At 70.3% G+C, this 57,671-nt stretch carries 45 protein-coding genes and 2 tRNA genes (1 of these 47 only partly in view); 7 read left to right on the forward strand and 40 right to left on the reverse strand.

The window, feature by feature from the left end:
* Nucleotides 1-193: 193 nt before the first annotated feature.
* Entirely contained in the window at nucleotides 194-460 is a 267-nt protein-coding gene (rpsT, locus tag IE275_RS07495; RefSeq protein ID WP_189708977.1) for a 30S ribosomal protein S20, read from the forward strand.
* 230 nt (nucleotides 461-690) lie between these two features.
* Here rpsT and IE275_RS07500 read toward each other — a convergent pair whose 3' ends face one another.
* The 9 genes from IE275_RS07500 to leuS form a co-directional block, all read right to left on the reverse strand.
* Nucleotides 691-1,089, reverse strand: a complete 399-nt coding sequence (locus tag IE275_RS07500) for a nuclear transport factor 2 family protein (protein WP_189708979.1) — start codon at nucleotides 1,087-1,089, stop codon at nucleotides 691-693.
* A 67-nt stretch (nucleotides 1,090-1,156) separates the two neighbouring features.
* Nucleotides 1,157-2,143, reverse strand: a complete 987-nt coding sequence (gene holA, locus IE275_RS07505) for a DNA polymerase III subunit delta (RefSeq protein WP_189708981.1) — start codon at nucleotides 2,141-2,143, stop codon at nucleotides 1,157-1,159.
* A 175-nt stretch (nucleotides 2,144-2,318) separates the two neighbouring features.
* On the reverse strand, nucleotides 2,319-2,564 hold the full coding sequence (locus IE275_RS07510) for a hypothetical protein (RefSeq protein ID WP_189708983.1): 246 nt from the start codon (nucleotides 2,562-2,564) through the stop codon (nucleotides 2,319-2,321).
* Between the two features lie 78 nt (nucleotides 2,565-2,642).
* On the reverse strand, nucleotides 2,643-3,521 hold the full coding sequence (locus IE275_RS07515; protein ID WP_189708985.1) for an arylamine N-acetyltransferase family protein: 879 nt from the start codon (nucleotides 3,519-3,521) through the stop codon (nucleotides 2,643-2,645).
* Between the two features lie 4 nt (nucleotides 3,522-3,525).
* A complete protein-coding gene (locus IE275_RS07520) occupies nucleotides 3,526-6,198 on the reverse strand; it encodes a ComEC/Rec2 family competence protein (RefSeq protein WP_373299187.1) in 2,673 nt (890 codons plus the stop codon).
* A gap of 68 nt (nucleotides 6,199-6,266) precedes the next feature.
* The gene (locus tag IE275_RS07525; RefSeq protein ID WP_189708989.1) at nucleotides 6,267-7,415 is read right to left on the reverse strand and encodes a ComEA family DNA-binding protein; all 1,149 of its coding nucleotides are present in this window, start codon (nucleotides 7,413-7,415) and stop codon (nucleotides 6,267-6,269) included.
* Nucleotides 7,416-7,603: 188 nt separating this feature from the next.
* Nucleotides 7,604-8,449 (reverse strand): DegV family protein, encoded by an 846-nt coding sequence (locus IE275_RS07530; RefSeq protein ID WP_189708991.1) that lies wholly within the window; start codon nucleotides 8,447-8,449, stop codon nucleotides 7,604-7,606.
* A gap of 149 nt (nucleotides 8,450-8,598) precedes the next feature.
* The gene (locus IE275_RS07535) at nucleotides 8,599-9,369 is read right to left on the reverse strand and encodes a hypothetical protein (protein WP_189708993.1); all 771 of its coding nucleotides are present in this window, start codon (nucleotides 9,367-9,369) and stop codon (nucleotides 8,599-8,601) included.
* A gap of 178 nt (nucleotides 9,370-9,547) precedes the next feature.
* Nucleotides 9,548-12,421, reverse strand: a complete 2,874-nt coding sequence (gene leuS, locus IE275_RS07540) for a leucine--tRNA ligase (RefSeq protein WP_189708995.1) — start codon at nucleotides 12,419-12,421, stop codon at nucleotides 9,548-9,550.
* A gap of 447 nt (nucleotides 12,422-12,868) precedes the next feature.
* On the opposite strand from leuS, the gene IE275_RS07545 reads away from it, so the two are divergent.
* Together IE275_RS07545 and IE275_RS07550 are read left to right on the forward strand one after the other, a co-directional pair.
* Nucleotides 12,869-14,209 (forward strand): cytochrome b/b6 domain-containing protein, encoded by a 1,341-nt coding sequence (locus tag IE275_RS07545; RefSeq protein ID WP_189708997.1) that lies wholly within the window; start codon nucleotides 12,869-12,871, stop codon nucleotides 14,207-14,209.
* The gene (locus IE275_RS07550; RefSeq protein WP_189708999.1) at nucleotides 14,206-15,816 is read left to right on the forward strand and encodes an NADH-quinone oxidoreductase subunit NuoF family protein; all 1,611 of its coding nucleotides are present in this window, start codon (nucleotides 14,206-14,208) and stop codon (nucleotides 15,814-15,816) included. Before IE275_RS07545 ends, IE275_RS07550 begins: the two co-directional genes overlap by 4 nt.
* 150 nt (nucleotides 15,817-15,966) lie before the next feature.
* Here the strand turns inward: IE275_RS07550 and IE275_RS07555 are convergent.
* From IE275_RS07555 to IE275_RS07600, 10 genes are all read right to left on the reverse strand, one after another.
* Nucleotides 15,967-16,039 (reverse strand) — tRNA-Ala (locus tag IE275_RS07555).
* Between the two features lie 124 nt (nucleotides 16,040-16,163).
* Nucleotides 16,164-16,397, reverse strand: a complete 234-nt coding sequence (locus IE275_RS07560; RefSeq protein WP_003976229.1) for a hypothetical protein — start codon at nucleotides 16,395-16,397, stop codon at nucleotides 16,164-16,166.
* A 3-nt stretch (nucleotides 16,398-16,400) separates the two neighbouring features.
* Entirely contained in the window at nucleotides 16,401-16,574 is a 174-nt protein-coding gene (locus tag IE275_RS07565) for a hypothetical protein (protein WP_189709001.1), read from the reverse strand.
* 281 nt (nucleotides 16,575-16,855) lie between these two features.
* Nucleotides 16,856-16,928: transfer RNA gene (locus IE275_RS07570), tRNA-Ala, on the reverse strand.
* Between the two features lie 94 nt (nucleotides 16,929-17,022).
* Entirely contained in the window at nucleotides 17,023-17,694 is a 672-nt protein-coding gene (locus tag IE275_RS07575; RefSeq protein WP_189709004.1) for a histidine phosphatase family protein, read from the reverse strand.
* Nucleotides 17,691-18,137 carry a ribosome silencing factor gene (gene rsfS / locus IE275_RS07580; RefSeq protein ID WP_189709006.1) on the reverse strand — a complete coding sequence of 149 codons (447 nt, stop codon included), beginning with the start codon at nucleotides 18,135-18,137 and terminating at the stop codon, nucleotides 17,691-17,693. The genes IE275_RS07575 and rsfS overlap by 4 nt, the downstream gene beginning before the upstream one ends.
* A gap of 102 nt (nucleotides 18,138-18,239) precedes the next feature.
* Nucleotides 18,240-20,006 (reverse strand): LCP family protein, encoded by a 1,767-nt coding sequence (locus IE275_RS07585; protein WP_189709008.1) that lies wholly within the window; start codon nucleotides 20,004-20,006, stop codon nucleotides 18,240-18,242.
* Nucleotides 20,007-20,022: 16 nt separating this feature from the next.
* On the reverse strand, nucleotides 20,023-20,649 hold the full coding sequence (nadD, locus tag IE275_RS07590) for a nicotinate-nucleotide adenylyltransferase (protein WP_189709010.1): 627 nt from the start codon (nucleotides 20,647-20,649) through the stop codon (nucleotides 20,023-20,025).
* Nucleotides 20,650-20,728: 79 nt separating this feature from the next.
* A complete protein-coding gene (locus IE275_RS07595; RefSeq protein ID WP_189709012.1) occupies nucleotides 20,729-20,893 on the reverse strand; it encodes a hypothetical protein in 165 nt (54 codons plus the stop codon).
* 151 nt (nucleotides 20,894-21,044) lie between these two features.
* Nucleotides 21,045-21,206, reverse strand: coding sequence for a hypothetical protein (locus IE275_RS07600; RefSeq protein WP_189709013.1), 162 nt, complete (start codon nucleotides 21,204-21,206; stop codon nucleotides 21,045-21,047).
* A gap of 144 nt (nucleotides 21,207-21,350) precedes the next feature.
* Between IE275_RS07600 and IE275_RS07605 the strand changes: the two genes are divergently transcribed.
* On the forward strand, nucleotides 21,351-22,520 hold the full coding sequence (locus tag IE275_RS07605) for a M48 family metallopeptidase (protein ID WP_189709015.1): 1,170 nt from the start codon (nucleotides 21,351-21,353) through the stop codon (nucleotides 22,518-22,520).
* 48 nt (nucleotides 22,521-22,568) lie between these two features.
* Here IE275_RS07605 and IE275_RS07610 read toward each other — a convergent pair whose 3' ends face one another.
* From IE275_RS07610 to proB, 5 genes are all read right to left on the reverse strand, one after another.
* Nucleotides 22,569-23,639, reverse strand: coding sequence for an SCO2583 family membrane protein (locus IE275_RS07610; RefSeq protein ID WP_189709017.1), 1,071 nt, complete (start codon nucleotides 23,637-23,639; stop codon nucleotides 22,569-22,571).
* A 135-nt stretch (nucleotides 23,640-23,774) separates the two neighbouring features.
* Nucleotides 23,775-24,341 carry an SCO2584 family spore wall biosynthesis protein gene (locus IE275_RS07615; protein WP_189709019.1) on the reverse strand — a complete coding sequence of 189 codons (567 nt, stop codon included), beginning with the start codon at nucleotides 24,339-24,341 and terminating at the stop codon, nucleotides 23,775-23,777.
* A 131-nt stretch (nucleotides 24,342-24,472) separates the two neighbouring features.
* Nucleotides 24,473-25,759, reverse strand: a complete 1,287-nt coding sequence (locus tag IE275_RS07620; RefSeq protein ID WP_189709021.1) for a glutamate-5-semialdehyde dehydrogenase — start codon at nucleotides 25,757-25,759, stop codon at nucleotides 24,473-24,475.
* A gap of 281 nt (nucleotides 25,760-26,040) precedes the next feature.
* On the reverse strand, nucleotides 26,041-26,547 hold the full coding sequence (locus tag IE275_RS07625) for a DUF8830 family protein (RefSeq protein ID WP_373299188.1): 507 nt from the start codon (nucleotides 26,545-26,547) through the stop codon (nucleotides 26,041-26,043).
* Nucleotides 26,548-26,711: 164 nt separating this feature from the next.
* Nucleotides 26,712-27,818 (reverse strand): glutamate 5-kinase, encoded by a 1,107-nt coding sequence (proB, locus tag IE275_RS07630; protein ID WP_189709022.1) that lies wholly within the window; start codon nucleotides 27,816-27,818, stop codon nucleotides 26,712-26,714.
* Between the two features lie 255 nt (nucleotides 27,819-28,073).
* On the opposite strand from proB, the gene IE275_RS07635 reads away from it, so the two are divergent.
* Complete coding sequence (locus tag IE275_RS07635) at nucleotides 28,074-29,480, forward strand: polysaccharide pyruvyl transferase family protein (protein ID WP_189709024.1); 1,407 nt, start codon at nucleotides 28,074-28,076, stop codon at nucleotides 29,478-29,480.
* A gap of 110 nt (nucleotides 29,481-29,590) precedes the next feature.
* Here the strand turns inward: IE275_RS07635 and IE275_RS07640 are convergent, their stop codons facing one another.
* From IE275_RS07640 to IE275_RS07685, 10 genes are all read right to left on the reverse strand, one after another.
* Nucleotides 29,591-30,820, reverse strand: a complete 1,230-nt coding sequence (locus IE275_RS07640) for a glycosyltransferase family 2 protein (protein ID WP_189709026.1) — start codon at nucleotides 30,818-30,820, stop codon at nucleotides 29,591-29,593.
* Nucleotides 30,821-30,995: 175 nt separating this feature from the next.
* A complete protein-coding gene (locus IE275_RS07645) occupies nucleotides 30,996-33,074 on the reverse strand; it encodes a hypothetical protein (protein WP_189709028.1) in 2,079 nt (692 codons plus the stop codon).
* Between the two features lie 157 nt (nucleotides 33,075-33,231).
* The gene (locus IE275_RS07650) at nucleotides 33,232-34,731 is read right to left on the reverse strand and encodes a bifunctional cytidylyltransferase/SDR family oxidoreductase (RefSeq protein WP_189709030.1); all 1,500 of its coding nucleotides are present in this window, start codon (nucleotides 34,729-34,731) and stop codon (nucleotides 33,232-33,234) included.
* A 227-nt stretch (nucleotides 34,732-34,958) separates the two neighbouring features.
* Nucleotides 34,959-36,146, reverse strand: coding sequence for a hypothetical protein (locus IE275_RS07655; protein ID WP_189709032.1), 1,188 nt, complete (start codon nucleotides 36,144-36,146; stop codon nucleotides 34,959-34,961).
* Nucleotides 36,147-36,256: 110 nt separating this feature from the next.
* Entirely contained in the window at nucleotides 36,257-37,819 is a 1,563-nt protein-coding gene (locus IE275_RS07660; RefSeq protein WP_189709034.1) for an alkaline phosphatase D family protein, read from the reverse strand.
* A gap of 174 nt (nucleotides 37,820-37,993) precedes the next feature.
* Nucleotides 37,994-39,430: a GTPase ObgE gene (gene obgE, locus IE275_RS07665; RefSeq protein ID WP_189709836.1), complete on the reverse strand. Its 1,437-nt coding sequence runs from the start codon at nucleotides 39,428-39,430 to the stop codon at nucleotides 37,994-37,996.
* A gap of 114 nt (nucleotides 39,431-39,544) precedes the next feature.
* Nucleotides 39,545-39,799 carry a 50S ribosomal protein L27 gene (gene rpmA / locus IE275_RS07670; RefSeq protein ID WP_010041940.1) on the reverse strand — a complete coding sequence of 85 codons (255 nt, stop codon included), beginning with the start codon at nucleotides 39,797-39,799 and terminating at the stop codon, nucleotides 39,545-39,547.
* A 16-nt stretch (nucleotides 39,800-39,815) separates the two neighbouring features.
* A complete protein-coding gene (rplU, locus tag IE275_RS07675; RefSeq protein ID WP_007381993.1) occupies nucleotides 39,816-40,136 on the reverse strand; it encodes a 50S ribosomal protein L21 in 321 nt (106 codons plus the stop codon).
* A gap of 205 nt (nucleotides 40,137-40,341) precedes the next feature.
* Nucleotides 40,342-40,956, reverse strand: a complete 615-nt coding sequence (locus tag IE275_RS07680) for a Uma2 family endonuclease (RefSeq protein ID WP_229870150.1) — start codon at nucleotides 40,954-40,956, stop codon at nucleotides 40,342-40,344.
* Between the two features lie 92 nt (nucleotides 40,957-41,048).
* The gene (locus tag IE275_RS07685; RefSeq protein WP_189709036.1) at nucleotides 41,049-41,432 is read right to left on the reverse strand and encodes an ATP-binding protein; all 384 of its coding nucleotides are present in this window, start codon (nucleotides 41,430-41,432) and stop codon (nucleotides 41,049-41,051) included.
* Between the two features lie 119 nt (nucleotides 41,433-41,551).
* Here IE275_RS07685 and IE275_RS07690 point away from each other — a divergent pair, with 119 nt between their 5' ends.
* The gene (locus IE275_RS07690) at nucleotides 41,552-41,746 is read left to right on the forward strand and encodes a DUF397 domain-containing protein (protein ID WP_189709038.1); all 195 of its coding nucleotides are present in this window, start codon (nucleotides 41,552-41,554) and stop codon (nucleotides 41,744-41,746) included.
* Nucleotides 41,747-41,896: 150 nt separating this feature from the next.
* Here IE275_RS07690 and IE275_RS07695 read toward each other — a convergent pair whose 3' ends face one another.
* From IE275_RS07695 to IE275_RS07710, 4 genes are all read right to left on the reverse strand, one after another.
* A complete protein-coding gene (locus IE275_RS07695; protein ID WP_189709040.1) occupies nucleotides 41,897-42,352 on the reverse strand; it encodes an SMI1/KNR4 family protein in 456 nt (151 codons plus the stop codon).
* A gap of 15 nt (nucleotides 42,353-42,367) precedes the next feature.
* Nucleotides 42,368-49,297 carry a polymorphic toxin-type HINT domain-containing protein gene (locus IE275_RS07700; RefSeq protein ID WP_189709042.1) on the reverse strand — a complete coding sequence of 2,310 codons (6,930 nt, stop codon included), beginning with the start codon at nucleotides 49,295-49,297 and terminating at the stop codon, nucleotides 42,368-42,370.
* A gap of 118 nt (nucleotides 49,298-49,415) precedes the next feature.
* Complete coding sequence (locus IE275_RS07705; protein ID WP_189709044.1) at nucleotides 49,416-53,057, reverse strand: LamG domain-containing protein; 3,642 nt, start codon at nucleotides 53,055-53,057, stop codon at nucleotides 49,416-49,418.
* A 116-nt stretch (nucleotides 53,058-53,173) separates the two neighbouring features.
* Nucleotides 53,174-54,718, reverse strand: coding sequence for a VCBS repeat-containing protein (locus tag IE275_RS07710; RefSeq protein ID WP_229870151.1), 1,545 nt, complete (start codon nucleotides 54,716-54,718; stop codon nucleotides 53,174-53,176).
* A gap of 313 nt (nucleotides 54,719-55,031) precedes the next feature.
* On the opposite strand from IE275_RS07710, the gene IE275_RS07715 reads away from it, so the two are divergent.
* The gene (locus IE275_RS07715) at nucleotides 55,032-55,634 is read left to right on the forward strand and encodes an acyltransferase (RefSeq protein WP_189709046.1); all 603 of its coding nucleotides are present in this window, start codon (nucleotides 55,032-55,034) and stop codon (nucleotides 55,632-55,634) included.
* A 59-nt stretch (nucleotides 55,635-55,693) separates the two neighbouring features.
* Here the strand turns inward: IE275_RS07715 and IE275_RS07720 are convergent, their stop codons facing one another.
* Both IE275_RS07720 and IE275_RS07725 read right to left on the reverse strand, forming a co-directional pair.
* Entirely contained in the window at nucleotides 55,694-56,950 is a 1,257-nt protein-coding gene (locus IE275_RS07720; RefSeq protein ID WP_189709048.1) for a hypothetical protein, read from the reverse strand.
* 73 nt (nucleotides 56,951-57,023) lie between these two features.
* A protein-coding gene (locus IE275_RS07725; protein ID WP_189709050.1) for a nucleotide sugar dehydrogenase crosses the window boundary here: on the reverse strand, nucleotides 57,024-57,671 show its 3' portion. Its footprint extends 636 nt past the window's final position; only the last 648 of its 1,284 coding nucleotides appear in the window; its start codon lies off the right edge, out of view — the gene reads right to left on this strand; the stop codon is at nucleotides 57,024-57,026.

Raw genomic sequence — 57,671 nt, forward strand, 5'->3', positions numbered from 1 at the left:
ATGCCTCGGGTCGGATCTATACGTAGGCTCCATGGTCCCACGGGCGGCGACCGGGGGCCGGTTTGGGCCATTCTCCGGCCCACTGGTAACGTGGAGGGCTGTGTCTCATGCCCTCTCAGCGCGAGACACACCTCAGAAATCACCTGGTACGGGTCCCGAGCGGTCCCGTGCCTGAACCTGCAAAGGCTCATTCGTGGCGAACATCAAGTCCCAGATCAAGCGGATCAAGACCAACGAGAAGGCTCGGCTGCGCAACAAGGCCGTCAAGTCCTCCCTGAAGACCGCGATCCGCAAGGCCCGCGAGGCCGCTGCCGCGGGTGACGTCGAGAAGGCCACCGAGCTCCAGCGCGCTGCCGCGCGTCAGCTCGACAAGGCCGTCTCGAAGGGCGTCATCCACAAGAACCAGGCCGCCAACAAGAAGTCGGCGCTGGCTTCCAAGGTCACGACCCTCAAGGGCTGAACCCCTTCTTTGATCTGACCGGATCCCGAGGGATCCGACACGCCGGAAGGACCCAGGGCGGGCCCTCTCTCATCCGCCCCCGACCGGCACCCACGGATCCGCGCACGGCCTGCGTTCGCCACGCGGGCGCGGATCCAACAGCGTGACGCGAAGGCCCCGGCCGCCCGCCCTTCCCCAGGGCGGGCGGCCGGGGCCTTCGGCATGCGGGTACCGGTGCGGTGGTCCTGTGCTCACATCCAGAACTGGTCGGCCGTCTCCATGTCCGCGACGCACTCGTCGAGGTCGCTGATCTTGTCCCCGACGATCCGGAAGACGATCCCGCCCATCTCGTCGATGTGCTTGCCGCTCCGGTCGGCGGTGAAGTGGTGCACGGACATGACGTGCCCACGGCCGTCGACGAAGAGATTGCGCAACTCGACGCGGAACGATCCGCCCGTCTCCGAGTAGAGCCGGCCGTAGTAGTCGTTCAGGACCGCGTCGATCCCCTTGTAGTCCCCGGAGAGCGGGTGCGAGCCGGGTACGTGGTGCGTACAGTCCCCGGTCATCATCGAGCGCAGGGTGTCCATGTCTCCGCTTTGGAAGGCCTCGTAGCCCTCGCGGACGAGCTTGGCGTGCGGGTGTTCAGCCATGGAGATCGCCACCTTTCCCAGTCCGGCGACATACGGCTGATACGCACGATTCTCCTCTCCGGAGGGCCTATCGGCCTCTGGAACGAGCCGCCCGCGCGACGGCCACGACCGCCTTCTCCAAGGCGTACTCCGGGTCGTCCCCGGCGCCCTTCACCCCGGCGTCCGCCTCGGCCACGGCCCGCAGTGCCAGGGCCACCCCATCGGGTGTCCAGCCCCGCATCTGCTGTCTGACCCGGTCGATCTTCCACGGCGGCATGCCCAGCTCCCGCGCGAGATCGGCGGGCCGCCCGCCCCGCGCCGAGGAGAGCTTGCCGATGGCCCGGACGCCCTGCGCGAGCGCGCTGGTGATCAACACGGGCGCGACACCGGTGGCCAGCGACCAGCGCAGCGCCTCCAGCGCCTCCGCGGCCCGCCCCTCCACGGCCCGGTCGGCGACCGTGAAGCTCGACGCCTCGGCCCGCCCGGTGTAGTACCGCCCCACGACGGCCTCGTCGATGGTCCCCTCGATGTCGGCGACCAGCTGGGTCACCGCCGAGGCCAGCTCCCGCAGATCACTGCCGATGGAGTCCACCAGCGCCTGGCAGGCCTCGGGGGTGGCGGAGCGCCCGGTCACCCGGAACTCCTGCCGCACGAACGCCAGCCGGTCCGCCGGTTTGGTCATCTTCGGACAGGCCACCTCCCGCGCCCCCACCTTGCGCGCGGCGTCCAGCAGCCCCTTCCCCTTGACCCCGCCGGCGTGCAGCAGCACCAGCGTGATCTCCTCGGCGGGCGCCCCGAGATACGCCTTCACGTCCTTGACCGTGTCGGCCGAGAGGTCCTGCGCGTTGCGGACGACCACGACCTTGCGCTCGGAGAACAGCGAGGGGCTGGTCAGCTCGGCGAGCGTGCCCGGCTGCAACTGCTCCGGGGACAGATCACGCACGTCCGTGTCCGCGTCGGCGGCCCGCGCGGCGGCCACCACCTCCTGCACGGCACGGTCGAGCAGCAGCTCCTCCTGCCCGACGGCAAGCGTCACCGGGGCGAGGGGGTCGTCGTTCGCAGTCTTCCTGGCCATCCCCGACAGCATCCCACGAGCCACTGACAAGGAGACGCGGACGAGTGGACGGGCGGGCCGCGGGCGAGAGCCCTCCGGGGAGCGCGGGGAACCCCGAGACCGAGGCACCGCCCTCAGCCGCGCGCCACTCCGGGCGCCACCGCTGCCCGCAGCCCCCGCAGCCCCCGGCGGGTTGTCACGGCTCCTCGCGCCACCCGTCCCACTCCCCCGCGAACTCGTCCAGCGCCTCCGCGTCCAACCGCCGTTCCTCGTCCCGCAGGACAACCAGCCACTGCGCGTCCTCCGCATCGTCCTCCCCGGCCAACGCGTCACGGACGATCCGCGGCTCCTCCTTCACCCCGAACCGTTCCCCGAGCGCTTCCGCCACCTCCTCCGCGGCATCGCGGTCCGGCAGCACCAGCACATGTCTCACATCGCTCACGCACCCATTTTCCGGCACGCCCGCGCGGCGACCGGCACGGGCCGGACCGTCGGCACGATCCGCCCTCCGGCGGGCCGGCTATGCCCCACCGCGCGGCTTCACCGTCGGTACCTCCCCCAACTCGATCCCGAACCGCTCCCGGTACACCGCCAGCACCTCCTCGTCCGTCGCCAGGTCCCGTTCCTCACTCGTCCCGTCGAGCGCCGTCACCTTCAACCGGCGCCCGCTGAGCGTGACCCGCCCCCCGTCCAGCGTGACCCGCGAGCAGACCAGCGACTTCGTGAAGTGCGACTCCGGCGCCGTACGGTGCCACCAGGCGCCGGCCCTGAAGTCGCGCAGCGCCCGGGGACGCGCCTCCAGGCGGTACTCCCGCGAGCCGTTCCGCACGACGTCCAGATCGGCCGCCTCCGACCGCCGCGCCGCCCGCCCCGTGCCGCCCTTCACCCCGGCCGCGTCCGGACCGGCCTCGACGATCCGGAACGCGCCCCCGGGATCCTCCTGCTCGGCACGGTCGTCCCAGCGGAGCGGGTAGTGGCTGTGCGCCCCGAACCCCACGTCCGCCAGCCAGTCCCCGGCATCCACCGTCCGCACCCGCAACGCGAGATGGTCGTACGGGATCCCGAGCCGCCCCTGCTCCCCGTACACCCGCGCCGCGAGCAGCGTCACGTCGAACCCCACCGCCGCCAGCAGCGCCCCGAACGCCCCGTTCAGCTCGTAACAGAACCCTCCCCTGCCCGCGTCGACGATCTTCTCGACCAGCCGCGCCGGCTCCAGCTCGATCTCCTCGCCCAGGTGGACCGACAGGTTCTCGAAGGGCACGGCCCGCAGATGCCGCAGATGCAGCTCACGCAGGACGTCGACGGTGGGCCAGGCGGGCTCCTCGGCCCCGAGGCGGCGCAGATAGGCATCGACCAGACGGGTGTCGAGCGGGCGGGAAGCGACCGGTGCGGAATCCATGCCCTCAGTCTCGCGCCACCCGCAGCGCACCGCCGGTACCCACGACCGCCAACGCCCCGTCCCGATCCGTCCGCAGTACCGCCGCGCCGCCCGCGCGCAGCGCCGCGACCGTGCTCGCTGCGGGATGCCCGTACGGGTTGTCCGCGCCGCACGAGATCAGTGCCAGCCGTGGCGCCACCAGGCGTATCAGGCCCGGGTCCTGGTACGCCGAACCGTGATGCGCCACCTTCAGCACGTCCACCCCGCTCAGCAGCGCCGCCGCCGGTGAACGCGCCAGCGCCCGCTGGCCCGGGGGTTCGAGGTCCCCGAGCAGCAGCATCCGCAGCCCGGCCGACCGCACCAACAGCGTCACGCTCGCGTCGTTCGGTCCCTCCGGCTCCGGTACCGGCGCCGCGGGGCCGCCCGGGAGCGGGCCGGGCCGAGCCCTCGGGGGAGGCCACAGCACCTCCCAGTCGAGGGAACCGGCCCTGCGCCGCTCCCCCGCCACGGCCCGCCCGACCGGCACCCTCCGCGCCGCCGCCTCCCGCCGCACGAACTCCACCTGTGCCGGAGGCTCCTCGAACCCGGTGGTCTCGATCGCCCCCACCTCCCGACCCCGCAGCACCCCGGGCAACCCGGCGACATGGTCGGCGTGAAAGTGGGTCAGGACGACCAGCGGCACCCTGGTGATGCCGAGGGTGCGAAGACAGTGGTCGACCAGCGCCGGATCCGGACCGGCGTCCACCACCACGCCGGTGCCGTCACCCGCCGCGAGGACCGTCGCATCGCCCTGCCCCACATCGCACATCGCCAGCCGCCAGCCCGGCGGCGGCCAGCCCGTGAGCACCCGGGTCAGCGGCGGCGGCTGCACCACCGCCAGGACGAGCAGCACCCCGCACACCCCGCACAGCCACGGCCGCCCCAGCAGCCGCCGTCCGAACAGCACCGTCGCCGCCGTGGCGAGGGCGAGCAGCAGCGCCCCGCCCCAGCCGCCCGGCCAGTCCACTCCCCCGCCCGGCAGCGCCGCCCCGGCCCGCGCGATGCCCGCGATCCAGCCGGCCGGCCAACTCGCGCACCAGGCGAGCGCCTTGGCCACCGGCATCGCCACGGGCGCCGTCACCAGCGCGGCGAAACCCAGCACCGTGGCGGGCGCCACCGCGAACTCCACCAGCAGGTTGCACGGCACCGCCACCAGGCTCACCCGCGCCGACAGCACCGCCACGACCGGCGCGCACAGGGCCTGCGCGGCCCCCGCCGCCGCCAGCGCCTCCGCGAGCCGCGGCGGCACCCCGCGCCGTCGCAGCGCGGCACTCCAGCGCGGCGCCACCGTCAGCAGGGCTCCCGTCGCGAGCACCGACAGCAGGAACCCGTAACTCCGGGCCAGCCACGGGTCGTACAGCACCAGCAGCAGGACCGCCGTCGCCAGTGCCGGGAGCAGCGACCTGCGGCGGCCGGTCGCGAGGGCGAGCAGGACGACGGCCCCGCAGGCGGCCGCGCGCAGCACGCTCGGGTCGGGCCGGCACACCACGACGAACCCGAGGGTGAGGCCCGCGCCGAGCAGCGCCGTCGTCCGCAGCGAGATGCCGAGGCGCGGTGCCAGGCCCCGCCGCTCCACCCGCTGCGCCAGGCCGGGCGGTCCGAGGAGCAGCGCGAGGATGATCGTGAGGTTGCTTCCCGAGACGGCCAGGGTGTGGGCGAGGTCCGTCTCCTTGAACGCCTCGTCCAGTTCCGGGGTGATCCGTCCGGTGTCCCCGACGACCAGCCCCGGCAGCAGCGCCCGGGCGTCCGCCGGCAGCCCGTCGGTGGCCGTGCGCAGTCCCGCCCGCAGCCGCCCGGCCAGCCGCTGGGCCGCGGACGGCGCCGCCACGACCGTCGGCTCCGTGCCGTCGCGTACCCGCAGCACCCCGGCGATCCGGTCCCCTCCGGCCAGGGCTGGGGCCAGCCGGCCGGTCACCCGCACCCGGGTGGACGGCAGCAGCCCGAGCCACGGCGAGCCGTCCGGCCCACCCGCTCCCTCGTCGACGTCCACGATCATCAACACCGGCGCCCGTGTCGCCGTCGCCCCGCCGTCCGCGCCCTCGACCCGGCGCACCTCGGCGTGGACCAGCACCGCGTCCGGCGTCACACGGTCCCCTCTGACCCGGGGCCGGGTGAGCCGCGGATCGGACGTGATCTCGGCCTCGGCCGTGACGGTCGTGTACTCCCGCGCCAGCCCCGGCACCGGCCCCCGCCGCACATCGGCCCCGTGCAGCCCGGCGGAGACGGCCGCCCCGCCGGCGCAGAGCAGCACGGCGGCGAGGGTGGCACGCACCCAGCGGCCCCGGCCCGGCGGAAACCGATCGCCTCGGGCCCGCCCCGACGCCCCGGCCCCGGCACCCCCGGCCACTCTCGACCCCTCGGCCCCAGGACCCCCGGCCGCTCTCGACCCCTCGGCCCCAGGACCCCCGGCCGCCCCCGGCACCTCCGCCGGGGAAGCACCGTCGCCCGGGACCCGGTGCCCCCGCCGCCCCACGCCCCACAAGGCACCCGCGAGCACCAGGCACACCAGCGCGACACCGACCGCCACCTCCGGTGACGCGTCCAACGCGAGCGCCGCCGTCGCCCACGCCGCGAGCGCGGGCGGGACCAGCCGCAGATCCGCCGGCCCCTCCTGGCGGGGATGGGCGTCGCCCAGCCGTGTCCCGGAAGCCACGTGCACGGCTCGACGGCCCCGGGAGCCGGGACCCGCCCGCACCTCCCCGCCGGCGGCCTCCTCCTCCTCGGCCCTCATGGCCGTACGAGATTCCGCAGGTCGGCGTAGCGTCGCTCGCCGATGCCGTTGACGTCCCGCAGTTCTTCCACCGAGCGGAAGCCACCGTGCCGGGTGCGGTGGTCGACGATGTGCTGTGCCAGCACGGGCCCCACGCCCGGGAGCGTGTCGAGCTGCTCCACGGTGGCCGTGTTGAGCGAAACCACTCCCGCGGGCCCGGCCCCCGCACCGACGGGGCCGGCCGCCCCGCCCCCGGCCCCCGGCGCGGGCGGTGCCGGCCCTCCGACCACCACCTGCTCCCCGTCCACGAGGAACCGCGCCCGGTTGAGCCCGTCGGTGTTCGTCCCGGGCCGCACCCCGCCGGCCGCGTCCAGGGCGTCGACCACCCGGGAACCGGCGGGCAACCGGTGGATCCCGGGCTCGCGGACCTTTCCGCTGACGTCCACCACGATCTCGGCCCCGGGCGCACCGGGAGCGCTCCCCGACGGCGCACCGCCCGCAGCCCCGCCCGTGGCCCCGGAAACGGCCGGAGCCGCCGGGGCCTCTGCCCCTTCCGGTTCCTCCACCTCTCGGGGTGCCGCCCGTACGACCTCCGGCGCGCGCACGGGCTCGGCCCGGCCGGCCCAGAAGTGATGTGCGGCGAAGCCCGCGGCGACGACCAGCACCACCGTGAGCGCCTGCACGCTCCGCCGCTCGATGCCGCAGCGTGCCTGCACCCACACCGGCAGCCGCTCCCGCAGCGCCGCCCCGGCCCGCTCCCGCCACCTCCCGGCGCCGCGGACTCTCTCCTCCACGGCCCCGAGCCCGGCGCCGACCCTGGCACCTGCCTCTGCCCCGGCTCCGGCCCCGGCTCCAGCCCTGGCCCCGGCTCGGACTCCGGCTCCGGCTCCGGCTCCGGAGACGTCGGCTTTCGGGCCGCGCCCGGCCGGCCCCTCACCCACTCCCGGCGGTCCCGTCGCCGATTTGCGCCGCTCCACGGCCCGGTCGGCGAACAGCGCCTCCGCGCGCCGCCGCAACTCCACCGCCGAGGCGTGCCGGTGCCCGGCGGAGCCGGTGAGGGAGGAACGGCGGCGGCGTGCCGAGGTGCGGTGTCGCCCGTCGGAGTCGGGTCCCCGCCCGGGACCACTGGTCGGGTACGGGGTGCGTGTACGTGATCGAAGTACCATGCCCCGAGGATCGGACACTTCGTCACATCGCACTGATCTTGGTCAATTCCCGGGGATGACCGGCCCATTGTGGAAAACTCCGCCACTCACACGGGTGAGAGAACCGCGAGAACCCAGGTGGGAGAACCCCCCGGGCGCGCTGTGCGGACGGCTCCGGCGCCGCACCTCCGGAACGGCGCGGGTGCCGCTCACCGGGGCGAGACGACGGCTCCCAGCAACCCCGGCCCCGTGTGCGCCCCGATCACCGCGCCGACCTCGCTCACATGCAGATCCGCCACCCCGGGCACCCGCGTCCGCAACCGGTCCGCCAGCGCGGACGCCCGCTCCGGGGCGGCGAGATGGTGAACGGCGATGTCCACCGCCGCGCTCCCCGCCCGGTCGGCCACCAGCTCCTCCAGGCGGGCGATCGCCTTCGACGCCGTCCGGACCTTCTCCAGGAGTTCGATGCGCCCCCCGTCCAGCTGGAGCAGCGGCTTCACCGCGAGCGCGGAGCCCAACAGCGCCTGGGCGGCGCCGATCCGGCCGCCGCGGCGCAGATAGTCGAGGGTGTCGACGTAGAAGTAGGCGCAGGTGCCGGCGGCCCGCTTCTCCGCGGCGGTGACGGCCTCGTCGACCGTGCCGCCCGCCTCCGCCACCTCGGCCGCGGCGAGCGCGCAGAAGCCGAGCGCCATCGCGATCATGCCGGTGTCCACCACCCGCACCGGCACCGGTGCCTCCCGGGCCGCGACCACCGCGGCGTCGTACGTGCCGGACAGTTCGGCGGAGAGATGGAGGGAGACGATGCCGGTGGCGCCGGACTCGGCGACCCTGCGGTAGGTCTCGGCGAAGAGCTGGGGGCTGGGGCGCGAGGTGGTGACGGGGCGTCGCTTCTGGAGCGCCTGGGCGAGGGAGCGGGTGGAGATCTCGGTGCCCTCCTCCAGGGCCTGGTCGCCGAGGACGACGGTCAGGGGCACCGCGGTGATGCCGTGGCGCTCCATCGTCCGCTGCGGCAGGTAGGCCGTGGAATCCGTGACGATCGCGACATGGCGGGACATGAGCTGGAGGTTACCTGGCGTAGCCCCCGGACGGCAGCCCGGCCCCTTCCACCTGGGAGGGCCTTGACCGAATCAGTACCGCACCGGGCACCGGCCCGCCCCCGGCTCGGAGCCGCGCAAGGCGAGCCGTCGGCACGGCCGCCGGCGCATCAGGTGGTGCTCTCCGGGCGCGGCTTCTTCTGCCAGGGATGGACGGGGCGCGGTCCCGGCGGGGTGATGGCGGGCCGGGCCGGCTCCTCGGCCGTGCGTGCCTCGGGGGTCTCGGGGGTCTCGGGCCAGGTCTGTCGCGGGGTCGCGCCGTCGGCGGCGGCCGGGGCCTGCGGCCATGGGGGCGGCGTCGACGTGGAGGCCGCGGTCGCGGTGTGCGGGGGCTCGGGGGTGGTCCAGTGGCGCAGGGCTCCGGACTCGACGTCGATCTGTGCGCTGAGGGCGTCCAGGTCGTCCTCCGCGAAGCGGCGGGCACGGTCCCGGGCGGCCCAGCGCAGCGAGTCCGCGGACTCCGTGATCCGCTCGGTGCGCTCCCGCAGGGACGGCAGCCGCGCGGTGAGCGTCGCCCGGTCCGGCTCGGACTCCAGGCGCTTGAGTTCGGCGTCCAGTTCGTGTCCGTGCGCGCTGAGGCGCTCGAAGAGGCCGAGGGACTCCTTGAGCGACGCGTCCTCGGCCACGCCCGCGTGCAGGGCCTCCTGGGTGGCGCGCATCGACGTGCGCAGGGCGAGGCGGAGCTGGGCGACCTCGCCGGACGGTCCGAGCTGGGCGAAGGACCTGGCCCGCAGGGTGTGGTCCTCGACCGTGCGGCGGGCCTGGGTGATGGTGCGGTCCACACCGCGCTTGGCGGCGCCGACGACCTTCACCGTGGCGTAGGCGCCGAGTGCCAGGAACAGCACGACGAGCAGGGCGAAGACTGCGACGACTGCTTCCACGAGCTCCTCCTCCGGCCTGCCACGACACACCGCGCGCCGCTCACATCGCGCCGCGCACCCGCGCCGCACTTCACACGGTAAACGCAAAGGGCAGGTCCGGAGTTCCGGCGGAACCCCGAACCTGCCCGCACCGGCCCCCTAGGGGACCGCGGTCCCCGGGGCGTGGTGGCTCGCCTCGCTACGCCGGCACGATGTTCACCAGCTTCGGCGCCCGCACGATCACCTTGCGGATGCCGGCCCCGCCCAGCGCCTTGACCACGTTCTCGTCGGCCAGCGCCACCTTCTCCAGCTCCTCGTCGGAGATGGCGGGCGACACCTCCAGCCGCGCCTTGACCTTGCCCTTGATCTGCACGACGCAGGTCACGCTCTCGTCCACGACGTACGCCGGGTCGGCGGCCGGCAGGTCCTGGTGGACGACCGAGCCGGTGTGGCCCAGCTTGCGCCACAGCTCCTCGGCGATGTGCGGGGCCAGCGGCGCGACCAGCAGCACCAGGTCCTCGGCGACCGTGCGCGGCAGCGCGCCGCCCGCCTTGGTCAGGTGGTTGTTCAGCTCGGTGATCTTGGCGATGGCGGTGTTGAAGCGCAGGCCCTCCAGGTCCTGGCGCACCCCGTCGATCGCCTTGTGCAGGGCACGCAGCGTGGTCTCGTCGGCCTCGGCGTCGACGACGGTGACCTCACCGGTGGACTCGTCGACGATGTTCCGCCACAGACGCTGGAGCAGCCGGTACTGGCCGACGACCGCGCGGGTGTCCCACGGGCGGGAGACGTCCAGCGGGCCCATCGCCATCTCGTACAGACGCAGCGTGTCGGCGCCGTACTCGGCGCAGATCGCCTCCGGGGTGACCGCGTTCTTCAGGGACTTGCCCATCTTGCCCAGCTCGCGCTTGACCGGCTCGCCCGCGTGGAAGAAGCCGCCGTCGCGCTCCTCGATCTCGGTGGCCGGCACCGGGAAGCCCCGGCTGTCACGGTAGACGTAGGCCTGGATCATGCCCTGGTTGAACAGCTTGTGGAACGGCTCGGCCGACGATACGTGGCCCAGGTCGAACAGGACCTTGGACCAGAAGCGCGCGTACAGCAGGTGCAGCACGGCGTGCTCGGCGCCGCCGACGTACAGGTCGACGCCGCCGTGCGGCAGGCCCTCGCGCGGGCCCATCCAGTACCGCTCGATCTCGGGGTCGACCAGCTGCTCGCTGTTGTGCGGGTCCAGGTAGCGCAGTTCGTACCAGCAGGAACCGGCCCAGTTGGGCATGGTGTTGGTCTCGCGCCGGTACCGCTTCGGCCCGTCGCCCAGGTCCAGGGTGACGTGGACCCACTCGTCGTTGCGCGACAGCGGGGTCTCGGGCCGGGTGTCGGCGTCGTCCGGGTCGAAGGTGCGCGGCGAGTAGTCCTCGACCTCGGGCAGCTCCAGGGGCAGCATCGACTCGGGCAGCGCGTGGGCGACGCCGTCCTCGTCGTAGACGATCGGGAAGGGCTCGCCCCAGTAGCGCTGGCGGCTGAACAGCCAGTCACGCAGCCGGAAGTTGACGGTGCCCTCGCCGATGCCGGAGCGCTCCAGCCACTCGGTGATGCGGGCCTTGGCGGCGGCGACGTCCAGTCCGTCCAGCGAGATGTCGCCGTTGGAGGAGTTGATGATCTTCGCGTCGTGCGCCCCGAACGCGTTCTCCCACGTCGAGGTGTCGGTGCCACGGCCGTCGGTCGGCTCGACGATGCAGACGATCGGCAGCTCGAAGGCGCGGGCGAACTCGAAGTCACGCTGGTCGCCGGCCGGGACGGCCATGATCGCGCCCGTGCCATAGCCCATCAGGACGTAGTCGGCGATGAAGACCGGGATCCGCTCGCCGTTGACCGGGTTGGTCGCGTACGCGCCGATGAAGACGCCGGTCTTGTCCTTGGCCTCGGCCTGGCGCTCGACATCGGACTTGGACACGGCCTGCGCGCGGTACGCGGCGACGGCCTCGGCCGGGCTGGCGTGGCCGCCGGTCCACACGTCGTGGGTGCCCTCGGGCCAGCTGCCCGGGGTGAACTTCTCGACCAGCGGGTGCTCGGGGGCCAGCACCATGTAGCTCGCGCCGAACAGGGTGTCGGGGCGGGTGGTGAAGACGGTGATCCGCTCGCCGTCGATCGGGAAGTCGACGCGGGCGCCCTCGGAGCGGCCGATCCAGTTGCGCTGCTGGAGCTTGATGGCCTCGGGCCAGTCCAGGGCGTCCAGGTCGTCGATCAGCCGGTCGGCGTAGGCCGTGATCCGCATGTTCCACTGGCGCAGCTTGGACTTGAAGACCGGGAAGTTGCCGCGCTCGGAGCGGCCGTCGGCGGTGACCTCCTCGTTGGCCAGCACGGTGCCCAGGCCGGGGCACCAGTTGACCGGCGAGTCGGAGGCGTAGGCCAGCCGGAACTCGCCCAGGACGTCGGCGCGCTCGGTGGCGTTCAGTTCGCTCCACGCGCGCGTGTGGCCCGGTACGGCGCGCTCACCGGACTCGAACCGGGCGATCAGCTCGGCGATCGGGCGGGCCTGCCGTGCCTCGTCGTCGTACCAGGAGTTGAAGATCTGGAGGAAGATCCACTGGGTCCACTTGTAGTAGTCGGGGTCGATCGTGGCGAACGACCGCCGCTTGTCGTGGCCCAGGCCCAGCCGGCGCAGCTGGGACTTCATGTTGTTGATGGCGGCTTCGGTGGTGATCCGCGGGTGCTCGCCGGTCTGCACGGCGTGCTGCTCGGCGGGCAGGCCGAAGGCGTCGAAGCCCAGGGTGTGCAGGACGTTGTGGCCGGTCATCCGCTGGAAGCGGGCGAAGACGTCGGTCGCGATGTAGCCCAGGGGGTGGCCGACGTGCAGGCCCGCACCCGAGGGGTACGGGAACATGTCCATGATGAACTTCTTGGGCCGGGCGACGACCGCGGGGTCGCCGGCCAGGTCGCCCTTGGGGTTGGGAGCGGCGTACGTGCCCTCGGCGTCCCAGAAGTCCTGCCAGCGTGCCTCGATCTCGGCGGCCATGGCCGCCGTGTAGCGGTGCGGCGCGGCCACCTCGGCGGCGGCAGCGGGGTTCGTCTCGCTCATGATCCTCAAAGCTCCATCGATCGTCTCTGCCAGCGGCTGCGACTTCCCGGAAAACGAAAAATCCCCTCGCACAGGAGGGGACGCCGCGCCGATGCCGAACCGTCCGGTTCACCGGCGTTCGGGACTGATCAGCGCGGCTCGCTAAGCAGAAGGCGTACGGCACGCATGGCGCTAGGGTACCGCAGCCCCCGATCGAGCTGCGACGGACTTCCCGGCACCCTGAGCAGAGCGGCACGCGCGTGCGTATCTCTCACGGACACCGGCACACCGGCCGAAACTGAACAAAGGTCAACGATTACTTCGCGTAACAGTCACTAAGGGGACAACGGAACCTCCCCGTTGTCATTTGATAACAACGCAATAACTCAAACCTCGTACCCATCGGTATGGAGCCACTTAGAGTTCGGCAGCGGGACCGCTTTCCCGAAACTGCTCGGAGTTGCCCCCATGAACCCTCTTCTCAGTAACAGCTCGCTCCCCAAGCCCGGCCGGTCCGCCTACGGGGTGGCCTCGGCTGTCGTCCTGGTCCTCATACCCGTGGTCGTCCTGGTCGGCGGGGACCAGTTCCAGGCGTTCCTGAACTTCGGCGCGGGCGTCCTGTCCCTCGTCTCCCTGAGCTGTTCCGTGATCTGGGGCCTGGTCGCCCAGGACCGGATCTTCCTCAACACCCGTCAGCGGATCATCGGCCAGGCGATCCACCGGACGACGGCGGTCGGCTCGATCGCGTTCCTGATGCTGCACATCACCACCAAGATCGCGCTGGACCACACCGAACTGATCGGCGCGCTCATCCCGTTCTCGCTCGGTGTCACCGGGATCGGCGGCCTGATCGGCCTCGGCTCCCTGGCCGGCCTGCTGATGATCTTCGTGGGCATCACGGGCGCGCTGCGCAATCACTTCGCCGCTCCGGCCGAGGTCGCCGCCCGCTGGCGCGCCATGCACATGCTGGCCTACCCGGCCTGGTGCGCCGCACTCGTGCACGGACTCTACGCGGGTCGCCAGGCCAAGCCGATCTTCGTCATCATGTACAGCCTGTGCCTGGTCGGCGTGATGGCCGCCCTCGCCCTGCGCGCCGCCCCGCGCCCGGTCAAGCGCCAGCTCGCCGACCGGCTCACCAGCATCCTGGGCGGCAGCCCGGAACGCTCCGCCATGGACGGCCTGGAGGCCTCACGCGCGCGGATGGCCGAGGGCGGCAGGTCCGGCGGCCCGGACCGCGGAGCCGGCAGGTCCGGCGGCTCCGCACTGCCCGGCTACGAAGGCCGCTCCGCCGCGTCCGACACGATGGGCTCCCCCCGGATGAACCCGTCGGCCTCCCCGCTCTACGACACGCCGGCCGCGGCGGAGCCCGCGAACGGCTACGCCGCCGCCTACCGCGCCGTCAACACGCCCGGCGCGCAGCAGCAGTACGCGGCGGCCGACCAGACCGCGCAGATGAACATGCCGTTCGACATGCAGGCCACGGAGGCGATGCCCCGCATGGACAGCGGCGGCAGCACCTCGGGCACCTGGCCGGTCCCGTCCCCGCCGCCGGTCGGCGAGGCACCGCCGTCCGCCTACGACCCGCTCCAGGACACCGGATTCAACATCCCGGTCTATGGCAATACGGGCACCATCCCCCACGTGGGAGGTGATGTGTACAACACCGGTGAGACGAACGCCCAGTACGGCGCGTACAACTCGAACGACACGTACAACAGCGGTCCCGCCAATGAACCATCGCCCGGAGCGTCCTTCGACACTCCGGGTTCGGGCGAACCTTGGAACACGCCTTCCGGAGGCTATAGGTGAACGAGGCCCTGCCCGACGTACCAGAAGTCCGCGTGGTCGGCCTTCCGCAGCTCACGTCGGGCTTCGACCTTGTCGAGAGACTCGATCTGCCCATGCACCTGAAGGTGCACGGGCCGCTTGAACCCATGGGCGGAGAGAAGCTCGCTCAGCTCTCCGAACGCATCAACCTCAAGGGCCGCGGCGGCGCGGGCTTCCCCTTCCACAAGAAACTCCGCTCCGTGGCCGACGCGGCGATCAAGCGGGGCGTACGGCCGGTCGTGGTCGTCAACGGCAGCGAGGACGAACCGGCCTGCCGCAAGGACACGGTGATGATCAACCGTGCCCCGCACCTCATCCTGGACGGCGCGCTGCTGGTCGCGGAGGCGCTGGGTGCCCGCACGCTCGTGGTGGGGGTCACCCGCGAATCGACCCAGCGCTCCATGGAGGCCGCCCTCGCCGAGCGCGGGCTGAGCAACGGCCGCCGCTCGGCGCTGAAGGCGTTCGTCCAGCGCAACCCGATCCGGATGGTCACCGGCGCCGCCGCGTCGCTGATCCGCTCCATCGACGGCGGCCCGGCGGTCCCGCCCGGCCGCAAGGTCAGCGCCTCGCAGAACGGCGTCGGCGGCGCCCCGACCCTGCTGTCCAACGCCGAGACCTTCGCGCAGCTCGCCATCGCCGCCCGCATCGGCCCGGAGCGCTACGGCAACACCGGCCTCTACGACGAGCCCGGCACCGTGATGCTGACCGTGTCCGGCGCGGTCGCCCGCCCGATGGTGATCGAGGTCCCCACCGGCGTGCCGCTGCGCTACGTGCTCCAGCTGGCCGGTGCCCCGCCGGTCCCGCAGGGTGTGCTGACCGGCGGCTACCACGGCAAGTGGATCGACGCGGCGACCGTCAACGAGGCGGTCGTCTCCCGCAACTCGCTGGACGCGGTGGGCGGCGCCCTCGGTGCCGGCGCGATCCTGCCGATCAGTCAGGAGACCTGTCCGCTGGGTGAGTCGCTGCGCGTCGCGCAGTGGCTGGCGGAGGAGAGCGCCGGACAGTGCGGCCCCTGCTACCTCGGGCTGCCGGCCGCCGCCCGCGGCATGGAGGACATCATCAACGGCGGCGGGCCGGCCGCCCTGGAGGCGCTGAAGCAGGTCGCCAAGAACGTCAAGAGACGCGGGGCGTGCTCGCACCCCGACGGCTCCGCGATGTTCCTGGAGTCGACCATCAAGGCGTTCACCGACGACCTCGCGGCCCATGTCCTCGGAAACGGCTGCGGACGGCCCGTGGAGGGCGTTCTGCCGCTCTTCGAGGAGGGGATGGCCCCGGCGAGCATCACGAGCGGCGCGGCGCCGCAGGAGGCCGGCGACAGCCGCCAGAAGATCTTCGTCGACTGGACGCTGTGCCGAGGCCACGGCCTGTGCGCGGACATCCTCCCCGAGGTCTTCCAGCTGGGCGCGGACGGCTTCCCGACCGTCGCCCAGGCCAAGGTGCCGCGTATGGCGGAGGCCAAGGCGCTCCGGGCAGTGCGGCGCTGCCCGGCGCTGGCCCTGCGCCTGGAGGAGGACACGCGCGCGCAGGCGCCGTCCCGCAACCTCCCGGTGCTCTCCCAGGGCCGCGGCCGGCGCGCCCTGGGCCGCTGACCGCGCCCGACCGGCGCACCGCACACGCCGAAGGGGCCGCCTGTCTCCAGGCGGCCCCTTCGGCGTTTCCGGGCCGGCGCGGCGAAGGCGCCACAGCCGGTGAATACAGAAGATCCCGCCGGTTCTTTACGATCCGGCGGGATCCGATTGTGGAGCTAAGGAGAATTGAACTCCTGACCTCCTGCATGCCATGCAGGCGCTCTACCAACTGAGCTATAGCCCCTTGCGGTGTTCCGGCGGGTTTCCCCGGCGGCGACGCCAACATTACACGGTCCAGGGGGTGGACCACCAAATCGTTTCCGTTCTGTCCGGTTTGACGGGAACGTCGAGCGGAGACGGCGGGAACGTCACGCGGTGACGAACGAATAGAAGCGCTTGAGCGTGCAGTGCTCCTCGAGCAGCCGGCCGTAGATCGGCTCCCCCTCGAGTTCGCGGTACGTCTCGATGGGGTCGCCTTTTATGATCAGCGCCCGCGCGCACTCCTCGCACCAGTACTGGTAGTCGGGGTTGACCGGTTCCATGTCGCGCACGATCGGGGTGCCGCTGCCACACCAGTCGCACTTTCGCCTGTGTGCACCCATCGATCAGCTCCAGCTGTGGCCGCAGGCCGTGCACACGTAGGAGATTCCGCCGTTGTCCCCGAGGACTTGGGCCACATGGCCGGAACCGCAGGAGGGGCAGCTGAGGCGGGTGGCCGTCTTCCGAGTCAACGCCGCTTCGGAGAGGTGACCGACCTCTCCGAGGATGCTCGCAGGCATCGCTACTCCCTCCCGTCGGGTCGCGCCCCCTTCCGGCCGTTTGATTCTGCCACGGCCGGGCCAATACGGTCAGCGACGCCTCAGTACCAGTCCGGACACAGCGCCGGGGCCTGCCGCCGCGGCGAGCGCGAACATGCATGTGAGAAGCGCTTCCGAAGAGGTATACGCCTCCCGGGCCCAAGTGACTCAAGCCGTGGGGGGAACAGTCTGCCGAAGGTGCGCCGGCCCTCCTGCGGAGCAACGAAAGATCCCGCCCCCTGCGGGGACGGGATCTTCACACGTGGAGCTAAGGAGAATTGAACTCCTGACCTCCTGCATGCCATGCAGGCGCTCTACCAACTGAGCTATAGCCCCTTGCGTTCTTCCCGCTCTGCGGTGCGAACAAGAAGAACTTTAGCCTGCGACCTGCCGGAAAGTGAAATCCGGGGGTCCGGGCCCACCGGGACGCTCAGTCGTCGTCGCCGAGCACCGGTTCCGGCAGCGTGCCGGCGTTGTGCTCGAGCAGGCGCCAGCCGCGGGCGCCCTCGCCCAGCACGGACCAGCAGCAGTTGGAGAGGCCGCCGAGGCTCTCCCAGCTGTGCGCCTCCAGACCGAGCAGCCGGCCGATGGTGGTGCGGATCGTGCCGCCGTGGCTGACGACGACCAGCGTGCCGTCCTCCGGCAGTTTCTCGGCGTGCCGCAGCACGACCGGGGCGGCGCGCTCGGCCACCTCGGTCTCCAGTTCGCCGCCTCCGCGACGGACCGGCTCACCGCGCTTCCACGCGGTGTACTCCTCGCCGTAGCGGTCCACGATCTCCTCGTGGGTCAGCCCCTGCCACACGCCCGCGTACGTCTCGCGCAGGGCCTCGTCGTGGCCGACCGTCAGGCCGGTCAGCGCGGCCAGCTCGGCCGCCGTGTCCGCGGCGCGGGAGAGGTCCGAGGCGACGATCGCGTCGGGCTGGAGGGAGGCGAGCAGCCGGGCGGCCCGGCGGGCCTGGGCGATGCCGGTCTCGGTCAGCGGAACGTCCGTCGTGCCCTGGAAGCGGCGTTCCACGTTCCACGCGGTCTGGCCGTGGCGCCAGAGGATGACGCGGCGGCCGCGGGCCTGCCTGCGGCCCGCGGCCTGCGCGGGAGCACTCACCGGAGCTCCCCGAATCCGGCGGTGTCGTCCTCCTCGGCCTGGAGCTTGGCGTGTTCGGCTGCCTTGCCGCGGGTCTCCCGGGCGTCCTCGGGCAGCTCCAGCTCGGGGCAGTCCTTCCACAGGCGCTCGAGGGCGTAGAAGACGCGCTCCTCGCTGTGCTGGACGTGGACGACGATGTCGACGTAGTCCAGCAGGATCCAGCGGGCGTCGCGGTCGCCCTCGCGGCGTACCGGCTTGGCGCCGAGTTCCTTCTGGAGGCGCTCCTCGATCTCGTCGACGATCGACTTGACCTGGCGGTCGTTGGGCGCGGAGGCCAGCAGGAAGGCGTCCGTGATCGACAGCACGTCGCTGACGTCGTAGGCGATGATGTCGTGCGCGAGCTTGTCGGCGGCCGCCTGCGCGGCGGTGGTGATCAGCTCGATGGAGCGGTCGGTGGCGGTCACTACGTGGCTTTCCGTCGGCGGTCGTTTGACCTCAAGGGTCTCACGGCCGCCGACGGCACCCCACGCAATTGAACGATCACCGCCCCGGAGGCCGGCTCCCGGCTAGGACGACGAGGGCTCGTAGTCCTGGCCGAGGACGACGGCCACGTCCGCGTTCGCGGTGACGTCGCCCTTCTTCACGGCGCCGGTGGGCAGGCCCAGGGTCTTGGCGACCTCGGTGGCGTTCTCCTTGTCCGCGGCGTCGGCGTACAGCACCTGGGAGGCGCTCTGCGTGTCCGCCGCCGTGCCGGCGTCCAGGAAGGTGAAGCCGCCGTTGAGGAGCACCACGCGCGCGTCCTCCGTGTCGGCCTTGGTGCCGCCGGCGTTCTTCACGGAGACGCTGACGGCGGCGTCCTTGTCGGGGCTCTTCGCGGTGCCGCCGAGGACGTCCTTGACCACGCTGGCGCTGTTCTCGGCGCTGAGTGTGCCGTCGGCCTGGACGGGCAGCAGGGCGGTCTTGTGGTCGCCGCCCTTGGCGAGGTCGGCGAGCTTGGCGAGGAAGGTGCCGAGGTCCTTGTCGGTGAGCGAGGGGTCGAGGATCTGGGCCAGGGTCTGCACGGTGACCGTGGCGGCCTGCGGGTCGGAGGAGATCTTGCGCAGGATGCCCTGCATGACCTGCCCGAACCGCTCCAGCTGGGCGTTCTGTGCCTCGCCGGAGGCGCGGTGGGTGGCGTAGGCGACGGCCATCTTGCCGCTGAGGGTCTGGTCCTCGCCCTTGTTGACGAGGGGGGCCTCGCCCTTCTTGGCCTTCGGGTCGGGCACATCGGTGTCGGTGTCGACCTCGATGTTGCCGACCAGGTCGACGAGGTTCTGGAGGTAGGGGGTGTCCAGCCGCCAGGTGCCCTCGATGTCGGTGCCGAGGACGGTGTCCAGGCCTTCGCGTGTGCCGTCGGAGCCGTCGTCGTCGACGGACTTGGCGAGGGTCGTCGTGGTGCCGTCGTCGGTGGTGAGGACGAGGGAGTTGGGGAGCAGGACGGTGGTGGCCCGCTTGGTGGTGGTGTTGTCGACGAGGAGCGCGGTGGCGGTGCCGCCGCCGGCCGTGTCGTGCAGATGGACGACGACCACGTCCCGCTTCTGTGCGCCGCCGGCGGCCGTGGTCGTCCCGGTGCCGGTGTCGGAGGACGTCGAGAGGCCGGGCAGCTTTCCGGCGTACCAGAGGTAGCCCACGCCGCCGACCGCGACCAGGGCCATGACGACGGCGAGGGCGACGAGCCGGCTGCGGGCGCGGCGCTTGGCCTCTTCGCGGCGCTCGGTGCGGTTCTCGGTGAAGTTCAGCCAGTCGATGACGTCCTCGGAGTCGCCGTCGGGCTCCTCCACGAACGCGAACTGCTCGGTGTGGTAGTCCCGTCGGCCGTCTTCAGCGCCGTCCGGGTTGTCCCGCTCGCCGGTCTCCTCCCGCGCGGCCGGTCCGGCCTGCTGCGGGATGTAGGCGGTCTGCTCGGCGGTGCGGGGCTGCTCGACGCGGGGCTGCTGCCCGCTGGTGGCGGTCTGCCCGTAGGGGTCGTACGGGGCGGAGGTGCCGGTGTCGTACGGGTCGTAGGGGGTGGCCGTGCGGCCGGTGTCGTACCCGTCGACGGGTGGCTGCCGGCCGGTGTCGTACGGGTCGTAGGCGGGCGTCTGCCGGCCGCCCTGGCCGCCCTGGTTGTAGGGGTCGTAGCCGTAGCCCTGGCGGCCCTGCTGCCCGTAAGGGTCGTAGGGCTGCTGCTGCGGCACCTGTTGCTGCGGTGCCTGCTGGGCCGGGACCTGCCGATAGACCGGCTGGCCGTACTCGTCGTAGCCGACGAGTTCGTACGGGTCGCCCCCGTACCCCGCGTCGTATCGGTCGTTCACCGGGACCCCTCTCGGCTCACTCGCCGCGGTACAGCTCGCGCTTGTCGATGTAACGCACGACTCCGTCCGGCACCATGTACCAGATGGGGTCGCCCTTGGCGACTCTCGCGCGGCAGTCCGTGGAGGAGATGGCGAGCGCGGGGACCTCGACCAGCGAGACACCGCCCTCGGGCAGACCGGGGTCCGTCAGCTGGTGGCCCGGCCGGGTGACCCCGATGAAGTGCGCGAGGGAGAACAGCTCCTCGCTGTCCCGCCAGGTCAGGATCTGGCCGAGCGCGTCGGCGCCGGTGATGAAGAAGAGGTCGGTGTCGGGGTTGAGGGCCCGCAGGTCGCGCAGGGTGTCCACGGTGTAGGTGGGGCCGCCGCGGTCGATGTCGATCCGGCTCACCGAGAACTGCGGGTTCTCGGCGGTGGCGATGACCGTCATCAGGTAGCGGTCCTCGGCCGGGGAGACTCTGCGGTGGCTCTTCTGCCAGGGCTCGCCCGTCGGGACGAACACGACCTCGTCCAGGTGGAACTGCGCGGCGACCTCACTGGCCGCCACGAGGTGTCCGTGGTGGATCGGATCGAACGTCCCGCCCATGACGCCGAGGCGGCGCTTGCCCGGGTTCGACGGGCCGGTAGGCATGTCCTGCTCTCCCATGCGTGCAGACCCTACCGGCCCCGCCTGAGGGCGCTGTTCGAGGGACGCCCGGACTGCCCCGGTATGGGCACCGTGCGTCTCAGCGGTCGCGGTTGAAGCGGGTGGTGATCCACAGCAGGAGCACCAGGATGATGAAGGCGGCACCACCGGTGACCAGCGGGTTCAGGCTCTCGTGGTTGCCACCGTGCTCCTCACCCTCGGCGGCGAGGGTGACCAGCTGGGCAGCGGCGCTGTGAAGGCTCATCTTCGGCAGGACCTATCCGGTGGTGTGGGCGGGATAAAGATGTCGGCCCATCGTATGCGGGCGGCTCGGCGGCGATCACGCCGACTCCGCCATTGGGGACGCGGGTTGCCCTGTCGGCCGTTTCGCGGCGGCGGGGAACCTTCCCGTCGGCTCAGTCGTCCTTCCGCTTGTAGCCCCTCAGCAGGAACCACGCGGTGAGCGCACCACCCAGGATCATCACGATCAGTACGACGCGGAGCAGATTCCCCGCCCCCTGCTGCTGGGCGGCGTCGGCGGCCTCGGTCAGCCAGGCGGTCGCGGGGTGGTGCTCCATGGCGCGGGACTCCTTCGGTGTAGTGCCCGTCCACGGTAACTCCGCCTAGGCTGAGCTCTGCTTCGGGGGCGTAAAGGGCCGCACAAGGGTCCGCAAAAGGGGCCGTGCGTAAAGGGCCACACCACAACGCACATGGGGGAAGACATGTCCGAAGACGGCCGCGAGTACAACGGCTCCGGGGGTCTGCCGAGCAGGCAGCGCAGGCGGTTCCCGGGCATCTCCTCGCGTGCGTACGAGCACCCGGCCGACCGTTCCGCCCTGGTGGCGCTGCGCAAGCTGAGCGGTTTCGACACGGTGTTCAAGGCGCTCAGCGGGCTGCTGCCCGAGCGGAGCCTGAGGCTGCTGTTCCTGTCCGACTCGGTGCGCGTCTCCGACCAGCAGTTCACGCACCTCAACGACATGCTGCGGGACGCCTGTTACGTCCTGGACCTGGAGAAGGTCCCGCCGATGTACGTCAACCAGGACCCGCAGCCCAACGCGATGTGCATCGGTCTGGACGAGCCGATCATCGTGGTCACCACCGGGCTCGTGGAGCTGCTCGACGAGGAGGAGATGCGGGCGGTCATCGGCCACGAGGTGGGCCATGCCCTGTCCGGGCACGCGGTGTACCGCACGATCCTGCTGTTCCTGACGAACCTCGCCATCCGGGTCGCCTGGATCCCGCTGGGCAACCTCGCGATCATGGCGATCGTGACGGCGCTGCGCGAGTGGTTCCGCAAGTCGGAGCTGTCCGCCGACCGTGCCGGCCTGCTGGTCGGCCAGGACCTGCGGGCCTCGATGCGCGGCCTGATGAAGATCGCGGGCGGCAATCACCTGCACGAGATGAACGTGGACGCGTTCCTGAAGCAGGCCGAGGAGTACGAGGCCGGCGGCGATCTGCGCGACTCCGTGCTGAAGATCCTGAACGTGCTGCCCCGTACGCACCCCTTCACCACGGTGCGCGCGGCCGAGCTGAAGAAGTGGGCCGAGTCCCGCGAGTTCCAGCGGATCATGGACGGGCACTACCCGCGGCGCGCCGAGGACAAGGACACCTCGGTCACGGACTCCTTCCGCGAGTCGGCCGCCCACTACACGACCAGTGTGAAGAACTCCAAGGACCCGCTGATGAAGCTGGTCTCCGACATAGCGGGCGGGGCGGGCGACCTGGGCGGCAGGGTGCGGCGGGGCTTCGGCGGCTTCGCCGGCTCGGCGCCCTCGGAGGACGGGCCGAGGAACGGCTCGGACGGAAGCGGCCCGGACGCGGGCGACGGGAACGGCACCTCTGGCGGCGGCCCGGACGGACCGACGGACACGCCCCCGCGCGACAAGAGCTGAGCAAGGCCGAGCGGGGCCGAGCGGGGCCGAGCAAGGCCGAGCGGGGCCTCACACCTTCGGCTGTGTACTCACCGCCAGCACCCCGCACAGCGCCGGGACGCCGCCCGTGGCGTACGGGTCGGTGCCGGCCGGGCCGCCCTCCTTCGCGGTCTGGCCGGCCAGCAGCGGGCGCAGACGGTTGGCGGAGTCCTCGGCACAGGACAGCGGTCCGGCCTGGACGAAGGAGACGACCAGCTGGAGCTGGTTGGTGCGCAGGTTGTCACGGTCGAAGCGGAAGTGCAGCTCGCGGCGGACGGTGAACAGGGACGCCGGGGTCCCCGCTTCGGCGCCGGCCGGCCGCAGCGCGTACACGAAGGTGTGGTCGGCGGTGACCTCGAGGGTGGAGGCGTCGGTCTCGGCGGCCGTCAGTGTGCCCTGGACGCGGATCCGGTCGCTCGCCAGCTCGGCCCGGGCGGGGTCGAAGCGGATCAGCCAGCCGGTCGGCGCGTGCCGTCCGTCGGCGGCCGGGTGGGCGAAGCTCTCGTCGAACTGGTCGAGCTGGTCGCCGTCGATCAGCCCGCGCACCGGCCGCACCTGCTGACCGGTGAGCACCTCCGGGTAGAGGGAGGAGCGCACGAGGTACTGCTTGGCGTTGTTCAGCGCGGCGAAGACCTGGCTGTCGGAGAAGTGCGCGGTGCGCCGGTAGGTCGGCAGCGGGATGCCCGCGGCTCCGACGCGGTACCGGGCAGCGGGGCTGTGCGCGTACAGCGCCTCGGTGTCGGCGGCGCCGGGCACGGCGCCCTGCGGGGCGAGCGGGACGAGGGTCATCCGCAGGGGTTCGACGGGCCGGCGGGCCGCCGGGCTCTGGTAGGGGTTGCGCAGGCTCATGTAGATGGCGGTGCCGAAGGCGAGGGCGATCAGCAGGACCAGCAGCAGCGCCTGCCGGGTCAGGCCCCGGCGCAGGGGCGGGCGCCGGCGTACGGCGGGCGCGTGGTCGGCCATGCGTTCCTGCGCGGAGTACTCCTGGAGGCGGGCAGCGCGGACGAACGATTCGTCGAAGACGACGGATCGGTACTCGTCCTCGCCACCTCCGGGGGCGCCCTCGGGTGTCCCCTCAGGTGGCTCTCCAGGCCCGCCCATACTTTCAGGGTAGGTCGCGCGGAGCCCGGGTAAACGCCCTGCCGCGCGACAAGTTCTGACAGGTTCTCACCAGGTTCGTCGCTGGTGCCCGCGGCCGGGCCGGCGCCCGCGCCGGGCCGTGCGCCCCTGCTGCGGTCAGGGCGTGCGCGGGACGGCGGAGACCGGTGGCTGGGAGTAGTCGGCCGATGCGGACGGGGGCGCGGCGCTGCCCTGTTCCAGGCCGGTGGTGGCGGGCGGCGGCACCTGGTCCCGGCTGTCCGAGGAGGCGCCCCGGTAGACGGCGGCGAAGGCCAGCGCGACCATGCCAACGCCCATGACGACGGCGAGCATCCAGGCGACGGGGCGGTGCCAGCGGACCTGCTTGGCGTAGGGCCCGGAGGATCCGTAGCGGCCGTCGAGGTCGTCGGCGTCGTCGGCGTCCAGGTCGTCGTATTCCGGATCATGGCCGAAATCGCCGCCGGGGCGGTAGAGGTCGTCGTAGTGGTCGCCGCGGGCACGGGCCCGGCGGGCCTCGGCCTCGGCTCTCGCCTCGGCGGCGGCCAGGAGGCGCTCGACGGCGGTCGGCTCGTGCACCACGGCCGCCCGTACGAAGGCCTCGTCGAAGACCACGGAGGCGAACTCTTCGTCCGACACCCCGCGGTCATGGTCGTCGTCGGGATCCCAGCCGTCAGGGAACGGCATACCCCCCACGTCCTCCGGCACGGATCCAGAGTAGACCTGGGGGGTCAATTTGGGCAGACGGTAGGGAAATTCATCCGCCTGATGAGACGCCGCACGCCCGGACCGGAGGCGTCTGCCACCCGCAGGTGCGCCCCCCTCGCCCCTGGGGTCCGTCAGCGGCGTACGTGCCCGTCGCCGGTGACGATGTACTTGGTGCTGGTCAGCTCCGGCAGGCCCATGGGGCCCCGGGCGTGCAGTTTCTGGGTGGAGATGCCGATCTCGGCGCCGAAGCCGAACTGGCCGCCGTCCGTGAAGCGGGTGGAGGCGTTCACGGCCACCGTGGTGGAGTCGACCAGCTGGGTGAAGCGGCGGGCCGCCTGCTGGGAGGTGGTGACGATGGCCTCGGTGTGGCCGGAGGTCCACAGCCGGATGTGCTCGACGGCCTTGTCGAGGGAGTCGACGACGGCGGCGGCGATGTCGTAGGAGAGGTACTCGGTCTCCCAGTCCTCCGTGGTGGCCTCGACGACGGTCGCCTCGGAGTCCTTGGCGTAGGCCATGACCCGCTCGTCCGCGTGGACGGTGACACCGGCCGCGGCGAGGGCGTCCAGGGCGCGGGGCAGGAACTCGGCGGCGATGTCCTGGTGGACGAGGAGGGTCTCGGCGGCGTTGCAGACGCTGACCCGGTGGGCCTTGGAGTTGATCAGGATGTCGACCGCCATGTCGAGGTCGGCCTGGGCGTCGACGTAGACGTGGCAGTTGCCGGTGCCGGTCTCGATCACCGGGACGACGGACTCGGAGACGACCGTGCGGATGAGGGAGGCGCCGCCGCGCGGGATGAGGACGTCCACGAGCCCCCGGGCGCGCATGAGCTCGCGCACGCTCTCCCGGCTCTCGCCGGGCACCAGCTGGACGGCGTCGGCGGGCAGCCCGGCGCCGCCGACGGCGTCGCGGATCACCCGGACGAGGGCGGTGTTCGACTCGTAGGCGGAGGCGGAGCCGCGCAGCAGGACCGCGTTGCCGGACTTCAGGCAGAGGGCGGCGGCGTCCACGGTGACGTTGGGGCGGGCCTCGTAGATGATGCCGACGACGCCGAGCGGGACGCGGACCTGGCGCAGGTCGATGCCGTTGGGGAGGGTGGAGCCGCGGACCACTTCGCCGACCGGGTCGGGCAGCGCGACGACGTCGCGGACGTCGGAGGCGATGGCCCGTACCCGCTCCGGGGTCAGGGTCAGCCGGTCGACGACCGACTCGGCCGTACCGGCTTCCCGGGCCTTGGCGATGTCCCGGGCGTTGGCCTCGACGATCTCGCTCGTACGGACCTCCAGCGCGTCCGCGATGGCGAGCAGCGCGTCGTCCTTGGCGGCCCTGGGCAGCGGCGCGAGATCGGCGGCGGCCGCCTTGGCGCGGTAGGCGGCCTGGGTGACCGGGGACATGGCGTCGTACGGCGAGAGCGTGGTCATACGGGAAGGGTAGTGCGCCGTGAGAACCGGGCCACCGCGCATCCCACACCCCGAGACGAGGGTCGAGACGGGTCCGGGAAGGGTCGGGGACGGGTCCGGGACGGGGGCCGGCGGGGCCGGATGCGCCCCTGGGGCGCGCCCGGAGCACTCCCCTGAGCGCCCCCCTGACCCGCGCCCTGACCGGCCCCTGAGCGCGCCCCCTGCCCCGTGCCCTGACCGGCCCCTGGCCGCGCCCTGACCGCGCTCCCCGACCACCCTGGGGATCCGCCCGCCCCGGCCGGTCAGAAGGGGTGGACCCCTACGGGGGTGGCCGGGGCGGGTCCGTAGCCCTCTGCGATGCGCTGGTGGTAGGTCTGGCGGTCGATGACCTCCAGGCCGACGATCTCCCAGGGGGGCAGGCCGGCCGTCTGGCGGTGTTCGCCCCACAGGCGCAGGGCGACGGCGGCCGCGTCGTGCAGGTCGCGGGCCTCCTCCCAGTACCGGATCTCCGCGTGGTCGGGGGCGTATCTGCTGGTCAGCAGGAAGGGATGGTCGTGGGCGAGCTGTTCGAGCGCGCGCCGGACCTCCTTCAGCGGGGCCTCCTCGCCCGAGACGCTCAGGGTCACGTGCCACAGCCGGGGCGCGTCGGCGGGGCGCGTGCCCTCGGAGCTCTCCCGCTCCTCGGCCCGGTAACGCTCCCCGGCCGCCACGCTGGTCAGGGCGCGCTCCTCGCCGGGCACCCGGGAAGGCGAGGGGGCGGGCCCGTCGGTACTGGTACTCCCACGGGCCGCCGCCACCCCAGGGCGCACTCGTGTCACGACGGCCTCCTTTACGCAGCGCTTCAGCGAACTCGGCGGAATGTCTCCGTGAGACAAAGTTGAGCAGGCCGCAGGGCTCCGCGGGGGGCTTTCACGGAACGTCCCCCACCGGTACGGACCGTTCGAGCCCGTCCGGAGACAGCCGTTCGACGGCCTCAGGGATGCAGGATGACCAGGTCGTCGCGGTGGACGACCTCCCGTTCGTACTCCGCTCCCAGCTCGCGCGCCAGGTCCCGGGTGGACCGTCCGATCAGCTGGGGGATCTCGCGGGCGTCGAAGTTGACGAGCCCCCGGGCCACCGGCCGCCCGGCGGTGTCGCGCAGCTCGACGGGGTCGCCCGCGCTGAATTCGCCCTCGACGCCGGCGATCCCGGCCGGCAGCAGCGAGGTGCGCCGCTCGACGACCGCGCGCACCGCCCCGTCGTCCAGGGTCAGCGAGCCCTGCGGGGTGGAGGCGTGCTGGAGCCAGAGCAGCCGGTCGGCGGAGCGTCTGCCGGTGGCGTGGAAGTAGGTGCCGGTGTCGCCGCCGCCGAGGGCGTCGGCCGCGTGGACGGCGCTGGTGAGGACCACGGGGATGCCGGCGGCGGCCGCGATCCGGGCGGCCTCGACCTTGGTGACCATGCCGCCGGTGCCGACGCCCGCCTTGCCGGTGCTGCCGATCTCCACGTGCGCGAGGTCCTCGGGGCCCCGTACCTCGGCGATCCGGGAGGTCCCGGGTTTCGTGGGGTCGCCGTCGTAGACGCCGTCGACGTCGGAGAGCAGCACGAGCAGGTCGGCGTGGACGAGGTGGGCGACGAGGGCGGCGAGGCGGTCGTTGTCGCCGAAGCGGATCTCGTCGGTGGCGACGGTGTCGTTCTCGTTGACGATCGGGAACGCGCCCATCGCGAGCAGCTTGTCGAGGGTGCGTGAGGCGTTGCGGTGGTGGGCGCGCCGGCTCATGTCGTCGGAGGTGAGCAGTACCTGGCCGACGCGGACGCCGTAGCGGGCGAAGGAGGCGGTGTAGCGGGCGACGAGCAGGCCCTGGCCGACACTGGCGGCGGCCTGCTGGCGGGCGAGGTCCTTGGGGCGGCGGCGCAGGCCGAGCGGGGCGAGGCCGGCGGCGATGGCGCCGGAGGAGACGAGGACGATCTCCTTCTCCCCTCCGCTGCGGCTCTTGGCGAGGACGTCGACGAGCGCGTCGACCCGGTCGGCGTCCAGTCCGCCCGAGGCGGTGGTCAGCGACGAGGAGCCCACCTTGACGACGATCCTGCGGGCTTCGCCCACGGCCTGCCTTGCCCCTGCCACTGTGATTTTCGCCCCTCGCGTAGGTCCACGACTGCCTGGCAATCTACGCGAACGGGGCCATGGGCCGCGCGCGAGTTCCAGTCCCCGGACAGCCGCGCGGACGCTGTGGATCATCCTCTTTGCGTGACCCTTTGCTCACGCGTTGCGTACGGCAAAAAGGTTGTGCAGGTTCCACATGGAGATTGAAGGTCATCCAAATTTATTTTGAAGTTTGTGTCACCTACAGTTCGCCCTGTGAAGCGCCTACTCCTCAGGTCGGGGAAGAGCCCTTTCGACGTGGTCCCCGTCGAGGAAGCTCTCCACCGCGACGTGTTCGCCACCAATTCCGGCAATCTGATCTTCAGTGATGCCGCGCACAAGATCCTCACCGTGCCCGGCCGGACGGAGGTCGTCTCCAACGGGATAGCGACCGACGTCAATGCCGCGGCCCGCATCAACGAGGAGTACGACGCCTTCGTCGTGCCCCTCGCCAACGCCTTCCGGCCGTCGTTCGAGGTCCCGCTCCAGCGGCTGACCCGGCTGATATCCAAGCTGAAGATCCCGGTCGTGGTCCTCGGCGTCGGTGCGCAGGCCGGCCTGGACAACGACGCGGCACGGCTGAAGGCGATGGAGCCGACCGTGCGCGGGTTCGTCTCGGCGGTGCTGGACCACAGTGCCTCGATCGGTGTCCGCGGCGAGTTCACCGCGAAGTACCTCACCGACATGGGCTTCCGGGACATCGAGATCATCGGCTGTCCGTCGCTGTTCATGCACGGCGACCGGCTCGACGTCGAGAAGCGGGCGGCCGAGCTGACCCCGCAGTCCCGGATCGCGATCAACGGTTCGCACAGCGCGGTCCGCTACGGCGGTCTGGCCCCGATCATCACCAGCACCCACGCGCGGTACGAGAACCTGTGCTTCATCGGCCAGAACCTCACCGACGCGCGGCAGCTGCACTGGCGGGACATCAATTCCTCGGCCGGCCGGCTCAGGACGATGCCGACCCACCCGGACCACCCGATGTACCGCGAGGGCAAGGCCAGGGTGTACGTCGACCCGGTCACCTGGATCGACGACCTCAAGGAGTACGACTTCTCGTTCGGCTCGCGCATCCACGGCAACATCGCGGCGCTGCTGGCCGGCACCCCGGTGACCGTGCTGTGCGGCGACTCCCGGACGCTGGAGCTGTGCCGCTACTTCGAGATCCCGCACCGGCAGCTGAACGAGGTGCCGGCGGACGTCGACCCGGCGCGGCTGTACGAGGAGGCCGACTTCGGCGCTCTGAACGGCAACCACCGCGAGCGGTTCGACCGGTTCATGGGCTTCCTGGAGAAGAACGGCCTGGAGAACACCTTCACCCACGGTGACGGCGGCGAGGCGTTCGACAAGCAGCTGCGTTCGCTGAAGTTCCCGGCGGGTGTACGGCCCTGGATCGACGCCGACCTGGCCTCGCTGACCAGCCGTTTCGGCTGGCTCCAGCAGCGCATCACCGAACTGGACACCAACAACGCCCAGTTGAAGCGGGAGCTGGCGAAGTCCCGGGCGCTCGGCGCGAAGGCGGCCGCCAAGGCCGCCGCGGTCATCCCGGCCCCGTCGATCTACCGGCGCGCCCGGCGTGTGGTGGGCGGGCCGCTGCGCCGCGCCCTCAAGCCGACGAAGTGACCGAAGCGGAGGGGCCCGGTCCTTGCCCCGGGACCGGGCCCCTTCGTATACGGCCGTCGCCGGGCCGTCCTCGGCGTACTGTCGAGCCGTCGCCGGCGTCCGGCCGCCGGCTAGGCCGCCGCGGTCCCCCGCGGCCCCGTGAACTTCTTCTTCAGCCTGCGCAGTCTGCGCCGCACCTTGCGGTTGGCGGCGCGCAGGAAGGTCTCCGCCGGGACCTCGCGCCAGCCCGGGTACGCCTTGGCCTCGCGGGGTTCGGCGAGGTAGACGCGGTCGGGGACGCCGGCCTTGCGGGAGCGGTAGTGCGGGTAGGCCAGGTAGAGCTTGGTGGCGCCCTTCTTCAGGACGGGAGCGGGCTCCTTCTTGTCCTTGATGAACTGGATGACGTCCAGGAGGAGGTCGGGGCGCTGCATGGCCACCAGTTCCAGCCGCAGCCGCTCGTGGACCTTGAGCCGCTGGGCCACGCCCTCGTTCCAGTAGGCGTCCATCAGGGGCTTGGCCAGTTCGAACTTGGTGCGCCGGATCGTCTCGTCCTGACGCAGTAGGACCGGCCCGAACTGCGGCAGCAGGGTGACGAGGAAGGGGCGGACCATGAGCACGTCCCGCTTGGGGCCGGGCGGCAGCATCCGCTCCAGCAGCCCCATCAGGGCGCGCGCGGAGTCGAAGCGCAGGGTGTAACTGCCGCTCTTCGTCACGTGCTTGCCGTCGTCGCGGCCCACCAGGTAGTAGCAGGTGTGGTCGGCGACGATGGACACGCCGTCGGCCCGCAGATAGGCCTCCATGGTGAACAGCGCGTCCTCGCCGGTCCACAGCGACTCGTCGAACCGCATGCCGTGCCGCTCCAGGAACTCCCGGCGGAACAACTTCTGCGCGCTCAGCGTGAACTTGATGTTGGAGGTGAAGACGTCCGTACGGTCACGGTTCTTGCCCCACATCGACTTGGGCGCGTTGCGGTTGACGCCCTCCACCTTGCCGAGGACGACGTCGGTGCTGTTGCGGTCGCCCATGGCGACCATCCGCTCCAGGGCCTGTGTGCCGAGCCGGTCGTCGGCGTCGAGGAAGAACACGTAGCGTCCGGTGGCCTTGCCGAGGCCGACGTTGCGCGGGCCGCTGGGTCCGCCGGAGTTCTCCTGGCGGATCACGGTGACCGCCATGGACGCGCGGGCGGCGAACTCCTCGAGGTAGTCCCCCGTGCCGTCCTGGGAGCCGTCGTCGACGGCTATGACCTCGATGCGCGTCGGGTCCAGCGTCTGCGCTTCGACGGACGCCAGGCACTCCACGAGATACGGCATCGCTTCGTACGCCCCGATGATGACCGTGACGTCAGGCTGCGCAAGGGTCATTTCTCCCCCTCAGCACGCAACGTTTCCCCCTATGGAAGATTCTTGATACCCGGTAGACGGTTCAAGGGTTGAACAGGTTGCCCACCTCCTGGCACGTGTTCCAGGTCACAGTTTGCGAAAAAAACTCGGCCCCCGGAGAAAGACTCCGGGGGCCGAGTTCCTGGAAATACGAACGTCAACCGGTTGTAACACCCTTGGTCAGAGCCGCGCCGTCCGTGGCCGCGCCGTCCGCCGCGGCGGCCCGGGACTCCTGCCCGACGTTGCGGGCCTCGGCCTTGAGCGCGAGGTCGGCGATCGCGGCGTCGAACTGTTCGAGGGAGGTCGGCTCGTCGGGTCCGAGCAGGTACTCCTTCAGTTCCTTGCGGTCCCCGGCCAGCGCGTCCGAGCCCCGGTCGCGCACCGCGCCGAGCAGCTGGTCCAGGCCCTCGGCGCCGTTGTCGAGGATCACCGCGGCACGCACCGCGGTGTTCTGCCGCCGGAACTCCTCCGCGCCCAGCTCCGCCGAGTCCGTGACGGCGTACGGCTTGCCGCTGGCGATGAAGTCGGAGACCACGCTGGAGATGTCGGAGACCATGCCCTCGGAGGCGTTGAAGCAGTCGTACAGGCGCGGTTCGGCGCCCGTGATCACCCGGTGCTCGAAGGAGGGGAAGGTCCGCCAGTACGCGGCGTTCCACTCGGCGCGCAGCCGGGCGGCCTCCTCGTGCTTGCGCATGTCGACGATGCCGTCGCGGCTGGTCACCGCCTCGTCGGCCTTCTCGTCGAAGGACAGCGACAGCTCCGCGAGGCGGGCCGCCAGGCGGGTCAGCTCCGCCTTGGCCTTCGTCTGCCCTGCCGGGTCGGCCGTGAAGCGGGAGTCGGCGGCGCGCTGCTGGGCGGCCTGCTTGATCAGGGCGGTGATCCGGCGGTGCGCGGCGGCCGCCTTGGCGCTGCGGGTGCCGGTGAAGGGGTGCGGCTTGTAGAGCACCCGCACCGGGGGCTCGGCCGCGACCAGCTTCTTCACGATGTTCTCGCCGGCCAGCAGGATCGAGGTGTTGCCCGGGTTGTCGTCCCAGCCCTCCCAGGTGGGCGCGTAGAGGACGGTCGGGATGCGGTCCTCGGGCGCGCCCTTCCAGGTCTCGATCGGCGCGAGCTGGGGGCGGCCGACCTCCACGATGTCCTCGTCACGGATGCCGACGTCGGCGATGGCGTAGCGGTCGCGGCCGGCCCGGCCGGCGGTCCACACCTCGTCGTAGGCCTTGCTGAACGGGTTGACGCTGGCGAGCTTGTCGCTGTCGCCGTGGCCGATGAAGACGTGCTTCATGGTGGGGACGCGCAGCATGTGGATGTTCTTGCCGACGTTCGCGGCGTACAGCGTGACCCGCACCATGGACAGGTCCATGTTCATCAGGTGCACCCCCCCGGGCACGCAGATGACGGGGACCGTGGTGGGGGCCATCCGCTCCAGGACGGCCCGCTCCCGCAGGACGATCAGCGGCCGGGAGTCCAGCTGCTCCATCGTCTCCAGCCACATGTTGACCTGGTAGGCGGAGTCCTTGGAGCCGGAGAAGTAGAGCACGGTCTCCGGCCGGTACTCGCGCAGCCAGGTGCTGACGACGGCCAGCACCTTGTCGGGCTTGGGCGGCAGCCGGCGGGCGCGCAGGTGCGGCACCAGCGCGACGACGTACAGCGTGCCCAGGACGACGGTGACGGCGACGCCCGCGAAGCCCGCCGGCGCGGAGTCGGTGAGCGCGTAGACGAGCAGGCCCGCCACCGCGGCGAGGTCCAGGTGGAGCATCTTCAGGGAGGCCCGGGTCATCAGCCGGCGCGGCGGGGCGTCCGGGACGGTGAGCCGGGAGACCAGGTCGACGTTCCGGGTGACGACCGGCATCTGGCGGCGCTTGCCGATGAGCGTGACGAGCGCGCCGTGCGGGGCCTGGAGGCCGAAGAAGACCGCGAAGCCGGCGATCGCCGTGTAGAAGACCGGCTCGTCCGAGAGGCCGAGTCTCGCCAGCAGCAGGATCAGCAGCAGTTCGCGGACCAGGAACCGGGTGGGCAGACCGACCCTCAGCCTGTTCAGCAGGTTGAGGAGGTAGGTGCCCTTGCGGTGGAGGTAGAGGTCCGCCAGGTACGTCACGGCGGCCGCGGCGGCGAAGGCGGGGGTGCTCGGGACGAGCGCGGCCAGCATGAGGCAGGGGTAGCCCAGCATCATGAGAACCGCCGCGGCCAGCTCGGCCGCGCTGCCCACCCGGGCCACGCGAATAGCGGTGGATATCACGGAGAAACCTGCTCTGGGAGGGGTGCCGGTCATAGAAGCCAAAAGTCCGGAAAATCCTTTGTGTAGGTTTCGGGAGCTTTACGGCTTCAGGCCCCTGTGAATTCTCCGTAAACAAGGAGCCACAGAGGCCTGAATTTCAATGGCTATTTGCGGTTGATTATGCCATGCCGTCCTGACGGTCGAGCACCGAGGCCAGTGCCTGCTCGAAGCCGGACGCCTTGCCCGCGGCGGCCGTCGGGTCCTGCTGGCGGACGTCGATGACATGCCCGGTGAGCTCGGAGAGCAGCACGTCGAGCGAGGTCCGGGCGACGGCCTCGGAGGAGAGCAGGCTGCCCGCCGGTTCCTGTCCGAAGGCCTTGGTCCGCATGGGTGTCGCCGTGCGCTCCGGGTTGACGCAGTTGACCCGGATGCCGTCGCCGGCCCACTCGTCGGACAGGGCCTGGGTGAGGTTCACCATGGCCGCCTTGGTGGAGGAATAGAGGCTGTACTCGGCGCGGCCGCGGGTGTAGCTGCTGGACGTGTACAGCAGCAACTGCCCCTTTGTCTCGGCGAGGTACTTGTAGGCCGAACGGGCGATCTGCACCGGCGCGAGGTAGTTGACCTTCAGCGCTTCCTCGATGGTCGCGTTGTCGGTCTCGGCCAGCTTGCCGATGCGCAGCACGCCGGCGGTGTTGACGACGTAGTCGATGCGCCCGGTCTCGCTGTACGCCTTGGACAGCGCGTCGTCGACCTCCTCCGGGTTCTCCACGTGCGTGCCCGTGGTGGAGCGGCCCAGGGCGTAGACGGTGGCGCCGTAGGACTCCGCGAGCTCGGAGATGTCCTTGCCGATGCCGTAGGAGCCGCCGAAGACGACGACGGTCTTGCCGCTCAGCAGTTCGCGGTAGACCTCCTCGCTCATCTGCTCGGGCGTGGCGGAGGAGGCCAGCTGGAACAGCTTGTCGGCGATGAAGACGTCGACCGGCTGGGTGACCTTCATGTTGTACTCGTCGCCCGCCACGACGTGGATCGGCACGTCCGGCAGGTACCGCAGGACGACCGAGCAGTCGTCGGTGGCCTGGAAGTTGGGGTCGCCGGCCGCGACCTCGTAGGCCCGGCGGATCGTCGACAGCTTGAACGCCTGCGGGGTCTGCCCGCGGCGCAGCCGGGAACGGTCCGGGATCTCGGTGATGAACTCGCCGTCCTCGCCGTGGGTGCGGGTGACGATGATGGTGTCGGCGGACGGGATGGCGACGTCGACGGCCTGGTAGCGCTCCAGCGCGGCCACGCAGTCGTCGATGACGCGCTGCGAGAGCAGGGGACGTACGGCATCGTGGAAGAGGACGTTGACGTCCTCGCCGTCGGCCAGGCCCTCGCCCAGGGCGGCGATGGCGCGCTCGGTCGTCTCGTTCCGCGTGCTGCCGCCCTCGATGATCCTGGAGACCTTCTTGAATCCGGCCTTGGCGACAATCTTCTCGATGTCGGGCACATAGCCCTGGGCCATCAGCACGATGACGTCGTCGATCGAGTCGGCCTTCTCGAAGGTGGTCAGGGTGTGCTCGATGACGGCCTTGCCTGCGATCTTCAGCAGCTGCTTGGGGATCGACAGACCCACACGCTGACCGGTACCGCCGGCCAGGATCACTGCGGTCGTACGGGGCTTGGCTATGTGCTGGGACACCAGAAGACCTACCTTGGGGCGACGGGGAACGGGGAAATGGTCCCACTTACGGTTACCGCGATGCAAGGTGAGCGCCCTTCGCCGCATATGTGCGCGCCACCCGCCATTCACCTTGCACCGCTGGTGATTGGTAAGACGAGTCGGAGACCGTGGCGTGCCCCCGCCGGAAATCCTGTGAGTAACTCCACAGCGAGCGAGTGATACCTGAGAGTGACGGTGAGGGAGTTTCAGCGGCGGCGCAGCCGTTTGAGGCAGCGGCGCCCGAGAACTCGCACCAGTTCCCCGGACGACGTCTGGTGCACCCCGCGCGCGGAGGCCCGGTCCGTGGTGGCGGCCGCCGCCGCGAGCGCCCCGTACAGCGCCTGAGCGGCCACCTCTGGCGCGATGACCGCCTCCGCGGGGCCCGCGGAGGCGGCCGGCTTCGGGGCGGCGGACAGCAGTGCCGGATCACCGAGGACCCGTACCCCCATGGCGGCGATGCGCTCGGCCATGTCGGCGCCGATCCCGGCGGCCGCCTCGACCGCCCACCCGGGGGTGGAGATCTTCACGTCCCGTGACGTCGGGCGGCACGCGTTCTTCATATGCATGACCGCGCCGTTGCGGATAAGTTTCGAATAAAGCTCGTCGGGCAGATCATTGCCCCGGAATTCCCTATTAAGATTCCGCAGCATTTCGGTCTCGGCCAGGGTCAGCGAGCGATTCGCGGTGTCCGGAACGGACTCCAGGAGATGGGCCGGAAGCCCCAGCAGCGCCTCGAAGGTGCGCATCAGCCCCTCCCGGTCCCGGTCGTCGACCACGACGACGGTGACCCGGTCCGCGCCCACCACCCGCACCCAGCGCTCCACGAGCCGGTCGTGCCGGTGGCGCCGCCAGAAACTCGGGTTGGGCTTCTCGTAGGGCGCCTTGCGGAGCATGTGCTCCAGCCAGTCCTCGTAGCCCATGCGCAGCCCGTTCTGGACGTACTGCTGCCACTGCGAGGGCATGATCCTGGCCAGCGGGCGCAGGGTGACCAGGACGTGCACCCGCTCCCCGCCGAGCTGCTCCACGACCCGCTCGACGACGGAGTCGTCCGGGGCGTCGGCGAAGAACTCGCTGCTGATCACGGAGGTCTTCCCGCCGGTGGCCGCCACCTGGTCCACCAGCTGCCGCCAGTGCCGCTCGGTGGGCGTGGTGTCACCGATCATCCCCGCGCGGGAGCAGGCGGCCAGCACGGCCTGCATGGGGTGCCGGCTCGTCGCCGGGAACTCGACACCGTACGCCGGCAGCTTCTCCCTGGCTCCGAACAGAGCGCCCTGGATCGAGGTCGTGCCGGTCTTGTGCGGGCCGATGTGCAACAGGCGGGTGCCGGCGGGCAGCGGAGTGACCTCCGCGGGGGCGTTCACCGGGGCGTCGTCTCTCGTACAGTCCGTCTCCATGGTCAAGGGACGGTAAGAGGTGTACCTGAGGAGGCGCTGAGAAGAGCCTGGGACAGGGATGAGTCCCAGGCTCCGTTCACACCGGATTCACACGGTTCACGCCATCCGGATCACAGCACCCGCACCCCCGGCCTGCCGTCCGTGACGCGCAGCTTCGCCAGCGTGCGGGCGGTCGCCGTCGGCTTGAGGACGGTGTTCACGACCCGCACCTGGGCGTCGACGGCGTCGTTGCGGAGGTCGAACAGGTGGTAGCCGCAGTGGGCGTCGATCAGCTTCCAGTGCGGGTTGTCGGCCTTCAGCGGGTCCCACTGGGCGTGGAAGGCGGCCTGGTCCCGGTCGCCGCCGCTGGAGATCGACGTGCCGACGAACTCGGCGCCGACCGTGGCGGAGGAGGGGTCGGCGAAGTCCCGCTTCAGATCGCTGATCATCGTCAGGTGCCGGTCGCCGCTGAGCACGACGGGGTTGCGGACGGAGGCGAACTCCCCGAGGAGCGCGCCTCGTTCGGCCTGGTAGCCGTCCCAGGCGTCGTAGTACCAGAGCTTGCCCCGCCCGGGCAGCAGATCGGTCTCGGCCATCATGATCTGGGAGGCGATCAGGTTCCAGCGGGTGCCGGAGCCGCGCAGCGAGTCGAGCAGCCACCGCTTCTGCGCGGCGCCGAGCATGGTGAGCGCGGGGTCCTTCGCACCCTCCTGGCCGACCGCCTGATCGCTTCGGTACTGGCGGGTGTCCAGCACGTTCAGCGTGGCCAGCTGCCCGAAGCGCAGGGTGCGGTACATCCGGATGTGCGGCCCGTTCGGGATCGCCGTCGCCCGTACCGGCATGTGCTCGTAGTACGCCTGGTAGGCCGCGGTGAGCCGGGCCACGAAGGCGGCGTGCGTCTGCTTGTCGGGGTCCTGCGGGATCTCCCCGGCGAAGTCGTTGTCCACCTCGTGGTCGTCGAAGGTCACCACCCAGGGCGCGTGGGCGTGCATCCGCTGGAGGTCGGGGTCGGTGCGGTACTGGGCGTACCGGTTGCGGTACTGCGTGAGGGTGTACGGCTCCCCGCCGCCCTCGTGCCGGCGCACGGCCGTCGCGGAGGGCACCGACTCGTAGATGTAGTCACCGACGAAGACGACGACGTCCGGGTCCTGCGCGTACATGTCGGCGTAGGGGGTGAAGTGGCCGTTCTGCCAGTTCTGGCAGGAGGCGAGCGCGAGCCGCAGCGAGGGCCCGAAGCCGAGGGGGCGGGGAGCGGTGCGGGTGCGGCCGACGGGCGAGATCTGGCCGCCGGTCCGGAAGCGGTACCAGTAGACGCGGCCGGGGCGCAGCCCTCGTACATCCACGTGAACGCTGTGCCCGTACTCGGGCCGGGCCTGGGCGACACCCCTGAGGACTCCGCCGCCGAACCGCGGATCGGTCGAGATCTCCCACTCCACCGACACGACCTGGGCGGGCATCCCGCCGCCGTGGAGCGGGTCGGGGGCGAGCCGCGTCCACAGCACGACCCCGTCGGGCAGCGGGTCCCCGGAGGCGACACCGAGCGTGAACACGCCGTCGGGCAGCCTGGTCCCGGCGGCACGGGCGGTGGCGGGCAGCCACAGCTGGGCGGAGGCGGCGGCGCCGAGCACGGCGGCGCCGGTGGTGAGCAGACGGCGGCGGTCCGGTGACGCGGCACGGTTCGCTCCGGCGGCCATCGGTGAACTCCCTTGCGTCGCTGACCTCTTGGACGCAAGAAAGGTGGCATGGGCAGCCAGTCAGGGCACTGAACGGAATGCCTCGCATGCATGACAAGTCGAAGGACAAAGGAGGACCCGTTGCGGGGGTTCCGCAACGGGTCCTGGGTACGTCGGAGGCTCTGGAGGGGCGCTCTAGAAGGGCTCGAAGCCCTCGAACTCCTGGGCCGCCTCGTCCCGTTCGGCCTGCTTGTCGCGGCGTCGCTGGGTCGCGGGACGCGGGGCGTCGAAGCGGTGGTCCTCGCCACGGCGGCCGAGCATCTCGGCACCGGCCATCACGGTCGGCTCCCAGTCGAAGACGACCGCGTTGTCCTCGGGACCGATGGCGACGCCGTCACCCGAGCGGGCGCCCGCCTTCATCAACGCCTCTTCCACACCGAGGCGGTTGAGCCGGTCGGCGAGGTAGCCGACGGCCTCGTCGTTGTTGAAGTCGGTCTGGCGCACCCAGCGTTCGGGCTTCTCGCCGCGGACGCGGAACAGGCCGTCCTCCTCCAGCGTGACGGTGAAGCCGGCCTCGTCCACGGCCTTGGGCCGGATGACGATCCGGGTCGCCTCCTCCTTCGGCTTGGCCGCGCGCGCCGCGCCCACCATCTCGGCGAGGGCGAAGGACAGTTCCTTGAGACCCAGGTGCGCCACCGCGGACACCTCGAAGACCCGGTAGCCCCGCGCCTCCAGGTCCGGCCGGACCATCTCGGCGAGGTCCTTGCCGTCCGGTACGTCGATCTTGTTCAGGACGACGATGCGGGGACGGTTGTCGAGGCCGCCGTACTGCTTGAGCTCCTCCTCGATGATGTCGAGGTCGGAGAGCGGGTCGCGCTCGGACTCCAGGGTCGCCGTGTCCAGCACGTGCACCAGGACGCTGCACCGCTCGACGTGGCGCAGGAACTCCAGACCGAGGCCCTTGCCCTGGCTGGCGCCCGGGATGAGACCGGGGACATCGGCGATGGTGTAGACGCTCGACCCGGCGGTGACCACGCCCAGGTTCGGGACGAGGGTCGTGAACGGGTAGTCCGCGATCTTCGGCTTGGCGGCGGACAGCACGGAGATCAGCGAGGACTTGCCCGCGCTCGGGTAGCCGACGAGGGCCACGTCCGCGACCGTCTTCAGCTCCAGGACGATGTCCTGGAGGTCACCGGGCACGCCGAGCAGCGCGAAGCCGGGCGCCTTGCGGCGGGCCGAGGACAGTGCCGCGTTGCCGAGGCCGCCGCGGCCGCCCTGGGCGGCGATGTACGAGGTGCCGTGGCCGACCAGGTCCGCCAGCACGTTGCCGGCCTTGTCCTGGATCACGGTGCCGTCCGGGACCGGCAGGATCAGGTCCTGGCCGTCCTTGCCGGAGCGGTTGCCGCCCTCGCCGGGCTTGCCGTTGGTGGCGCTGCGGTGGGGCTTGTGGTGGTAGTCGATGAGCGTGGTGACCGACTGGTCGACGACCAGGATCACGTCACCGCCGTGCCCGCCGTTGCCCCCGTCGGGGCCGCCGAGCGGCTTGAACTTCTCACGGTGGACGGAGGCACAGCCGTGACCTCCGTTACCCGCGGCGACATGCAGTTCGACGCGGTCCACGAAGGTGGTCATGGTAGGTGCCTCCAGCACTGCGAAAACGTACGGATGTGTCTTACTGCCTAACACGCGAAAGGCGGACCCGCCTTCCCACAGGGGAAGTGAGGTCCGCCTCGCGAAAGCTTCCGATCAGGCGACCGGAACGATGTTCACGACCTTACGGCCACGGTGGGTGCCGAACTGCACCGAACCGGCCTGGAGGGCGAACAGCGTGTCGTCGCCACCGCGGCCGACACCGGCGCCCGGGTGGAAGTGGGTGCCACGCTGGCGGACCAGGATCTCACCCGCGTTGACGACCTGACCGCCGAAGCGCTTCACGCCGAGCCGCTGGGCATTGGAGTCGCGACCGTTCCGAGTGGACGATGCGCCCTTCTTGTGTGCCATGTCTCAGTCCCTACCCTTACTTCGCAGCCGCGGGGATCTCAGTGACCTTGATCGCCGTGTACTGCTGGCGGTGGCCCTGACGACGGCGGTAGCCGGTCTTGTTCTTGTAGCGAAGGATGTCGATCTTCACACCCTTGTGGTGGTCCACGACCTCGGCCTGGACCTTGATGCCGGCCAGCACCCACGGGTCGCTGGTCACAGCGTCGCCGTCGACAACGAGCAGGGTCGAGAGCTCGACCGTGTCGCCAACCTTGGCAGTGGAAATCTTGTCAACCTCAACGATGTCGCCGACAGCAACCTTGTGCTGGCGGCCACCGCTGCGCACGATGGCGTACAAGCGGATCTCACTCTCTCGCTCGGGAACGGCACCCCCGCAGTCCAGTCACCCGGGAACGAACACGGGCAACCTCTCCCGGTCACCGGGAACCGGCATCCAGGAGGAAGAGGTTTACGGGGATGTGGCGCGCCTAGGAAACACGCCGACGGTCAAGACTACGGGCGGGCGCCGAGGGGGTCAAACCGGGCCGTCACCCCACCCCGCCTCACCTCTGCTCGACCTCGGGGTCCACGCCCTCCCCCTCGATGGCGAACCCGGACGTGTCCAGCTCGAAGTCGAACGGCGCGGGGATGCGTACAGGCCGCCCGAAGGGAACGTTGGTCCGGGACCGGTACCCCTTCGGAGAGGGATCCCACATCACATTGACCTCCCCGATCCGCATGTCGAGCAGCAGATACACGGGGACGATCCGCCCATACGTCGCCATCTTGTCGAGCCAGTCGACGTCCTTGGTGGAGTCGGAGGTCAGCTCGGCAACGAGGGAGAGGGCGGAGGCGTCGGCGTGGCGGCCGGCGGCGTCGAAGGCGGTTTCGTCGGCGACGAAGAGGTCGGGCCCGTAGCCACGCTCCCTGGACGGGAAGACGAAGAGGAAGGGCGAGGTCTCCGTGACATGCCCGTCCGGTGCATGCGCCTCCACCTGCGCACGCAGCCTTCGCATGGGACGCAGGTAACGCAGCTTCGACCACGGCGACACGACGATCTTCCCCCGGATGAGCTCGGCCGTGTAGCCGGCAGGTGTGTCCATCTCCTCGACGATCCGGAGCATCTCCTCGAAGGATCCGCTCGGCGGGGCGTCTATGGCCCGGGGACGCTCGGTCATGACGGTCACCACGATCCTCCACTGATTACAGAGCGTGTCGCTGGCACCACGATAGCGCCGGGGTGTGACAGCCGCCCGCCCCTCGGCGACGCTCACGCCCGGACCTCGCACCAGAGCAGCTTCCCGTCACGCCCGAGGGGGTACCCGCCCCACGCCTCCGCGTAATGACACACGAGGAACAGCCCGCGTCCCCCTTCGGCCGCCACGCCCGCCAGGACGGGCCGAAGGGACCCGGACCGCTTGTCGAAGGGAGGCGGGATGTGCGGGTTGGCATCCCAGACGCCCACCCGCAGCCGACTGCGCCCGAGCCCGCGAAGCCGGAGGGTCGCGGGGCCGGTGGAGTGCCGGTAGGCGTTGGTGACCAGTTCGGTGGCCAGCAGTTCGGCGGTGTCCTGGAGTTGAGGGATGCCGTGCCCGGCGAGAACGGCGCGAAGCGTGACACGGGCGATGCGTGCGGCCCGTGGGTCATGGGGCATGCACCTCCCCAGTTGGAGCGCTACCGCCTGATTTTGGACCGTACAACCCAAGCAGCCCTTCCTGCGGCCAAGTCCCGCGACTTCATCGCCCAACTCACCCAAGACCTTTGAAGGACCCCATGCCCGAACTGCACTCGCAGAAGTCCACATACAGCCAGGAAGCCTCCGCCTGCGTCTACCTCGCCGCGACTCCCGCCGGGGGGATCCTTCTCCGCGAGAGCGACGAACCGCAGACCATCCTCACCACCGGACTGAAACAGCTCAGCAATCTCGTATCCGCATGCATCACGTCCACCACGCTCCGAAACGGTTGACAGACGCGGCTGCACGGCTTCCGACGACCGCGCCTCCGATGAGAGCGGCCAGACGACATCAACGAAGTGATCCTCAAACTCGCCTGCTGTCTCATCACCCACCGGCAACTCGGCTCGTTGTGTCGCCGTAGTTACCGATGGGCCCTCACATCAGTTCGCGCGAAGCCCTTTACAATCTAGGAACTCCAGGAAATCGGCATACAAGAACTCGATGTGACCGTCTTCGTGATCCACGAAATCGACCCTCTCAAGGCAAACCCCATCGACCACCGAAAAACCCCACCAGTCACCTGTACCGACAGGTGCAACAGCAACAAATCCCCCCGAAGGGAATTCCGCTCGGTTGACACTCAGCAAGTCATCTCCGTCCTCATCGACCGAAACGACCGGCAGCAAGTCAAGGAAAAGGAACTGTCCCGCCCCGTGGCGTCGCATAAATTCCTTATACTTTCCTGGAAGTCGAACTTGAAGCTCCTGTTCCACTCGCATCAGATCGACGTCGGAAGCCGCCCAAGAGTCGAAGAGCTGAAATCCTTCCGGAAGGGTTCTCCCTGCACGTTCTGCGCGAACCGCGGATAGGCGGATTTCAAACTCTTCGAACTCCACAAGCGCTCCCAATTCTTACGGGTCAGGCCAGTTGTCGAACCAAAGGTCGGGACCATAGTGTCCCCAACCCTGCTCTTGTGATCGGTACCACCAGTGCAGTTGAGTGTCCTCGGAGCGCATCTGCGATGTGACTCCCTGATTCCACGGGTTTCGATGGAGGTCGGTTCCCGGTCCTCGATGCACCACCTGATCCAACTCATGAGTCGGACTTCCAGGCATCTGATCGGCGTGATGGATCTCAATCTTGTCACCAAGGTGCTTCGGCCGGACACCGTGCGCACCGCCGCCGATATCCCCTCGGGTCCAGGGGCCCGCGTGTCGGATAGGCGCATCAGCAGGGCCAGTGCCCGTTCCTGGAGCACAGTTGCACTCAACGCCGGGTGGGGTGTCACCACAGTTGTGAACCAGGACCGGTATGTTCCCCGCCTGCACATAGTACGTGTGCACGTCGCTGACAGTCAGGTCGTGCGTGCGCTGACGCTCGTCGAAAGAGCGGATAGCCGTGAGGGTTACCGAGCCGCCGTCCGAGGTGTGGAGCCGCATGCCCGGCTCAAGGTCGCCGGCCTCGATCCACGCCTTCTCCGAGTCCACCCAGAACGGGTGGGTCGTCGTGGAGACCAAGGCCTCGGCCTTGCCGGACTTGCTCTTGATCGTCAGGTCGACAAAGTGCTTGTCGTCCTCGGTGACGATCGTGCCGACGACCACGCGCAGCGTCGTCTTCCCTGTTGCAGGGTCAGTCGCGGTGATCTTGTCACCGAGCTGGACCTTCTCGATCGGCTTGGTTTTGCCACTCGCGAGCAGAACTTTGGTGCCAGGCAGGAAGCTGTGGGGCACCGGACATGAATCGTTGCCCTTCTTCTTCAGGGCAGCCGCAGCCTTCTTTCTTGCCTGCGCCAGCTTCTCCGTGGCCTTGGCCAGCGCCCCCTTGGCCTTGCCCAGCGCCTTGTTCGCCTTGAAGAGGCTCCGTACGCCGCCGACCAGGTCGTCGACCAGGCCGACCACCCGTTTCACGAGCCTGGCGCCCTTGGCCCAGTCCCACGGTGCCCCGTACTTCGCGAGGATCTTGCCGGCCAGGCCGCCCGCGAAGCTGCCGGCGATGTTGAGCAGGGTCTCTCCGCAGGCGCCGACGTCGCCGCTGGAGACGCAGTCCAGGGCCGCGTCCACGCCGAGGATGTCCCGGGCGATCGCGACCAGCGCCTTGCCCGCGGAAGTCACTCGCTGCTTGGCAGTGGACTGCTGTGCCTGAGCCGACGCCACGTTCGACGAGGCTTCGGTGACATCGGCGGCCGCGTCGTCGACCTCGTCGATGCCGGTGTCGGTGTAGGTGCCCCCGTAGCCCGAGCAGTACCTATGCCCGTAGCAGCTCTCCAGACCCGACGGGTCGGACAGGGTCACCGGGGAGTTGTCGGCGTACGCGTAGCCGTTGATCTGGCTGGGTCTGGTGTAGTCGATGATCGGGTCGACCGAGATGAACTTGCCGATCGCCGGGTCGTACTCCCGCGCCCCCAGGTGGGTCAGGCCGGTCGACGCGTCGATCGTGCCGCCGACGTAGCCCCTCTCTCCCGGCCAGGGACCGAGCTTCTCGCCGCGCTCGACGCCGTACGGGTCGAAGCGACGCTGGGATATCGCGCCGGTCGCGGCGTCGATCGCCAGCTCGCCCGTGCCGTGGTGGTCTGAGGCGATGAAGGAGAGCTTCGTGGCAGTACGGACCGCGACGGTCTGGCCGGCGTAGTCGTAGTAGCGGGTGGCTTCCTTCTTGGTGCCGTCGGCCGACAGCTTCAGCTCGGTGCCCGGCAGATAGACGGTCGTGCCGGAGGGATCCTTGCGCACCAGTCGGCTGCCGGACGCGTCATACAGGTAGCTGGTCTTGGAGCCGTTCGCCTCGGTGACCTCGCTGAGCTTTCCGGCGTCGTTCCAGAGCAGGGACTGAGTGTTGCCGCCGATCACGCGCTTGGTGGTGTTGCCCGCGTCGTCGTACTCGTACGTCGACTGCCTGTTCCCGGTCGGGGTCTGCTCCACCACCTTGGTGACCTGGTGCGGACCGTCGCCCAGCGCGCCCGCGCCGCCGTATTCGTAGTCGCGCGTGATGTCCTTCGCCGCGTCGAGCCCGGTGTCGTGGTTGACCTCGGAGACACGGTTGCCGATGGCGTCGGTCTCGTACGACTTCCAGTACGGAGCCGGACCGCCGAGTGAGCTCGCACCGGCGGCAGGGTCACACGCCGCCGGCCCGGTGCCCTCCACCGGGACCGTGGAGCCGCGGGTGCCGGAGCCTGCCGCAGTCGCCGTCGTCGCCGCCGGGGTCCAAGCATCCTCGAGCCGCTGCCGAGTGTCGTAGGCGAAACACTGCACGTCCAGAGCCGAAGTGTTCGCCGTGTCCGTGACGGACAAGACGTTTCCCGACTGGTCGTAGGAGTAGGCGGCGTCACGGGCGGGGCCCGTCGAGCCGACTACGCCGGTCACCGAGCGGGTCAGTCGGTCGGTGCCCTTCTCGTGGAAAAAGGTCTGCCCGACCTTCTTGCCGCTGCCCGAGGACAGTTCCAGTTCCTTGAGCTGGCTCTTTTCCGTGTAGGCCGTTCTGGTGACGTACGAGGTGCTGCCCGTCATGGTCATCGGGCGCTGTAGCGCGTCGTATGTGTACGTCACGTTCTCCGCCGGCAGGTCGCCGATGGCGGGCAGGCCGGTGGTACGGACCGTCCCGTCCTGGTTGTACGTGGTGGTGAAGATGTACGTACCGGCGAGCGAGTCCTGGGAAGCAGGGACCACGTAAGCGGTCTGCAGCGGGCGGTAGAACGCGTCCATCGACTGAATGGCCGAGGTGAAATACTCCGTCGGCGAGACGTAGTTGAGGAAGCCGTAGGCCTGCCCCAGCCAGCCCGCCTTGTCATACCTGGTCTCGCTCAGTCTGGTGCCGGTGCCGGCGTCGCCCTGCCAGGTCGACTCGACACGGCCGAGCCTGTCGTAGACCGTGGAGGTCTTCTTCCCATTGCCGTCGTAGCTGACGACCGGGCGGTCCAGCTCGTCGTACTCCGTGCGGGACGTACCGGCGTCGGGATCGATCGAGGTCTTCTTGCGGCCCAGCTGGTCGTACTCGTACCGCCACTGGTTGCTCTTGCTGTCGGTGACCGTCTCCAGCAGGCCGGCCGTCGTGTAGGTGTACTTCGTCGCCTCGTACGGCACGCCCGCGCCCGGCGAGGAGCCCCGGTAGTGGCGGAGTTCGACCGTGTTGCCCTGACTGTCGGCGATCGTCGTCTCGGGTATCGCGCCGACCGGCGGGTCGACATGGGTCTTCTCACCGTCGTACGTGGTGGTGGTGCGCCACTGCTCCGCACCCGACACGGCGAAGATGTCAGCGGTGGTTCGGCCCAGGCCGTCGTACTCGATCAGGCTCTGTGCGCCGACCTGGCTGTCGCTCACGAGCAGCAGTTCGCCCTCGGCCGCGCCGGCCGCGTTGTACGTCGAGTTGGTCTTCCGAAGGTTACCGGTCGCACCGTAGAAGGAGTCGGCCACCATGCGGGTGCCGTCCGCGCCCTCGGTCTGGATCTGGCGGGGCCGCAGCATGCTGTCGTACAGCTGGTACTCGGCACCGTAGGAGCCGTCGTTCTCGAGTTTCTCCGTCGTGATGGAGGTGACCTTGTCCTTGCGGACGTTGTACGAATACTTGATGCTCGGCGTCTTCGCCTTGGCCCGGTCCGCCAGCCATACGGAGGTCAGACGGCCCAACCCGTCGTAGGCGAGGTCGGTGCGCTTGCCGTTGGGGTCGGTCTGGCCGCTCGACATGCCCCAGGCCTGGGCATAGTCGGTGACGGTCTTGTGGTCCAGAGCGTTGAAGACGGTCGTCTTCGACAACAGACCGTTCGTCTCGGTGTAGACGGTTCTCGTTTCGTCCGGCGTACCGTCCGCCGCTGGGCCTGCCGCGTATTGCTTGGCGTCCTGCTGGGACTCCGGACGGCCGTAGGCGTCGTAGGTCGTTGCACCGGTGACCTGGTACGTCGCCGTGGTCCCGTCGTGCGAGACCAGCCGCTCGGTCTTGGTGGCATCCCCCTTCGTGGGGGCCGCGCCGAACGTGCCCTTGTCGTAGGAGGTGCGCTCGTCGGCGAGAACCTGCGACTTGCGGTCCGGGTCGGTCGAGCACTTGACCGAGACCGACTCACTGCGTGCGGGCAGCGAGAGGATGTTCTTCGCGGCATTGTCCGCATACGTGGTACGGGTGCAGGTGTCGTCCTTGGCGACGGACACGTCTCCCAGATCGTCGACCTGCAGCACCCGGCCTGTACCGGTCGCCGTGTCGTACATCGTGGTCGACTTCGTCTCGGTCCACGTTCCGTCGGACTTCCGGTTGAAGTCCCGGCTGGTCTGGGTGCGGACGATCGAGGCGCGGGTGATTCCCCAGGTCGTCGTTCGCGTGGCGGTGTGGTGCTTCCAGGGGATGTCGATCGTCTTGGAAATCAGCTCGTCGCCGTCGTAGGTCGCCGCCTCCAGCTGGTGACCGGTGAACTCCTCGTGGTCGGTGTACTCGGCGCCGGTGGAGTCCCTGACCTTCACGGAACGGGCGTCTCCGGCCGCGTCCTGGTCCCCGTCCATGCCCTGCAGGTAGGTGTAGTCGACTCGGGTGGTCTGCCGGTCGGCACTGCCGCTGGTGACCTTGACCTTGCCGTACCCCTGCCAGCCGCCCCAGGTCAGATACTTCATGTCGGTGATGCCGTCCGGCTTGGCCTTACGCCAGGCGGCATCGCCCTGGTAGGTGTAGCGGGTCACCATCTGGGCGTTTCCGCCGGTGCGGTCGGTCTCGATGACCGCGGCCACGACGTACTTGTGGAACCAGTCCGTGATCGGGTCGACGTAGCCCGGTGGGGCCCACTTCACCGGGTAACAGCGTTTGGTCGACTCGCCCGGCTTGGGCAGGTCGGCCTTGGTGCAGTCGGTGGGGGCATAGTTGACGTCGAGCTGGGCGCCGGTCTCGCTGATGACCGTCGTCAGACGGAAGCGGTGGAAGGGTGCGATGTTGTCGCCGACCGCGTCGACGCGGTTGGCCAGTTGCGTACCCAGGAGATCCACAGCGGGCAGCTTCACGGCGGTGCCGACCCGACCCTCGTGTTCGATCTTCGACAGCCACAGTGTCTTGGAGTCGTCGCCGTTGTCGGTGAACAGGTGCGTGAAGGTCCAGGCATCCACGTCCGAGTGGTCCGTGGCGTCCTTGCGCATCTGCGTGACGATCGACGTCAGCCGCTTGGTGGTCCAGAAGGTCTGGACGGACGAGGTGCACTTGGTGCCGGACTTGCACTCCTGGTCAACCGGGACGTCGGGCCAGCGGGAGGCATTCGCCTTCGTGCGCTTGGTCTCCGCACAGTCGAAGTCGGCGGTGGGCAGGCAGCGTTCGGCTGTGTTGAAGACGATCCGGGCCGGCGCCTTGGCGGCGTAGACCTGGCCGTCCCGCTGGCCGTAGTCGATGCGCTCGAGGTAGCCGCCACGGTCGTACGCGGTTCCGTTGACGTCCGTCTTCGCGTTGAGCGCGTAGTAGTTGGTCTCGCGCTCGTAGAAGTACGACATCACATTGCCGTGGGTGTCCTTGACGTAGTCCAGGCTCCAGCGCCACGCCTGCTTGCAGTGGGCGCTGGTGAAGGTGGCGTTGTAGCAGGGCTCCTTGTCGTCGTCGCCGAAGATCGGAGCCGTCCAGACGGAGTTGGTCTCCTCGTTTCCGGTGGCCCAGCCCGGAAGGCGGTTCAGACCGAAGTAGTACTCGGTGCCTTCAGGGGTCGTGACCTTCCAGTGCTCGCCCTTGTCGGCCGTGTCGCCCTCGTCGCCGTTCGTGGCGCCGGTGAGCTTCTCGACCTTGGTGCCGTCGTCGGACGAGGTGTGCCACTCGCCGGTCGTGTCATCCTTGACCAGTTCGCCCGACCTGCCGTCGAGCATGATCGTGGCGTTGTCGAACGCCCAGCATTGCTCGCCAGAGCTCTCATGGCCGTCGTCGGAGCAGGGCTTGTAGCGGCGCTCGATGTATCCGGGGTCGTAGGAGAAACCCTCACCGATCCAGGATCCCTGGTTGTTGGTGGTGGCCGTGCGCCCGTCCGCCGATTGGGAGGAGTAGCCCAGGCCCACAGTGGGGACCAAGCCGCCAGGGGTGGGGACGGAACGCAGCGGGTAGTTCCAGCTGAACCCGCCGGAGGAGGGGGCGACGCTCCAGCTGGCCGAGGGGGCCAGTGGCGTCGCCTTGTAGGTGCCCTGCGCGCCGGAAGGGCCCGCGGCCACCGCGACCAGCGAGGTCGCGTCGGCGGCCATGGTGGAGACACCGTCGGCGGGGGACGGGGCCGCGGTCACGTCGGCGGAGACGGTACCGGCCCGCACGTCGTTGACCGTGGGCAGCGTCTTGGGCTGCGCGGGGCAGTCCTTGCTGCCAGGTACGGCGACGACGGCGCACGCCGGCAGCTGGACCAGCTGGAGACGCGAGGCATAGGAGCCGCCGAATCCCTCGGCGAACTCGGAGTAGTCCACGGTCAGCCGCACCTTGGCGGCCTGGTCGGCGCCGTCGGCGCGCTCGACGCCGAGGAGAACGCCTGCGCCTAGTTGCGCGGCGCGCTCAGGGTCGAGAACGTCGACCCGGACCTTGTCCGCGGTCGTCGCCGCCTTGCTCTTCGCTTGCGCCTTGGCCTTGCCGACCTTGACCGGCAGCCCGCCGGCCTCGGTCTCGTCGGCCGCGCCCACGGTCAGTTCAGCGCCGCCCTGATGGGGCCACACCGCCTTGTGGAGCCCCTTGACCGCGGCCTTGCGTGCCGGATCGGTGGGGCGGGGCTTCGCCTTCGCGTTGGACCCCTTGACGGGATCCTCGTCCTGGACGCCGGGGCTGCTCCAGCCCCGGGCGCCGTCGTCGAGAGCCAATGCCTGGACCGAAGAAGCGGACAGTGCGAGTGAAAGCCCGATCACTGTCGCGACGACTGTCTGTCTGGGCATGCGGCGGCTCAGTGAGCGGCCACGGAAGAGCATCGGACAACTCCCTGGTCGAAGGAGAAAAGGTCTGGAAGGGGCGGGCCAGGCCTCGATGGGCCTGGCCCGCCCAGGTGACCGCTCGTCACATGTCCGGCTCGGCAGTCAGCCCGGACATCCGCTGGATCGCAATCTGGTCGGCGGCCCCGCTGTAGACACGCACCTCGTCGATGGCGCCGGCGAAGTACTCGCTTTCCCCCCGCAGCGAACGACCCACTTGCAGGCCCTCGGTGGCGGGCCACAGCGTGGCGTCCCTGCCATGGGCGCCGGAGACGAGCTGGCCCTCGACGTACAGCCGGAGGGAGTTGGCGAAGGCGTCGTAGACCACCGCCAGGTGCTGGCCGGAGCCATCGGCACTGGGTGTCTGCTGGTCGTTGGTGAAGGTGACGACCTCTGGTGCGGTCACATCCGTCTTGGCAACGGCCAGTTCCCACTGACCGGTGGCGGCCTGGTAACGGACCTGGACCCGGTTGGCGTTGGCGCCCGGCAGGGACAGCACTGTCTGCGACTTCTCGGCGTCCGGCGTGGTGAGCTGCGCGCGGACAGTCACGGTGAAGCTGGTGCCCCCCGTGACCGGGGCGCTCGCGGTCGAGGCGTAGTCCCCGTCACCGTCCAGCAGCAGGTGGCCGTCGCCGACCAGGGCGGCGTTGTCGAATACATCGGCGGGCCGGTAGATCGCCGCGTTGCCGTACAGCGTCAGCGCTTGCCCGCCGCCGGTCTCGGCGGAAACGCCGCCGACGGCGTTGTCGAGCTGCCAGTAACCCTTGCGTTCGGGCTTGACGGTGATCAGTTCGGCGACATCGGCGGCCGGCAGGACACGGTCGAAGACTCGGACCTCGGCAAGGTCACCCGTGAAGTGGTCGCGGTATCCGCTCTTGGCGGTTGCGCGGCCGATCTGGAGCGGTCCGTGGGACATCCATGTGGATCGGCGCTGCCCGACACCCTTGGCGTCCTTGTTGATGTAGAGCCTGATCTCGGGGCCGCCGCTCTTCTGGGCGTCGTACACACCGGTCAGCAGCACCCATTGGTCCTTGACCACGGATACTCCGGTGGAGACGGCCTTCCACTCGCCGAGCGACTCCACGTCATTGACGGGGACGGAGAACTTCCAGGTCTGCGCGGACGCGTCGTAGCCGAGAGTGAAGCCGGGCTCGCCGGTGCCGTCCTGGCTGACGACCGCCATGTCCTTGTCCAGGGCAGTGGGACGCACCCAGGCGCTGACGCTGAAGCCCTTGGCGGTGTCGAGCACGGTCTTGCCGGTGTCGAGGTAGGCGTCGGCACTTCCGTCGAAGTGGGCCGCCCGGTCGGCCTTCCCTCCCGGGCCTTCGACGCCGAACGTGACTCCGTTGCCGGCGGCCGCCGAGTAGTCGTCGCTCTCGTCGTGGGCTTCGATGTCACCCGCCTCGTCGGCGAGGTTCCACTGTGCGACGACCGGCCTGCCCTCGCCCACCAGAAAGAGGTACGGGGTACTGCTGGAATGACCGGCCTTGTCGACAGCGCTCACATCGAGCACGTGCTGTCCGGCCCAGGTCGGGGCCCACGACACGGTGACGGAGCCGCCGGTCGCCGCCGGGGCCACGGTGGTCGGCGCGGCGCCATCGAAGGAATATTGGTACTTCACGACGTCACTGCCCTTGGCGGCGTCGTTCGGGTTGGGTGCGAAGGTGAAGGTGCCGTACGTGCCCACGCCGTCGTGGTAAACGGTGTCGGACGGGTACCTGTCGGACAGCACGCTCGGCTTTCCGGGCCATGTCTTGTCATAGATGAACTCGCAGCGCTGCGTCCCGTCCGAACTCCATGGGCTGCTGCCGTCACCGTCGTTGGCCCGCGCACTCCAGCGGATGACCGTGTTCTGCGGGATCGTCGACCTGACGGTGTGCTCGAACTTGGTGCTGGGCGTGGGGGCGAGCGAGGCTGTGGTGTAGGTGTAGCTCTTGGCCGTGCCGGTCGCCGGGTCGGTCCATTCGATCCTGAACTCGACCTTCACCTGGTCGGTCTGCCCGTTGCCGTGGTCGGGGTCGCTCGCGATGGCCATGAGCTTCGGTGGGACGTCGGTGTAGGGACGGTTCGTGCCCCACTTGCACACGCCACCTGGGTCGGTGAACATGTCCGACGTCTTGATCTGCCGCGGCAGGTTGTTGTACTTGACCGACAGGTAGGCGTTGCCGCAGATCCGCTTCCACTCGGCGAAACGGGACTCGTCGGCCGCGCGCAGGCCCAGCGTCATGGAGTTCCAGCCACCTGCGGCGGCAGTCTTGATCTCGTTGGTCAGCTCGCCGCTCGCGCTGCTCTCGAAGTGCAGGTTGGCCTGGCTGGAGCAGGAGGTCGGGGAGATCGCCTTGTCGACGGTCTGCAGATGGTCGTCCCAGTCGTCCGAGGTGTTGGACCAGTTGCTGGACGAGGTGAGTGAGTAGTTCTGTCCGCCTAGCCGGTAGAGCTGGATGGGCTCCGCGGTCGGAGTGGCGCTGTAGATGTGCTCCACCCGGGCCGAGAAGGTCGCGCCCAGGATCTGCTTCCCCTTGTAGAAGGAGAGCGGCATCGTAAACATCACGCGGCGGACGCCGACTCCGTTGCAGGAGACCGGGTTGTAGTCGGTCGGGCACTTGCCGACGCCCGCGCTGCCGGAGTACTTCCAGTCCTGTTCGCTGGGCATTCCGGACATGACGCCGGTCCACGACGTGCGCGAGGTGGTGCGGGAGATCGGGTCGATGACGACCGGGAAGACGGTCTCCGCGCCCTTGAGCAGCTTCTCGTCGGGGACGAGGCTCAGCTTGCCCTTGCCGACCTCGACGCCGAGCGGGGCGACGCGGCCACCGCCGCCCGGGCCGTCCAGCGAGGGCTCCGGTGCGGTCCGCGGGCCAGGCGTGGCATCGCCGGTCTCGGCCTCGCCCGCGGTAGCGGTAGCGGTAGCGGTAGCGGTAGCGGTAGCGGCCTTCAACGACTTCGCGACAGCGGTGGGACCCTGCTTCTTGGACGCGGCCTCCTCCACGGCGGCCGAGTCCCACATCGACGGCTTGCCCGCCTCGAAGACGGTGCCACCCACCTCCGCGTCCTCGGCGACGATGGCCCCGGTGGCGTCCTCCGCGACCTTCAGTCCGTCAGTCGTCATGCCGAGGTCGATCCTGGCCAACCTCGGGTCAGCCGCCGCCTCGGGCGTCTTGACGATCAGCAGATGGCCGAAGCCGTCGGCCTCGGCGCGCACGGTCAGGTCGACGTCGGGCAGGACCTCGGCATACGTGGCTGTGTCGCCCTCAACCTCCGGCGTGGGCAGCTTGCCGTACGGCCAGGCCAAGGCGAACTCGCGGCCTGCCCGCCGCATCGTCACGAAGGGCTCGTCCGCTCGACCGGTGGAGAAGGCCAGGTCGACAGTGGAGGCCTTCGGCCCCCAGCTGCCGTCCGCCCGCTGCACCAGCGTGGCATCGATGTCGACCCACTTGCCGCCCCGAATCGTGCGGACGGGCTCGGTGTACTCGCGTGCGGTGAAACTGCCATCGGGTTCGGCGAAGATCTCTCTGCGCTCGGTACGCAGCCCGAGGACCTCGGTCTTCTTTCCGCTCTCCTTGGCCGTGGCCATAGCGAGTTGCTCGGTCAGAGCCGGCTGCTCTGCTGCGACCGGGGGGCCGGGCGCCGCGCCTCCGCCGTCCGCGGGAAGGGCCACCACGCCCGTCACCACCGCGCCGGTGGCGACTGCCGCTACGGCGGCCCGGAACGCCAGGCCGCGCCGCATCGATCTGGGTCTCCCCGCTAACACTCGTCCACTCTCCAGTCGGTTCATGTCGGTCTCAGGAGTCGAGCCGCCGGAACGCTCTGTCCGGCGGGCTGCACCGCGCCATGACCGAGTCGTCATCGGACCGTCGCCCCGAACGCTGTACTCACCGCTGGGATCCCGCCCTCACCGGGCTTCCACGTCTGCGTCGGCGCGCTGCCCGTGGCCGCGTTCCAGGGAAAACCGTGCACCGCGCGGCCGTCGGCCGGGCCGTAGGGAACGCCCACGTACAGCAGCGACGGGCTCGCGCCGAGACTGATGCCCGCGTAGGTCCGGGGCGCCGGTCCGGAAGGGATGCCGTTGCCGGGCTCGATCCAGGAGTCCGCGGCGCCGGGGGCGCCCAGCATCGAGAAGAGCTGTACACCGCCTGCCTCCGGGGCTTCCTCCGCCGACTCCTCACCGGGCACACCCACGGCCAGGCGCATCGTGGCTGCCGTGCTCACCACAGCGGGGGTGGTGTTCACCGCTGCGAGCTGCTGGCCGAAGTGGTCGCCGGCTTCGGCATCGCCTTCTACGGCCCCTTGGGCGCTCTCGACGTTCTGGTCGATCCGGTTGAGTTGAACGACTGTTCCATCGGCCTTGACGTGATAAACGTGCACCGCTCCGGCATCCACGACAGTTCCCACGTCCTCCCCCGGCACCCCCACGGCGAGAAGCGTGTCGGTGACGGCGGTCGCCCCCGACGGCCGGTAGGGAGCCAGCGTGAGGGCAGCGCCGTACTCGTCGTCCGCCTCAGCCGGGTCGTCCGACAACGTGGCGTCCTGTCTCAGGCCGAAAAGCTGGTCCGGGATCCCGTCCGTGTTGATCGACGGCCGGAAGACGTGCAGCCCGCCCGCGAAAGCAGTCGCCCCCGTGCTCTCACCGGGCACCCCGACCGCGAAGAACCGGTCTGTGCCGGCGATCGAGGCCCCGAACCGGTCGTACGGCTCGGCGTCCTCCCACACCCCGACGCTGTCCTGATGGACGTTCACCGCGTTGTAGGCAGTCCCATACACGTAGCCGAGCGCGCCCACATCGGATCCGGCGGCCCCGTCCTCGCCCGGAATGCCGATCGCCAGATAGGGATGGCCGGTCGTCGACGTGCCAGCACCCAACGCGTAGCCGAACCAGTCGTCGGTCTCGGGGACGTCGGCCAGCGGCTGGGTCGCGCCCTGGACGAAGTTCTTGCTGGGGACGGCCGACCCCACCGCATCGGTCGCGCCGAAGACGACCTGGACGTAGCCCGCGTCCTTGACTGTGCCGACGTCCTCATAGGGAATTCCGACAGCCAAGTCGCTGCACCCGTCCTTGTTGGCGTCGTACACCGCCAACGACAGCCCGAAGCGGTCCCCGGTCTCTGGAGCGTCGGCCACATTCGTCGTGTCCTGGGAGATCTCAACGACTCCCTTGTTGTCCCCCAGCACGATGTGGACAAGCCCCGCCCGCTCCTTGCCGGACACCGTGGCGTCCGGGTCGGCGATTGCGGTGTCCTGAATCCCGTCGCCGTTGAAGTCGGACGGTGTGCCCGCCGTGCAGGCGGCCGCTGCCGCTGCCTGGCTGCCCCCGGTCCCCAGTCCCAGCCCGAGCAGTGCCGCGACCACCGCCCCGGTGGCACCGCGCCGCCAAGCCCACTTCGCCGACATGGACCCCTCCCCCTTGCCATGCCCCTGACATAACAGAAGGTGGCCCGGCCCGCAGAGCCCCCACGCTTCCCCCGCCACCGGCACAGCGTTCACCAACTAAAGAGACGATAAAGAAAGTCAAGAGATCATCTCTTTACATGGAGTGCACACACAACACCTTTCCGTCACCCTCAAAGGTGACAACAATCACAGAATTCACACACGTTTCCTCAAGGGAGGTCATGGGTAACTACGCGCCGCGCCCCGACCCCGCAGCCCCCGCGCCCCGGCCCGTATGCTCGCCGGACGTAGGCAGACACCGGAAGGCGAACAAGTGAACTACAGGGTCCAGCCCAGCGCTCAGGTCGACGACAGTGCCGAGATCGGCGCCGGCAGCAGCGTCTGGGACCTCGCGCAGATCCGCGAGGGTGCGCGCCTCGGTGAGGGCTGTGTGATCGGCCGGGGGGCGTACGTCGGCTCGGGTGTGCGCATGGGTGACAACTGCAAGCTCCAGAACTACGCGCTCGTCTACGAGCCGGCCGAGCTGGGCGACGGTGTCTTCATCGGCCCGGCCGTGGTCCTCACCAACGACCACAACCCGCGTTCCGTGGACCCGGACGGCAAGCAGAAGCGCGGCGGCGACTGGGAGGCCGTCGGCGTGAAGATCGCCGACGGGGCGTCCATCGGCGCCCGTGCCGTGTGCGTCGCGCCGATCACCATCGGCCGCTGGGCGATGATCGCCGCCGGCGCCGTCGTCACCAAGGACGTCCCCGACTTCGGCCTGGTCGTCGGCGTCCCCGCCCGCCGCATCGGCTGGGTCGGCCGGGCCGGCGTCCGCCTGACCGAGCGGGACGGCGAGAACGGTGTGTGGGAGTGCCCGCAGACGGGCGAGCTGTACGACGAGAAGGACGGCGTTCTCGCGGAGCGCGGCGCCTGATCCTCGCGGCCAGGGCCTGCCGTTCGGATCATGCCGCGCGTCGCGGGGTGTGGCAGCCCCTAGCCGACAGGTCGTGGCTCCGGTTCTCCCGCCTGGTGCCACGTCCAGTGTCGTTGCACCGCCAGCGGCAGCCCCAGGACCACCGGCATCCACATCAGCACGCCGAGCCGGTCCGCCTCCTGGGCGAGGGGATGGTCGGTGATCACGAACGCGCCGGTGAGGGCGGTGGCCGTGACGAGCCGGCCGAGGCCGTCGCCGTAGCGGGACAGGGCCCATGCCGCGAGGGCCGTGAGCAGCAGGAAGTAGGGCAGGGCGGCCTGCCGGGCGGTCCAGTCCGTCCAGAAGCGGCCGGCGAGGCCCAGCAGATCCGCCCAGGGGTCGGGCACCGCCGGGGCGGTGAAGTGGCGCGTGAAGGTGTCCTGGAGCGTCACCTGTGAGGACGGCAGCGCCAGCGCCTTCATCGCCACGGCCACCACGGCGACCGTCGCGGCCGACAGGCCCGCCAGGATCGCCGTGCCCCGGTGGCGCAGTCGCACGGAGAAGCACAGCGTGCCCGCCGCGGCCACCGCCGTGAAGGCGGCCAGGACGAGGACCGACGAGTAGCGGGTGAACCCTCCCGCCGCGTAGGCGAGCGCCGTGCCGGCCGCCGCCCCCGGCAGGGACCGGTGCCTCAGCAGCGACAGACCGCCCCACAGCACGCCGAGCGTGCACACCGTGAACAGCCCCTCGCTCAGGGCCTGGTCGCTCCACCAGCCGAGCGGGGTGGCGAGAAAGGCGACCTGGCCGGTGAGGGCGGCCGTCCGGTTCAGCCTGGCGCCCCGTCTCAGCAGACCGAGGACCAGCAAGGAGCCGCCCGTCGCCGTGAGCAGGCCCAGCAGCCGCATGCCGTCCAGCACGCCGAGGGCTCCGACGAAGGGGGCCGCGAGGAGCGGGTAGCCGGGGCGGGCGGCGAAGATGGCCTGGTAGCGGGAGTCGGACGTGGTGATGTCCTCGGCCTTCGCCCACTTCCGCACGCACGAGCGGTTCGCGGCGGTCTCCAGAGCCTGCTCGCTCGTCCGGACCGTCGGCCGCAGCCGCTCGTCGTGCGCCTCGCGCCGAGCCCGGCTCACGCAGTAGGCGTCGAGCGCCGTACGGTGCGCCTGCGCACGCGAGTCGCCGAGGTACTGCTCGGCGGCACGGGCGTACCGGTAGGAATCGGGGAAGAGCGTCCATCGGGAGCCCGCGGTGAGCTGGAGGACGGCGTACAGCGCGCAGACCAGCAACGGGAGGGCGGCCCGCCGTAGGCGGACGCGGGTGGCGGTACGGGCGTCGGACACGTACGGGTCCCCCGGGCACAGGAAACGGTCCCGGCCGACCGGCCGGGACCGCATCCTACGACGGGTGGCTGTGTCAGCCCCCGATGACCACCCGCCGGACGCCCTTCCAGGCCTCCGGGTCGGTGGTGCGGCGGCCGTCGACGAGGACCGTGACGTCCGGCAGGTCGGCCGGGGTCAGGGTGCGGTACTCGGCGTGGTCGGCCTGGAGGATCGCCGCGGTGACCTTCTCACCGGCGTGCGGGGTGAGGCCGTGCGCGGACAGTTCCTCGGCGGTGTACATCGGGTCCGAGACGAACGGGACCGCGCCGCGCGCCTTGAGCGCCTCGACGGTCGGGAAGACGCCGGAGAAGGCCGTCTCCTTCACGCCGCCGCGGTAGGCGGCGCCGAGGACGAGGACGCCCACGCCGGTCAGGTCGCCGTAGGCCGCCGCCAGCAGGTCCACCGCGTACTCCGGCATCGCGGCGTTCGCCTCACGGGCGGAGCGCACGACGGTCGCCGCCGGGTCGTTCCACAGGTACATCCGCGGGTAGATCGGGATGCAGTGGCCGCCGACGGCGATGCCCGGCTGGTGGATGTGGCTGTACGGCTGCGAGTTGCAGGCCTCGATGACCTTCTTGACGTCGATGCCGTTGCTGTCGGCGAAGCGCGCGAACTGGTTCGCCAGGCCGATGTTGACGTCCCGGTAGGTCGTCTCGGCCAGCTTCGCCAGCTCGGAGGCCTC

This window comes from Streptomyces phaeofaciens, from assembly GCF_014648915.1.
Taxonomy (GTDB): Bacteria; Actinomycetota; Actinomycetes; order Streptomycetales; family Streptomycetaceae; genus Streptomyces; species Streptomyces phaeofaciens.

What these genes read in the sequence shown, in the direction of transcription:
- holA (WP_189708981.1), bottom strand. Translation starts at nt 2,143, where the DNA reads ATGGCCAGGAAGACTGCGAACGACGACCCCCTCGCCCCGGTGACGCTT.
- IE275_RS07595 (WP_189709012.1), bottom strand. Translation starts at nt 20,893, where the DNA reads ATGAGCCTTCACAGCGCCGCTGCCCAGCTGGTCACCCTCGCCGCCGAG.
- nadD (WP_189709010.1), bottom strand. Translation starts at nt 20,649, where the DNA reads ATGGGAGAGCAGGACATGCCTACCGGCCCGTCGAACCCGGGCAAGCGC.
- IE275_RS07685 (WP_189709036.1), bottom strand. Translation starts at nt 41,432, where the DNA reads ATGCCCCATGACCCACGGGCCGCACGCATCGCCCGTGTCACGCTTCGC.
- IE275_RS07605 (WP_189709015.1), top strand. Translation starts at nt 21,351, where the DNA reads ATGTCCGAAGACGGCCGCGAGTACAACGGCTCCGGGGGTCTGCCGAGC.
- leuS (WP_189708995.1), bottom strand. Translation starts at nt 12,421, where the DNA reads ATGAGCGAGACGAACCCCGCTGCCGCCGCCGAGGTGGCCGCGCCGCAC.
- IE275_RS07500 (WP_189708979.1), bottom strand. Translation starts at nt 1,089, where the DNA reads ATGGCTGAACACCCGCACGCCAAGCTCGTCCGCGAGGGCTACGAGGCC.
- IE275_RS07545 (WP_189708997.1), top strand. Translation starts at nt 12,869, where the DNA reads ATGAACCCTCTTCTCAGTAACAGCTCGCTCCCCAAGCCCGGCCGGTCC.
- rpmA (WP_010041940.1), bottom strand. Translation starts at nt 39,799, where the DNA reads ATGGCACACAAGAAGGGCGCATCGTCCACTCGGAACGGTCGCGACTCC.
- IE275_RS07565 (WP_189709001.1), bottom strand. Translation starts at nt 16,574, where the DNA reads ATGCCTGCGAGCATCCTCGGAGAGGTCGGTCACCTCTCCGAAGCGGCG.
- obgE (WP_189709836.1), bottom strand. Translation starts at nt 39,430, where the DNA reads ATGACCACCTTCGTGGACCGCGTCGAACTGCATGTCGCCGCGGGTAAC.
- IE275_RS07700 (WP_189709042.1), bottom strand. Translation starts at nt 49,297, where the DNA reads ATGCCCAGACAGACAGTCGTCGCGACAGTGATCGGGCTTTCACTCGCA.
- IE275_RS07680 (WP_229870150.1), bottom strand. Translation starts at nt 40,956, where the DNA reads ATGACCGAGCGTCCCCGGGCCATAGACGCCCCGCCGAGCGGATCCTTC.
- IE275_RS07660 (WP_189709034.1), bottom strand. Translation starts at nt 37,819, where the DNA reads ATGGCCGCCGGAGCGAACCGTGCCGCGTCACCGGACCGCCGCCGTCTG.
- IE275_RS07690 (WP_189709038.1), top strand. Translation starts at nt 41,552, where the DNA reads ATGCCCGAACTGCACTCGCAGAAGTCCACATACAGCCAGGAAGCCTCC.
- IE275_RS07620 (WP_189709021.1), bottom strand. Translation starts at nt 25,759, where the DNA reads ATGACCACGCTCTCGCCGTACGACGCCATGTCCCCGGTCACCCAGGCC.
- IE275_RS07640 (WP_189709026.1), bottom strand. Translation starts at nt 30,820, where the DNA reads ATGACCCTTGCGCAGCCTGACGTCACGGTCATCATCGGGGCGTACGAA.
- IE275_RS07600 (WP_189709013.1), bottom strand. Translation starts at nt 21,206, where the DNA reads ATGGAGCACCACCCCGCGACCGCCTGGCTGACCGAGGCCGCCGACGCC.
- IE275_RS07530 (WP_189708991.1), bottom strand. Translation starts at nt 8,449, where the DNA reads ATGTCCCGCCATGTCGCGATCGTCACGGATTCCACGGCCTACCTGCCG.
- IE275_RS07710 (WP_229870151.1), bottom strand. Translation starts at nt 54,718, where the DNA reads ATGTCGGCGAAGTGGGCTTGGCGGCGCGGTGCCACCGGGGCGGTGGTC.
- IE275_RS07705 (WP_189709044.1), bottom strand. Translation starts at nt 53,057, where the DNA reads ATGCGGCGCGGCCTGGCGTTCCGGGCCGCCGTAGCGGCAGTCGCCACC.
- IE275_RS07525 (WP_189708989.1), bottom strand. Translation starts at nt 7,415, where the DNA reads ATGGTACTTCGATCACGTACACGCACCCCGTACCCGACCAGTGGTCCC.
- IE275_RS07655 (WP_189709032.1), bottom strand. Translation starts at nt 36,146, where the DNA reads ATGGAGACGGACTGTACGAGAGACGACGCCCCGGTGAACGCCCCCGCG.
- IE275_RS07515 (WP_189708985.1), bottom strand. Translation starts at nt 3,521, where the DNA reads ATGGATTCCGCACCGGTCGCTTCCCGCCCGCTCGACACCCGTCTGGTC.
- IE275_RS07610 (WP_189709017.1), bottom strand. Translation starts at nt 23,639, where the DNA reads ATGGGCGGGCCTGGAGAGCCACCTGAGGGGACACCCGAGGGCGCCCCC.
- IE275_RS07560 (WP_003976229.1), bottom strand. Translation starts at nt 16,397, where the DNA reads ATGGGTGCACACAGGCGAAAGTGCGACTGGTGTGGCAGCGGCACCCCG.